The 57,671-nt window shown below is 64.9% G+C and carries 48 protein-coding genes and 1 pseudogene (1 of these 49 running past the window's edge); 23 read left to right on the top strand and 26 right to left on the bottom strand.

What is annotated here, in order from left to right:
• Positions 1-292: 292 nt before the first annotated feature.
• The 6 genes from NKJ11_RS11000 to NKJ11_RS10975 are packed head-to-tail and all read right to left on the bottom strand — an operon-like array spanning position 293 to position 5,122.
• A complete protein-coding gene (locus NKJ11_RS11000; RefSeq protein ID WP_352793283.1) occupies positions 293-1,483 on the bottom strand; it encodes an arabinose transporter in 1,191 nt (396 codons plus the stop codon).
• A 29-nt stretch (positions 1,484-1,512) separates the two neighbouring features.
• Entirely contained in the window at positions 1,513-1,941 is a 429-nt protein-coding gene (locus tag NKJ11_RS10995; RefSeq protein WP_352793282.1) for a lipocalin-like domain-containing protein, read from the bottom strand.
• A gap of 57 nt (positions 1,942-1,998) precedes the next feature.
• Positions 1,999-3,015 carry a zinc-dependent alcohol dehydrogenase family protein gene (locus NKJ11_RS10990; RefSeq protein ID WP_127296952.1) on the bottom strand — a complete coding sequence of 339 codons (1,017 nt, stop codon included), beginning with the start codon at positions 3,013-3,015 and terminating at the stop codon, positions 1,999-2,001.
• A gap of 25 nt (positions 3,016-3,040) precedes the next feature.
• Positions 3,041-3,436, bottom strand: coding sequence for a (R)-mandelonitrile lyase (locus tag NKJ11_RS10985; RefSeq protein WP_352793280.1), 396 nt, complete (start codon positions 3,434-3,436; stop codon positions 3,041-3,043).
• A 19-nt stretch (positions 3,437-3,455) separates the two neighbouring features.
• On the bottom strand, positions 3,456-3,926 hold the full coding sequence (locus NKJ11_RS10980; RefSeq protein ID WP_352774029.1) for a cyclophilin-like fold protein: 471 nt from the start codon (positions 3,924-3,926) through the stop codon (positions 3,456-3,458).
• Positions 3,923-5,122: an MFS transporter gene (locus tag NKJ11_RS10975; RefSeq protein WP_502905791.1), complete on the bottom strand. Its 1,200-nt coding sequence runs from the start codon at positions 5,120-5,122 to the stop codon at positions 3,923-3,925. Before NKJ11_RS10975 ends, NKJ11_RS10980 begins: the two co-directional genes overlap by 4 nt.
• A 142-nt stretch (positions 5,123-5,264) precedes the next feature.
• On the opposite strand from NKJ11_RS10975, the gene NKJ11_RS10970 reads away from it, so the two are divergent.
• The 6 genes from NKJ11_RS10970 to NKJ11_RS10945 all read left to right on the top strand — a co-directional run bounded on the left by NKJ11_RS10970 (position 5,265) and on the right by NKJ11_RS10945 (position 12,641).
• Positions 5,265-6,158, top strand: coding sequence for a LysR family transcriptional regulator (locus NKJ11_RS10970; protein ID WP_352554580.1), 894 nt, complete (start codon positions 5,265-5,267; stop codon positions 6,156-6,158).
• A 229-nt stretch (positions 6,159-6,387) separates the two neighbouring features.
• Complete coding sequence (minC, locus tag NKJ11_RS10965) at positions 6,388-7,197, top strand: septum site-determining protein MinC (protein WP_352554579.1); 810 nt, start codon at positions 6,388-6,390, stop codon at positions 7,195-7,197.
• Positions 7,198-7,263: 66 nt separating this feature from the next.
• Complete coding sequence (gene minD / locus NKJ11_RS10960) at positions 7,264-8,079, top strand: septum site-determining protein MinD (protein ID WP_013530671.1); 816 nt, start codon at positions 7,264-7,266, stop codon at positions 8,077-8,079.
• Entirely contained in the window at positions 8,076-8,348 is a 273-nt protein-coding gene (minE, locus tag NKJ11_RS10955) for a cell division topological specificity factor MinE (RefSeq protein ID WP_023813379.1), read from the top strand. The genes minD and minE overlap by 4 nt, the downstream gene beginning before the upstream one ends.
• 295 nt (positions 8,349-8,643) lie before the next feature.
• On the top strand, positions 8,644-10,848 hold the full coding sequence (locus NKJ11_RS10950; RefSeq protein ID WP_023813380.1) for a sensor domain-containing diguanylate cyclase: 2,205 nt from the start codon (positions 8,644-8,646) through the stop codon (positions 10,846-10,848).
• A 326-nt stretch (positions 10,849-11,174) separates the two neighbouring features.
• The gene (locus NKJ11_RS10945) at positions 11,175-12,641 is read left to right on the top strand and encodes a coiled-coil domain-containing protein (protein WP_352611131.1); all 1,467 of its coding nucleotides are present in this window, start codon (positions 11,175-11,177) and stop codon (positions 12,639-12,641) included.
• A gap of 281 nt (positions 12,642-12,922) precedes the next feature.
• On the opposite strand, the gene NKJ11_RS10940 is transcribed toward NKJ11_RS10945, so the two are convergent.
• The 6 genes from NKJ11_RS10940 to NKJ11_RS10915 form a co-directional block, all read right to left on the bottom strand.
• Positions 12,923-14,707 carry an ABC transporter ATP-binding protein gene (locus NKJ11_RS10940; RefSeq protein WP_352793278.1) on the bottom strand — a complete coding sequence of 595 codons (1,785 nt, stop codon included), beginning with the start codon at positions 14,705-14,707 and terminating at the stop codon, positions 12,923-12,925.
• Between the two features lie 9 nt (positions 14,708-14,716).
• Positions 14,717-15,751: a glycosyltransferase family 2 protein gene (locus NKJ11_RS10935; RefSeq protein WP_352722079.1), complete on the bottom strand. Its 1,035-nt coding sequence runs from the start codon at positions 15,749-15,751 to the stop codon at positions 14,717-14,719.
• A gap of 4 nt (positions 15,752-15,755) precedes the next feature.
• Positions 15,756-16,862: a glycosyltransferase family 2 protein gene (locus NKJ11_RS10930; RefSeq protein WP_352722077.1), complete on the bottom strand. Its 1,107-nt coding sequence runs from the start codon at positions 16,860-16,862 to the stop codon at positions 15,756-15,758.
• Entirely contained in the window at positions 16,859-18,025 is a 1,167-nt protein-coding gene (locus NKJ11_RS10925; protein ID WP_352722075.1) for an acyltransferase family protein, read from the bottom strand. The genes NKJ11_RS10930 and NKJ11_RS10925 overlap by 4 nt, the downstream gene beginning before the upstream one ends.
• Before the next feature lie 559 nt (positions 18,026-18,584).
• Complete coding sequence (locus tag NKJ11_RS10920; protein WP_352793277.1) at positions 18,585-19,826, bottom strand: ATP-binding protein; 1,242 nt, start codon at positions 19,824-19,826, stop codon at positions 18,585-18,587.
• Positions 19,823-20,551: a response regulator gene (locus NKJ11_RS10915; protein ID WP_352793275.1), complete on the bottom strand. Its 729-nt coding sequence runs from the start codon at positions 20,549-20,551 to the stop codon at positions 19,823-19,825. Before NKJ11_RS10915 ends, NKJ11_RS10920 begins: the two co-directional genes overlap by 4 nt.
• Before the next feature lie 210 nt (positions 20,552-20,761).
• Between NKJ11_RS10915 and NKJ11_RS10910 the strand changes: the two genes are divergently transcribed.
• The 7 genes from NKJ11_RS10910 (at position 20,762) to NKJ11_RS10880 (ending at position 30,336) form a co-directional block, all read left to right on the top strand.
• Entirely contained in the window at positions 20,762-21,481 is a 720-nt protein-coding gene (locus tag NKJ11_RS10910; protein WP_352793274.1) for a hypothetical protein, read from the top strand.
• A 139-nt stretch (positions 21,482-21,620) separates the two neighbouring features.
• Positions 21,621-21,827 (top strand): hypothetical protein, encoded by a 207-nt coding sequence (locus NKJ11_RS10905; protein ID WP_352441811.1) that lies wholly within the window; start codon positions 21,621-21,623, stop codon positions 21,825-21,827.
• A gap of 242 nt (positions 21,828-22,069) precedes the next feature.
• A complete protein-coding gene (locus tag NKJ11_RS10900; protein ID WP_502905790.1) occupies positions 22,070-23,341 on the top strand; it encodes an efflux RND transporter periplasmic adaptor subunit in 1,272 nt (423 codons plus the stop codon).
• A 3-nt stretch (positions 23,342-23,344) separates the two neighbouring features.
• The gene (locus tag NKJ11_RS10895) at positions 23,345-26,488 is read left to right on the top strand and encodes an efflux RND transporter permease subunit (RefSeq protein WP_352793272.1); all 3,144 of its coding nucleotides are present in this window, start codon (positions 23,345-23,347) and stop codon (positions 26,486-26,488) included.
• Between the two features lie 12 nt (positions 26,489-26,500).
• Entirely contained in the window at positions 26,501-27,991 is a 1,491-nt protein-coding gene (locus NKJ11_RS10890) for an efflux transporter outer membrane subunit (protein ID WP_352793271.1), read from the top strand.
• Between the two features lie 166 nt (positions 27,992-28,157).
• A complete protein-coding gene (locus NKJ11_RS10885; protein WP_128305724.1) occupies positions 28,158-29,240 on the top strand; it encodes a sensor histidine kinase in 1,083 nt (360 codons plus the stop codon).
• A gap of 214 nt (positions 29,241-29,454) precedes the next feature.
• Entirely contained in the window at positions 29,455-30,336 is an 882-nt protein-coding gene (locus NKJ11_RS10880; RefSeq protein ID WP_031213978.1) for an EamA family transporter, read from the top strand.
• Positions 30,337-30,448: 112 nt separating this feature from the next.
• On the opposite strand, the gene NKJ11_RS10875 is transcribed toward NKJ11_RS10880, so the two are convergent.
• Both NKJ11_RS10875 and NKJ11_RS10870 read right to left on the bottom strand, forming a co-directional pair.
• On the bottom strand, positions 30,449-32,779 hold the full coding sequence (locus NKJ11_RS10875; protein ID WP_352793270.1) for an autotransporter outer membrane beta-barrel domain-containing protein: 2,331 nt from the start codon (positions 32,777-32,779) through the stop codon (positions 30,449-30,451).
• On the bottom strand, positions 32,728-34,014 hold the full coding sequence (locus NKJ11_RS10870) for a hypothetical protein (RefSeq protein ID WP_352793269.1): 1,287 nt from the start codon (positions 34,012-34,014) through the stop codon (positions 32,728-32,730). Before NKJ11_RS10870 ends, NKJ11_RS10875 begins: the two co-directional genes overlap by 52 nt.
• A gap of 399 nt (positions 34,015-34,413) precedes the next feature.
• Here NKJ11_RS10870 and NKJ11_RS10865 point away from each other — a divergent pair, with 399 nt between their 5' ends.
• Positions 34,414-34,926: a hypothetical protein gene (locus NKJ11_RS10865; RefSeq protein ID WP_128305774.1), complete on the top strand. Its 513-nt coding sequence runs from the start codon at positions 34,414-34,416 to the stop codon at positions 34,924-34,926.
• A gap of 74 nt (positions 34,927-35,000) precedes the next feature.
• Here NKJ11_RS10865 and NKJ11_RS10860 read toward each other — a convergent pair whose 3' ends face one another.
• Positions 35,001-35,963, bottom strand: a complete 963-nt coding sequence (locus tag NKJ11_RS10860; RefSeq protein WP_128305773.1) for an AraC family transcriptional regulator — start codon at positions 35,961-35,963, stop codon at positions 35,001-35,003.
• 234 nt (positions 35,964-36,197) lie between these two features.
• Here NKJ11_RS10860 and NKJ11_RS10855 point away from each other — a divergent pair, with 234 nt between their 5' ends.
• Positions 36,198-37,340 (top strand): helix-turn-helix transcriptional regulator, encoded by a 1,143-nt coding sequence (locus tag NKJ11_RS10855; protein ID WP_245486383.1) that lies wholly within the window; start codon positions 36,198-36,200, stop codon positions 37,338-37,340.
• 302 nt (positions 37,341-37,642) lie between these two features.
• Positions 37,643-38,353: an outer membrane protein gene (locus NKJ11_RS10850; protein ID WP_352793268.1), complete on the top strand. Its 711-nt coding sequence runs from the start codon at positions 37,643-37,645 to the stop codon at positions 38,351-38,353.
• A gap of 156 nt (positions 38,354-38,509) precedes the next feature.
• Here the strand turns inward: NKJ11_RS10850 and NKJ11_RS10845 are convergent, their stop codons facing one another.
• From NKJ11_RS10845 to NKJ11_RS10820, 6 genes and pseudogenes are all read right to left on the bottom strand, one after another.
• Positions 38,510-40,825 carry a xanthine dehydrogenase family protein molybdopterin-binding subunit gene (locus NKJ11_RS10845; RefSeq protein WP_128305771.1) on the bottom strand — a complete coding sequence of 772 codons (2,316 nt, stop codon included), beginning with the start codon at positions 40,823-40,825 and terminating at the stop codon, positions 38,510-38,512.
• A pseudogene (locus tag NKJ11_RS10840) lies at positions 40,822-41,804 on the bottom strand (FAD binding domain-containing protein). Before NKJ11_RS10840 ends, NKJ11_RS10845 begins: the two are co-directional and overlap by 4 nt.
• Positions 41,801-42,280: a (2Fe-2S)-binding protein gene (locus NKJ11_RS10835; protein ID WP_023814336.1), complete on the bottom strand. Its 480-nt coding sequence runs from the start codon at positions 42,278-42,280 to the stop codon at positions 41,801-41,803. The pseudogene NKJ11_RS10840 and the gene NKJ11_RS10835 overlap by 4 nt, the downstream one beginning before the upstream one ends.
• Before the next feature lie 226 nt (positions 42,281-42,506).
• Positions 42,507-44,765 (bottom strand): xanthine dehydrogenase family protein molybdopterin-binding subunit, encoded by a 2,259-nt coding sequence (locus NKJ11_RS10830; RefSeq protein WP_352793267.1) that lies wholly within the window; start codon positions 44,763-44,765, stop codon positions 42,507-42,509.
• Entirely contained in the window at positions 44,755-45,813 is a 1,059-nt protein-coding gene (locus NKJ11_RS10825; protein ID WP_352554559.1) for an FAD binding domain-containing protein, read from the bottom strand. The genes NKJ11_RS10830 and NKJ11_RS10825 overlap by 11 nt, the downstream gene beginning before the upstream one ends.
• On the bottom strand, positions 45,810-46,307 hold the full coding sequence (locus NKJ11_RS10820) for a (2Fe-2S)-binding protein (RefSeq protein WP_023814339.1): 498 nt from the start codon (positions 46,305-46,307) through the stop codon (positions 45,810-45,812). Before NKJ11_RS10820 ends, NKJ11_RS10825 begins: the two co-directional genes overlap by 4 nt.
• Positions 46,308-46,596: 289 nt before the next feature.
• On the opposite strand from NKJ11_RS10820, the gene NKJ11_RS10815 reads away from it, so the two are divergent.
• Complete coding sequence (locus NKJ11_RS10815) at positions 46,597-47,217, top strand: TetR/AcrR family transcriptional regulator (RefSeq protein ID WP_352611149.1); 621 nt, start codon at positions 46,597-46,599, stop codon at positions 47,215-47,217.
• A 56-nt stretch (positions 47,218-47,273) separates the two neighbouring features.
• A complete protein-coding gene (locus NKJ11_RS10810) occupies positions 47,274-48,272 on the top strand; it encodes a bestrophin family protein (protein WP_352611150.1) in 999 nt (332 codons plus the stop codon).
• 63 nt (positions 48,273-48,335) lie between these two features.
• Here the strand turns inward: NKJ11_RS10810 and NKJ11_RS10805 are convergent, their stop codons facing one another.
• The 3 genes from NKJ11_RS10805 to NKJ11_RS10795 form a co-directional block, all read right to left on the bottom strand.
• Complete coding sequence (locus NKJ11_RS10805) at positions 48,336-49,340, bottom strand: zinc-dependent alcohol dehydrogenase family protein (protein ID WP_352793266.1); 1,005 nt, start codon at positions 49,338-49,340, stop codon at positions 48,336-48,338.
• A 49-nt stretch (positions 49,341-49,389) separates the two neighbouring features.
• Positions 49,390-49,650, bottom strand: coding sequence for a hypothetical protein (locus NKJ11_RS10800; RefSeq protein WP_128305764.1), 261 nt, complete (start codon positions 49,648-49,650; stop codon positions 49,390-49,392).
• A gap of 83 nt (positions 49,651-49,733) precedes the next feature.
• The gene (locus tag NKJ11_RS10795; protein ID WP_352441795.1) at positions 49,734-50,486 is read right to left on the bottom strand and encodes a DUF899 domain-containing protein; all 753 of its coding nucleotides are present in this window, start codon (positions 50,484-50,486) and stop codon (positions 49,734-49,736) included.
• Between the two features lie 293 nt (positions 50,487-50,779).
• On the opposite strand from NKJ11_RS10795, the gene NKJ11_RS10790 reads away from it, so the two are divergent.
• The 3 genes from NKJ11_RS10790 (at position 50,780) to NKJ11_RS10780 (ending at position 53,643) form a co-directional block, all read left to right on the top strand.
• Entirely contained in the window at positions 50,780-52,000 is a 1,221-nt protein-coding gene (locus NKJ11_RS10790; RefSeq protein ID WP_352793265.1) for a helix-turn-helix domain-containing protein, read from the top strand.
• A gap of 35 nt (positions 52,001-52,035) precedes the next feature.
• On the top strand, positions 52,036-52,668 hold the full coding sequence (locus tag NKJ11_RS10785; RefSeq protein WP_352722043.1) for a Vgb family protein: 633 nt from the start codon (positions 52,036-52,038) through the stop codon (positions 52,666-52,668).
• Positions 52,669-52,812: 144 nt separating this feature from the next.
• Positions 52,813-53,643: an aldo/keto reductase gene (locus tag NKJ11_RS10780; RefSeq protein WP_352732322.1), complete on the top strand. Its 831-nt coding sequence runs from the start codon at positions 52,813-52,815 to the stop codon at positions 53,641-53,643.
• Between the two features lie 58 nt (positions 53,644-53,701).
• On the opposite strand, the gene NKJ11_RS10775 is transcribed toward NKJ11_RS10780, so the two are convergent.
• A complete protein-coding gene (locus tag NKJ11_RS10775) occupies positions 53,702-54,007 on the bottom strand; it encodes a hypothetical protein (protein ID WP_013530714.1) in 306 nt (101 codons plus the stop codon).
• A 206-nt stretch (positions 54,008-54,213) separates the two neighbouring features.
• Between NKJ11_RS10775 and NKJ11_RS10770 the strand changes: the two genes are divergently transcribed.
• The gene (locus NKJ11_RS10770) at positions 54,214-55,716 is read left to right on the top strand and encodes a helicase HerA domain-containing protein (protein ID WP_127297074.1); all 1,503 of its coding nucleotides are present in this window, start codon (positions 54,214-54,216) and stop codon (positions 55,714-55,716) included.
• A gap of 134 nt (positions 55,717-55,850) precedes the next feature.
• On the opposite strand, the gene NKJ11_RS10765 is transcribed toward NKJ11_RS10770, so the two are convergent.
• Positions 55,851-56,633, bottom strand: a complete 783-nt coding sequence (locus NKJ11_RS10765) for an SDR family oxidoreductase (protein ID WP_352722041.1) — start codon at positions 56,631-56,633, stop codon at positions 55,851-55,853.
• Positions 56,634-57,169: 536 nt separating this feature from the next.
• Between NKJ11_RS10765 and NKJ11_RS10760 the strand changes: the two genes are divergently transcribed.
• Positions 57,170-57,671, top strand: partial view of an AraC family transcriptional regulator gene (locus NKJ11_RS10760; RefSeq protein ID WP_031214037.1) — the 5' portion only. 383 nt of this gene lie beyond the right edge of the window; only the first 502 of its 885 coding nucleotides appear in the window; its start codon is at positions 57,170-57,172; its stop codon lies beyond the right edge, outside the window.

The raw sequence follows: 57,671 nt of genomic DNA, 5'->3' as shown, positions 1-57,671 counted from the left end.
ATGTTCCGTCAAGCTGGATCTACTTTCGTTCGAATGTCGGCCTTGACTGCGATTGCGCCGCTGGCCTGGGAATGCATGCGTCCGGCGGGCAGCTTGCGTCAGTGGCGATAGGAATTTATTCTTGACCCGTGAGGGCAGTTATGCTACATTTCTATCTATGGTGCTGATTTGCGCCAGTGACCCGCCGCACAGGCGGGTTTTTTGCGTGTTGGCTGGCGCTGCGCCAATTTTCAACGTTGCCAGCGCGAGGTGATCGTAGTTGCGCAACATCGCGAGCACAGAATACCCGGCACTAGCGTAGAGCGTTACGGCGACCCAGCAGCAGAGCGATGCCCAACGCCGGAAGCGTCGCCATCGCGACGGCGAAGAAGACGAATTGCAGCCCGGCCGACGCGGCGACCAAGCCGAGCGCTGGACTGCCGAAGCCGAGCGCCACGTCGAGGAAGACGGTGTAGAGTCCCATGGCCAGGCCGCGGCTGCGCGACGGAAGATGGCTTACTGCCTCGGCACCGAGACCGGGATAGACCAGCGAGTAGCCAAGGCCAGTGAGACCCGCCCCAATTGCGGCGACAACAGGCCCGGTCGCAAGCCAGATCAGCATCAGCCCTGCGGCCTCGACGGCGACGAAGATCACAGCGACGCGTGCGCCCCCAAGCCTGTCGGGCAGGTGGCCGAAGCATAGCCTTGCCACGATCAGCGCCGCGGCATAGGCCGTGAAGGGAAGCCAGATCGGCTGCCATCCCCGTTCGGCAAAGAGCAACGCGGCAAAGGCCAGGATTGCGCCATAGCCGAGGCTGCTGAAAGCTGCTCCCACTCCGGGAAGCCAGACCGCTTGAGCCACGCTCGTCCATGACTGCGGCACGCTGCTCGCGGCGGTGCTGGTGCCACGCATCGGCAGGATGGCAAGCAGCGTCGCAAGCGGCAGGACGATGGTCGCGAGTGCGATCGCGGTGAAACCGCTCGCCGCATAAAGCGCAGATCCGACCGGCGCTCCAAGCGCGAGCGCCGCAAACATCGCCGTGCCCACCCAGGCTATGACTTTTCCGGAGTTCTGTCCGCCCGCAAGGGAGAGGCCCCAGGCGACGCCGCCGGTGATGATGAAGCTCTCCGACGCGCCCAATACCGCCCGGCCGGCGAAGAGCGCCGATGCGGACGCTAGCGGCCGGTCGAGCAATGCCAGTGAGCCGAGGTAAAATAATCCCGCCAGGGCAGCGGCAATGAGGCCGACGACGACGGCCCGCTTGCCGCCGCGCCCATCGGCATAGTTTCCGGCCCCAATGCGCGACAACATCGAGGCGACGAACTGGCTGCCCGTCACCAGTCCGACCGCGAAGGGGCCGAAGCCGAGTTGCTGATGAAGATGCAGCGGCAGGACGGGTAGCGCCAAGCCGATCAGAAGGAAGCCGGCGAAGACAGCCGCCATGATTGGCACCAGTTCCGCCATTGCTCCATTTCGGTCTGAAGTCCCCGCCACTTTGGCCATCGGCAACACCTTGAACCCAACAGTTCAGATCAGTAGCGTTCGTAGGTCACACGCCAGCCTTCGGCCGGATTGTCCGGCGTGAGGACCAGTTTGTTGTCCGAGACTTCGAATTTGCGTTTCATGCTCTTCCCGACAAGGTTGCGGACTAGGGAGGACTCGATCGTGATGACGAAGGTCTTGTCCTGGTCGTTGATGGCGACCGGCCCATAATAGGCTTCGTAGCCATTCGCTGTGTAAGGCGTGTCCGGCGCCTTGGCGTCGGGGTTCTGGGCCTGCACCGAGAGGGTGCCGGCCTCGGTGAAGATGACCTGGCCGGAATATGGCACAGGCTTGAGGTTTCCCTCAGCACCGGCTTCGAGCGACCTCATGCGCCATGCGCCAATGATCGAGGACTCTTGCGAGAACGCCGGTGTGGCGACCGCAAGCGCAAGGGCGGCGATCTTCAATCTCATAGTCATATGTCGTTGTTCCTTTTCTGATTGCGGGTGCGGACAGGCCGTCCGCCTAATCTTCGCTCACACGGAAAGCATGACCTTGATGGCACGCCGCTCGTCCATGGCGCGATAGCCTTCAGCGACCTCTGCCAACGGCAGCTTGAGGTCGAAGACCTTGCCGGGCTTGATCCTGCCTCGCAGTACACGGTCCATCAGGTCGGGCAAGAAACGGCGCACTGGCGCCGGGCCGCCCATCATGCGCTTTTGGCCGAAGAATAGTTTTTGGCCGTCGAAGCTCACGCCATGCGGCACGCCGACATAGCCGATGGTGCCGCCGGGGCGAGAGCAGGCCAGCGCCTGGTCGAAGGATTCTCCCGTACCGACGCATTCCAGCACGGAGTCCGCGCCGACGCCCTTGGTGAGTTCCTTGATGCGCGTGACGCCTTCCTCGCCACGCTCGGCCACAATGTCGGTGGCGCCAAACTCGCGGGCGAGCTTTTGGCGGCTGGCGTGCCGGCTCATGGCGATGATGCGCTCGGCGCCCATCTCCTTGGCCGCAAGCACGCCCATCAGGCCGACCGCACCGTCGCCGACCACCACCACCGTCGATCCTTCTCGGACCTCGGCCGCGTCGGCCGCGTACCAGCCGGTGCCGAGCACATCGGACACAGCCAGCAGGTCAGGGATGAGTTCGGCCGGCGGCACCTCCGCGGTGGCGACCAGTGTGCCATCGGCCAACGGCACGCGAGCGTAAGGCGCCTGCGCGCCCGACATGAATTCGCGCTGCACACAAGACGACTGGAAGCCGAAGCGGCAATGCGGGCAGGTATTGTCGGAAAGGCAGAACGACCCGACGACGAACTGGCCGGGACGGACCGTGCGCACCTCTGCGCCGACCTCGACGACGATACCACAATATTCGTGGCCCATGTGCATCGGGCCGTCGACCGGCTGCAGCCCGCGATAGGGCCACAGGTCCGAGCCGCAGATGCAGCTTGCCGAGAGCTTGATGATTGCGTCCGTCGGCCGCATGATTTTCGGATCGGCGATTTCCTCGCAGCGGATGTCGCCCGGTTTGTGAAGAATGGTTGCGATCATTCTGGTTCCTTTCGAGTGGAGAAGATCAGGCGCCGTAGTCGGCGTCGCTGACATGTCCCAGCCAGTCCACGACCTTGCCGTCCTTGACCTCCTGGAGGGCAATGTGGGTCATGGCGGTCAGAGGCGACGCGCCGTGCCAGTGCTTCTCGCCGGGCGCGAACCAGACGACGTCGCCGGCACGGATTTCCTCGACCGGACCGCCCTCGCGCTGCACGCGGCCAAGGCCGGAGACGACGATCAGCGTCTGGCCGAGCGGATGCGTGTGCCAGGCGGTGCGGGCGCCGGGCTCGAAGGTCACCTGTGCGCCTTGGACTCGCCCGGCATCGAAGGGATTGAAGAGTGGATCGATCCGCACCGTTCCGGTGAACCAGTCAGGTGGTCCCTTGCCGGAAGGCCTCGTGCCAGCGCGAAGAATGTCCATGGTGATCTCCTTTGCGTCCTCAAATGCGTTCGATGCGAAGCGGGAACTCGCCGCGAATGTGCAGGGCCTGCTCGCCCTCATCGAAGCGGCCGAGCCTGATCAGCCCGGGATGGCTATAGTCGGCGTGGAACATGGCCAGATTGCCCCAGGGCATGAAATAGCACAGGTCGTAGGGCTGCTCGTTGGCGAACGGGCCACTTCCCTCCTCAGTCAGCTTGCGCGGCAGATAGGCGATCTTCTCGTTATGCGCGTAGTCCTCGATCTTGAGGTCGAGCGGCAGCATGGAGAAGAAGTCGCGCGCTGAGGGATTGTCGTAGAGCGTGGCGGTCATGATACGGCCGTTGAAGGCCATCCTGATCTTCATGTCGGTGGGCTCCTGGCTGACGGGAGATTGGCCTTCCTGGCTGGCGGCTGCGCGATGCAGGGCCGCCACCGCGAGCGCGGCGCCGAGCAATGTCCGGCGGCTAAGCGGCGCACGCTCGATGGTCATGGCAGGGACCTCCGGGCCATATGGGACGCGGCGAGGGCGGCGAGCGCCGATCCGCAGAGCAGCACCGCGCCTAGAGTGAACGCTCCCCACCAGCCGACCGTATCGAAGAGCGTGCCGCCGATTGCGGCGCCGCCGGTGATGGCGAGCTGAATGACGGCTACCTGCAACCCGCCGCCGGCCTCTGCGTCGTCCGGCAGCGTTCGGCTGAGCCACGTGCCCCAGCCAACGGGCGCGGCCGTGCCGAAGAAGCCCCAGGCAATGAGCAGCAATGCTGTGGGAACCGGGAGGGCACCAAGGGCGATGAGCGCAGCAGCCAGCGCAGCCATGACCAGCGGGATAACGATGAGGATGCTGAACAGGCGCGTGCGCAAAAGCCGGCCGACGCACCATGTGCCGAGCACCCCCGCCAGCCCCATCGCCAGCAGGACCGCCGAGAGGGCAGCGATGTCGAGCCGGGTGACGCTCTCGAGGAAGGGCCGAAGATAGGTGAAGAGCGCGAACTGGCCCATGAACAGCATCATGATCGACGCCATGCCGATGGCGACTGAAAGACGACCGAGCAGCGCCAGCGGATTGCCAGGACGCTTCCTCCGACGCGGGGGCAGCGCCGGCAGGCTGGTCCACTGCCAGGCCAGCGCCAGGAGCCCAAACGGCACGACGAGGAAGAAAGCGCCGCGCCAGCCGACATAGGCGCCAAGAAAGCTGCCCAGCGGCGCCGCGATGGTGGCCGCAATGGCATTGCCCGCGTTTAGCATGGCGAGACCCTTCGGAACCATGTCTTGCGGCACGAGGCGCATGACGATCGCGGTCGACATCGACCAGAACCCGCCGATCGCGATGCCGAGCAGTGCCCGGCCGACCATGAGGAACGCGTAGTTCGGCGCGAAGGTCACAGCCAAACCGGACACGATGAGGAGGAGGGTGAAGCCAGTCACGACCAGTCGGCGGTCGATGCGGTGCGTGAGACCGACGACCAGCAGGCTGGTCACGACAGCGAAAACGCCCGAAATCGAGATCGCCTGTCCCGCGTGGCCCTCGGTGATGCCGAGATCGGACGCTAGCGGCGACAGCAGGCTGACCGGCATGAATTCAGACGCGATGAGCACGAAAACACACAGCGCCATCGACAACACCGCGGCCCATGCGGCGCGGTCTTCGACAAGCCTTGTGTCGTACGTCGTTTCCACAATTGGCATCCTTGCAAGGCGACCGGGCGGATCAGCCGCCAATCCCTGTCGCGATGCCAAGAAGATATTGCAGAGGAACCCATTTTATTAGGCTAAGTAATCCGCATGGACTTATCTGCTCGTGATATAAATGCCCGACGGGAGGTGCCCTATGCAGCGCGATGGTATGAAGGATCTGCTATGGTTCGTGGCGGTCGCGCGGGAGCGCAGCTTCACCAAGGCGGCGGCCAAGCTCGGAACCTCGCAGTCGACCCTGAGTTCGACAATCAAGGAGCTTGAAGCTCGTCTTGGCGTCCGTCTGCTGACACGTACGACGCGGAGCGTCGCACCGACCGAGGCCGGCGAGCGACTTTTCCAGTCTCTTGTTCCCCGCTTCGAGGAAATCGAAGCCGACCTTGCAAGCCTGGTGGCCTTTCGCGACAAGCCCTCCGGAACGGTCCGTATCACGCTGTCCGACCATGCGCTCCAGACGACCGTCTGGCCGAAGCTGCAGCCTTTGCTCAGCGACTATCCTGACGTGTGCGTCGAACTCTACAGCGACAACGGCATGAAGAACATTGTGGAGGAGCGCTTCGACGCGGGCGTGCGGCTAGGTGAGAGCATCGACAGGGATATGATCGCGGTTAGGATCGGGCCGGATTGGAGGCTCGTGGCCGTGGCTTCGCCGGAGTACTTTTCCCGCCATCCGGTTCCGACCGCGCCCCAGGACCTGGTCGATCATGACTGCATCAATATGCGGCAGGCGACGTTCGGCGGATTATATGCCTGGGAATTCGCCAAGCAAGGCCGCGACCTGCGTGTGCGGGTGCAAGGCCAGCTCACCTTCAATTCGTCCATACCCATGATCGAGGCTGCGATAAGCGGTTTCGGGATCGCCTACGTCCCGGAAAACCTCGTCAACCACCATATCGCCACGGGATGCCTTAGGCTCGTGCTTGACGATTGGAGTCCGCCATTTGCGGGCTATCACCTCTACTACCCGAGCAGGCGACAGCTCTCGCCTGCGATGGCGATGATCGTCGAGGCGCTTCGTCATCGCATCTGACCCCCAAGATTGCGCATTGGCAAATGGTGTCCCGCGCGCAAAGCTTTCGTGGCGCGCTGCTGCCTCAAAAACCCGCAGCGCATTGAGTGAAGGAAACGGATCGACTGTCACTGCCTTGGCGTTGGCTGACCTTCCAACTTCTCGCAAATTGGCCCTCATCCCCCTCCCATTAACCTTTCATTAACCATCCTCCCGCTAGCGTTTACCTCTCAGTAAGGATTCGCCAGCCGTGACCTTTGCCGCCCCCCTCGAGGCCAAATCCATTCGTTTTCGTGCCCGCTCTTTCGTCGCTTTCACGTTGACTCCGGAAGCGCCTTTGGACGTGTGGCTCGAGGGGCTGGATCACTGGATCGGCAACTCGCCCGGCTATTTTGCCGGCCGCCCGGTGGTGCTTGATCTCAACACCTTGAAGCCCGATGTCGCCGCGATCGAATCGCTGGTCGGCGTGCTGGGCCATCGCGGCATCCGCATCTACGCCATCGAGCTCGACGGCCACACCGCACTCGAGCCCAACCTGCCGCCGGTGCTGGTCGGCGCCAAGGAAGCGACCACGGATGGGTTGCTGCCCCGCCAGGCGCGGGCGGAGGGTTTCGACAAGGCCGAGGGCAAGGCGCCTGACCAGCACGCCGATGCGGGCAGCGCGGCCAAGGTCGGCGACGGAAAGGCTGGCGCAAGCAAGGCCGGCGATAGCGAGCCGCAGGTTGAAGCTTCGGGTACGCTGATGATCAAGGCGCCGATCCGCTCCGGCCAGGCGATCGTGCACCCGCATGGCGATGTCATCGTGCTGGGTTCGGTCGCTTCCGGGTCGGAGATCATCGCGGCGGGCTCGATCCATGTCTACGGCACGCTGCGCGGGCGCGCTTCGGCGGGTGCGCTGGGCAACAGGGGCGCGCGCATCTTCTGCCGCAAGAACGAGGCCGAGCTGCTGGCGGTCGACGGCTGGTACGTCACCGCCGAGGAGATGGAAGGCGTTTCGCGCGGCAAGCCGGTGCAGGCGTTTCTCGACGGCGACGCCTTGCGGGTTTCGACGCTGAGCTGACATTCGTTTCGATATTGGGGCGGCCGATGGTCGCCCGACCAAGAAAACAACAACGGAGGCTTTTCAATGGGCAAGGTAGTGGTGGTCACCTCGGGCAAGGGGGGCGTCGGCAAGACGACCTCGACGGCGGCCCTCGGGGCGGCCGTGGCCAAGACCGGCAAGAAGGTGGCCTTGGTCGACTTTGACGTCGGCCTGCGCAACCTCGACCTGATCATGGGCGCCGAGCGGCGGGTGGTGTTCGACCTCGTCAACGTCATCCAGGGCCAGGCGAAACTCTCGCAGGCGCTGATTCGCGACAAGCGGGTCGAGACGCTGTTCCTGCTGCCTGCCTCGCAGACGCGCGACAAGGATGCGCTGACCGAGGAGGGCGTCGGCGAAGTCATCGACAAGCTGCGCTCGGTGTTCGACTACGTGTTCTGCGACAGCCCGGCCGGCATCGAGCGCGGCGCGCAGCTCGCCATGCGCTTTGCCGACGAGGCGGTCATCGTCACCAATCCGGAAGTGTCGTCGGTGCGCGATTCCGATCGCATCATCGGCCTGCTCGACGCCCGCACCTTGCGGGCCGAGCAGGGCGAGCAGATCGCCAAGCATGTGCTGGTCACCCGCTACGATGCAGCGCGCGCCTCGCGTGGCGAAATGCTGTCCATCGATGACGTGCTGGAAATCCTGTCCGTGCCGCTGCTCGGCATCATTCCGGAAAGCCAGGACGTGCTGCGCGCCTCCAACCTCGGTTCGCCGGTGACGCTGTCGGAGCCGCTCAATTCTGCCGCCAAGGCTTATATCGACGCTGCCAGGCGGCTGGAGGGCGAGGAATTGCCCGTCATCGTGCCCTTCGAGCGCAAGGGCTTCCTCGATCGTCTTTTGGGAAGGAGGGCGGCATGAACCTGCTCGACATCTTCAAGCGGCGCTCCAGCGCCCCGGTGGCGCGCGAGCGGCTGCAAGTGCTGCTCGCCTATGAGCGCCGCAACCGCAGCCAGCCCGATCTCGTCTCCATCCTGCGCGAGGAGATCATGGCCGTCATCGCCAAGCATGTGCAGATCGACCAGGACTATCTGCAGGTCTCGATGGACCGCGGCGAGACCATGTCGACGCTGGAAATCGACATCCAGATCCCCAACAAAAGCGCCGTGCCGATGGCCATGGCGGGGTGACTTTACCTTCCCCCTTGTGGGGGGCCGAAGGACGGGCGAGACCGGTGGCTCGCCCCGGCAAGTCGATCCGCAAAGCGGATCGGGGTGGGGGTTGGCGCCAGCACCCCCACCCGGACCTGCGGTCCGACCTCCCCACAAGGGGGAGGTGGGGAGCCCAGTCCGCTCCCTCCGCGTGTGGAGCGGCATCGCCTGCCATCGTTAGGACGTTGATAAGCATTTGGTAATAAAAAGCCGGAAATGAGATGCTGGCTCGATTTGACATGCGCAATGCTGTCGTTCTCGGCGGAGCCATGACATGCGTATCAAGAGCCAGATCATTCTCTCCATGGTGGCCGCCGCGGCCCTGATCGGGCTGGTCGGCGGCGTTGCGATCTTTACGCAGATCGCGGCGACCAAATCGTTGGGGTTGACCGAAGCGACCAACGTCGCGCGGGAATTGGCCGACACCATCGTTTTCAAATCATCCGATGGGACGCCTTCGCTGCTCGAGCGGCCCGAGGCGCTCAAGCAATTCATGGAGCACCAGCACCGCCGCCTGCACCGGGATTTCCTGGTCCTCGACAACAACAAGACCATCCTTGCCCATGCCGCCGACGAAGAGCACCAGGTCGGCGACAAATTCGGTCACGACCCCGGCAACGAAATAGGCCAGACCTTGGCGGACGGCATTCCGCGCAGATTTGTCGACCCGGAGGAAGTGAACGCCATACTGGCCGTTCCGATCGAAAATCCCGAGGATACGATCATCGGCGCCGTGCTGCTGGAATATGACCCCGTTCTGCAGGCCGCCGAACAAAGCACCAACAGCCTGCTCTGGCTGGTTGGCCTCAGCGCGACGGCCGCCGTGCTGGTCGCGGTCGGCTTCGCATGGCTGCTGCTCCGTCGTTTCAGCTCTGGCCTCGGGGACATGATGCGCGGCATGGAAGCGCTGGCGAAAGGCAACGCCATGACGCGCATCAGCCACGCCCGCAACGATGAATTCGGGCAGCTGGCCCATGGCTTCAACACGATGGCGGACCAGCTTGCATCGGCGCGTGCGCATGTCGAGGACATCGTCGAAACGGCTGCCGAAGGCATCGCGGTTCTGAACGGCGACGGCCGCGTCGCCAGCGCCAATCCAGCGGCGGCAACGATGATCGGGCGGCGCGCCGACAAGATCGTCGGGCAGCAATGGGATTCGGTGCTGACGGTTCGCGACCCCAGAGGCGGTGCGTTCGCCGCTGGCGCTTCTCCCATCGAAATGGCGTTAGCCACGGGCCGGCAACACCAGGGCGAAGTGCGCCTGACCAGATCCGACGGCTCGCATCTGCCGGTCATCGCCAGTTGCAGTCCGCTCAGCAGGTCCGAAGGCGGCCTGGTCCTCACGCTCAACGACATCAGCGAGCTGCGCCGCGCGGAAGGAGTGGTCAACGAGCGTGCCGATCAGCTGGCGCTCCTCAACCGCGAGCTGCACGACAAGTCCGAGACCACGACCCGTCTGGTGAAGCTTGGCGAACTGCTGCAGGCCTGCGTCACCTTCCCGGAAGCGTTCTCGGTGGTCGGCACGGCCATGGCCGAGTTCCTCGGTGGCTTGAGCGGAACCGTCCACTTGACCAGCGCGTCGCGCAACCTGGTGGAAGAGATGGCGCATTGGGGCGACGTCCGCTCGAGCGCCACGCAATTCGCGCCGGAAGACTGCTGGGCGCTCAGGCGCGGCCAGGAACATGTCGCTGGCCCCGGCATGCTCACGCCGCGCTGCGCGCATATCACCGAGAACGGCAAGAAGGGCTATGTCTGCATGCCTCTGGCGGCCCAAGGCGAGACGCTGGGCATCCTTCATCTGTGCGAGCCGAATGCGGCCGAGAAGCCACAATGGCTGACTGAAAGACAGCAGATCCTGCGCGGTGTCGTCGACACGCTGGCGCTCGCCCTGGCCAATCTGCGCCTGCGCGAGACGCTGCGGCAGCAGTCGATCCGCGATCCGAACACCAGTCTGTTCAACCGGCGATATCTCGAGGAGACGAGCAGCCGCGAACTGCGCCGGATGGAGCGCTCGGGCCAGCCGCTGGTGATCATCATGCTCGATGTCGACCATTTCAAGCAGTTCAACGATACGTTCGGCCACGAAGCCGGCGATCTCGTCCTGAAGCAGGTCGCCGCCACCTTGATCGAGCACGCCAGGGATAGCGATGTCGTGTCGCGCTACGGCGGCGAGGAGTTTGCCCTGGTCATGCCGGGAAGCTCGGTCCAGGAAGGTGCCGAGCGGGCGGAAGCGCTGCGCCAGGCAATCAGGAAGCTTCATTTGACGCATCGCGGCCGAACGCTGGGCACCGTCACAGCCTCGTTCGGTGTCGCCGCCTACCCCGAGCATGGCGTGGGCTGGGCCGAATTGACCAACGCCGCGGATCACGCGCTCTACGAGGCCAAGGGTAGTGGGCGCGACCGCGTCGCCATCGCGCTGGGCAACGCGTCCGGCGAGCGACCTCCGATCCAGTTGGTACCAGCCCCGAAAAGCAGCTGAGACCGTTTGGGGTAGAGCACTCGGCCCGGCCCGCGATAGTCATCCTGCGCCTGCCAAGAGGGATCAGGCAAGTTCTCTCTGCCCTCGAGGTCTCGCGCGCGGGCTCTTCCTGAGCGGCCGCGGTCTTGCCGTCCTTCAGACCTCCACACTGTCAGAGGATCCGGCTCTTTTCGGCTGCGGCATTGGTTGTTCGGGCTATTTCAACCCCCAAATGTCTCAAATTTACCTTTGTGCCGACGGGGCTTCCCCTGCGCAAGCAGCGGATGTAAGGATATATTAGCAATTTGTTAAGTTCGAAGCGAGGTATGCGTAAGGGGAGTTTGGTGATGAACTTCAGAGGCCTGATCAAGCGTGCTGAAGACGTGGATAAAGCGATCCAGGACCTGCAGATCGATTTGGCGGACGCGCTGGATGCAAGTCTCGACGCCAACGATTTGGTGCCGTCGGAGAGCGACGATGTGCCGGATGCCCAGGCGGCAGCCGATGACGGGCCACCCCAGGCCGACGCGGCAAATGACGACAACGCCAGGAAGGCCGACGCTGCGGGCGATGCGGACAGTTCCGAAACCGCGCCACGACTGACGGCCCATACACAGACCCGGCTGGCTGCATTGAGCGCCTTCGAAGGTCTCTTCCATGACGCCAGGGACTATCTGGAGGAGATCAACGACAAGCTGTCGGAGATCGGCACCTCACACCATCTGACGCGTGAATTCCTCAACATCCTGCACAGCGACATCCTGCGCGCCAACGAGCTGGAGGTTGCCAATGCCGCTCTGGCCGCCGAACAGAGGGCGCTGTCGGAGAAGCTGCACGATGCGACGAGAAAATTGCGCGAGCGTGACGGCGCTTTCGAAGCGCTGCAGCAGCGCGAGACAAGCCTGGTTCAGGACCGGGAGACGCTTCGTGCGGCACTTGCCGCGGTAAGGCTGGAACTGGTGGAGACAGCCAATGCGAGCGCCAAACGTGAAGCGGAGTTCGGCGACATCGCCAAGCGGCTGACCGCCAGGACGGTCGAGGCCAACAGGCGCTTGCGCGAAAGCAAGATGCTGCGCGAAAAGCACGTCAACCTCTCGATCGAACTCGACAAGGCGCTGAAGCGGGAATCGCAGGCGCGCCACAGGCTCGACGAGCTCTCGACGATCCATGCCAGCGAAGCAGCGCGGCTGGCGGAGCTGCTGGCCGCGCTCGGCAAGAGCGACAAAGAGGAGATGCGGCTCCAGAAGTCGCTCGAGGCCGCACAGGCGAAGCTGTCGGAAACGAACGAAGCAGCACGCATGATGGAAGGCGACAAGGAAGCCGAGCTGGCTCGCAGCCAGGCGGAAATGCGCGGGTTGAGCTCGGAGATCCAGAACCTGCAATCGCGGCTGGAGCAAACCTCGACCGAAAACAGCGAAGCCGCAGGCGAGATCGCCAGGCTCAAGAGCGAACTGAACGATGCCTTGGCCGAAAAGAAGATCGCCGATGAAAGATTGTCCGCGCTGACCCAGGAGAGCGAAAGCGACAAGATGAGTCTTTCCAAGGTGAACGCCAACCTTTCTCAGCTGACGCTGCAACAGGCGTCCGAACAGATACAGTTCGACGTGCAGAGGCAGGAATGCGAGGACCTCAAAGCTGAAATCGCATCGCTCAATGCCCGCATCAAGGAACTGCTGCCCTACGAGCGGCTCCACAAGGCCACCAATGGCAGGCCGCGCGAGGACGGCGTGGTCGAGATAGCCGGGGCGATGGCGAAGAAAGCACGGACGACGGGCAGGCGGCGCATGCGCAGGAATGTCGGCGCCGCTAGCTGAAGTGTGGCGCTGAAGGGCTTCAGGTGACCCGCTTCAGGTCTTTTGTGCATGGGAGGCCGGCACCTCACCCGGAGAGTAAGCCCAATGGGGCACCGGCCAGGCGGATCGACAGGTCCGCCGCACAGGCAAGGTAGCGCGCCTCGGTCCCGCACGGCATTGGTGCGATCACGGAAGGTGCCAGCGGCACTTCCCCAAGCTTCTGATTCGAACCTTTGCGACGGCCCGCCGGCCGGAGGCTGCAAACACGCCCGGGAAACGATCGCGGCCGGCCCGGTGCCTCCTCAGTCGAGCGGCTCGTGCTGATAAAGCTCGTCCATGCTGAGCGAGGCCAGGGCGCCGAAAGGGGCCTGCTTTTTCACGCGGCCGCCGCTCAGGATGACCACGTCGTCGCAGAACGAGATTGTGCTGTGGTGGTGGCTGATGACGATAGTCGTGCGGCGGCCGGCTCTCGACTTCAGGGTCTCGACGATGGCCGCTTCCGACAGCCCGTCCACCGCATTGGTGGCTTCGTCCAGGATGAGGAGATCGGGATCGCGGACCAGGGCTCTCGCCAAGGCGATCCGCTGCCTCTGTCCCGCCGACAGATTGACGCCCCTGTAGCCGACCAGCGTCTCGTAGCCCTGAGGCAGCCTTTCGATGAACTCGTGCGCTTCGGCCAGTCTTGCGGCGGCCTCGGCGTCGCCGGCTGTCGCCGTATCCTGCCCGTAGGTTATGTTTTCAAAAATGCTGCCATCGACCAATTCCAGTTCCTGACTGGCCAGGGCGATGTGCCGTCGCCACTGGCTGGCGTCGATCCCGTCGAGCGGCGATCCATCGACGAGGATGCTGCCAGTGTCCGGTTCGACGAAGCGGCACAGGAGATTGACGATCGTCGTTTTGCCGGCGCCCGAGCGGCCGATCAGCGCCGTCGAGCGGCCGCCGCGGATTTCGAATGTCGCCGCATGCAGCACGACCTCGCGCCGGTCCGTACCGGAATAGGTGAATGTCACATCGTCGAACTTGATGCCCTGGCGCAGGCCGTGGAACGGCTCGTCGCCTTGCGGCGGTTGCGGCTTGCCGGCGGGATCCAGCAGCCATGTCACCTCTTCGAGCGATCCGCTCAGGCCCTGCAGCTGGCTCCACGACCCCTGCAGGGCCCGCATATGCGGCTGCAGCCTGTAGAGCAGGATGACGAAGGCGATGATCAGCGGGAAACTCACCTGCGCCAGCCAGGCGCCGATCACCACCGCCAGGAACAGCATGGCGTGGAGAACCTCCGTCAGCGGCGGCAGCGCTCCCTGGCGCACGAGCAGCGCGAAGGAGGCGCGGCGAACCGCATCCGACGCCGTGTCGAATATCGCCTTTTCCCGGTTCTCCTGTCCGAAGATGCGGATCAGCCGTCCGGCATGCACAAGGTGAAGCATCTGCGAGGCGAGGTGGCCGTTGCGCGAAGCGACGCTGCGGCTGGGCTCCTTCAGATTGGCAGAGAGGATGGCGTGCGCGATCTGGACGAGCGCCAGTCCGAGCGTGACCAGAAGCGTCATGCGCCACGAAAGCAGCAACAGGAAAGCCAACAGGATGATGGCGGCCGATGCGCTGACGATGGCCGACAGCATGATCTGGATCGCATCGGAGGCCCGCCAGGATTCGTTGGAGATGATGTTGAGCAGGCGTCCGGGGCTTTGCCGCAGGAAGAATGGGTAGCCGACCCGCAACAGCTGCTCCGACAGGGCGCCACGGATGGAATGGCTTGCCTTGCCGGAGATGAAGGTCGTCAGCAGCGTGTTGGCGAAGGCGAAGACGTTCTTCAGGATGATCGAGCCGAGGATGGCGACCGAAATGACGATCAGCCGGTCGCGCTCGCTCAAGCCCGATCCGACATGCTGGAGGACAGCGGAGAAGCCGCCCATTCCGGCCGCATCCCCGTGTCCCATGATGATGCCCAGCAACGGGATGATCAGGCCGATGCCGAACCCTTCGAGGACGGCGCTGAGCAGGCCGAGTACCACCACCGCCGGAAGCAGGCGCAGTTGCCGCTTTCCGAACGCCGGGAACAGCATCGGCAGGTTTGGCGGCAGCATCAGCATTATTGCGTTTCACCTCGCCTGGGCATTGGCTTGCTGATCTTGCCGCACTGGCTCGGCCCGCGGCCGTCTGGCCAGCAGGAGAACCGCGAACCTGGCCGCGCCGAGCAAATTCATGGCGACGATCGGCCAGTGCGGCAGGTTGAGTTCACGATCGAAGGCGGGTCCTCCCGCCAATTCCCTGATAGCCCCTCTTGCGGCCCAGTAGAAATGGCGAAGCAGCCAGGGCGCGTGGCGAACATGCTTCAGGCAGAGCCCGCCATTGCCCAGGCTGTAGTCGCGGTGCAGCTTCTCGATGGCTTTGCGATCCCGCCGGCCATGATGATGGAATATCGTCATATCAGGCACATACTCGACTGCGATGCCGAGCAGCATCGCGCGCACGAGATAATCGGTATCCTCGGCCGACCGCAATGGTCCGCCGGCGCCGAAGCGTTCGTCGAAATAGCCGATGCGGGCCGCGACATCGCGGTGCATCGTCATGTTGCAGCCCAGCACGAAGCCGCCGGGATGAACATCTGGCGTCAGCCGCTCGCGCGCCCACGACCGCTTGATGGTGAACGGCAAATCCCTGGCATCGCCAAGCTCGACACGTCCGCCCCGGATGAGCCATTGTTCCCCGGACGCATAGTGTCGCTCCAGATCGCGCAGGTAATCGCGATGGACCGCGCAGTCATCGTCGACGAAGACCAGCACACGGCCGCGCGCGCGCCTCAGCCCGGCGTTGCGCGCGGCCGCCAGCCCGGGGCGCGGCTCGCAGACCGGCGTGAACGGAATGTCCGACGCAGCGGCGATGCTGGCCAGGCGTTCGGCCGTGCGGTCGCTCGAACCGTTGTCGACGACCACGAGTTCGGCGGCGAAGCCGGCATGTGCGCGGCACGCGGCTTGCACCGACTTGATACAGGCATCGAGCACGGCGACGCGGTTGCGCGTGCAGATGATGAAGCTGACTTCCGGCGCCGATCGTTCCGGGCGGGGACCGGCCGGGGCAGGGCCAAGCGCCGTCGAACGATCGCGCTGCAGAGGTTGGTTGGCTTTGACGATCATGCCTTTAACTCAACCGATGAGACGCCAGAACCGCCGCGGCGGGCGCGGATTTGAAGAAGTACGCCATGGCATCGGCTTGTCTGGCGGCCGACAGCGAGGCGAGGCTGAGCCAGGGCGCCCAGGCGCCGGGCCGCAGCGCATATTGCTCGCGGCGCCGGATGACGTTCCATTTCGCGGTCCGCGTCAGCAATTCATGCGTCAACGCCGGCTGCTTTTTGTCGGCGACGAGCTGGTAGAGGAAATAGAACAGGTTCAGCGCGCCAGCCTCGAAGCTCGGCCGCGTCGCCGCCGGCAGCGAGCGGATTTCCTCCTCCAGCGCGACGATGAAGCTGGCCGCACGGGCGACCGTGTCGTGGCTGACCGCATCGCCGATGTCGCGCAGGTCCCGCGTGGCCTGCGCCAGGCCCTCGCGCTCGAGGTTCTCGGCCACGATGCGCAAATGCGTCCTGCGCATCTCCTTGACGTGCCGGCTGGTCACGCTTGCCTCATGGACGCGGTAGACGACCAGGTTTTCGGGCATCATGGCTGCCGGGTAGCGGCTGGCCAGCCGCCTGAAAAGATCGAAGTCCTCGGCGTGCCTGTAGGTCTGGTCGTAGTGGAGAACGCCGTCGTCGATGACCTTCCTGTTGTAGACGACCGTCGGGTGCATGAAGATCGTGAAGAACATCGCCAATACAGGGATGCGGCCGAACTGGAACACCGGATCCGGCCTGCCGATGGCGATGCGGCCGCGGATCAACATGTCGACGCCGGCGCCGCAGAAGCCCAGTTCGGGCCGCCGCTCGAACAGCGCCACCTGGCGCGACAAACGCCAGGGATAGGCGACGTCGTCGGCGTCCATCCGCGCGACCAGTTCGCCCCGGGCGAGCGCCAGCCCTTCGTTGAGCGTCGCGACAAGGCCGCGGTTTTCACGCGAGACGATCGAAATGCGGCTGTCGGCCTTTTGGCAGCGCTCGAGTATCTCGAGCGAATTGTCGGTCGAACCGTCATCGATCGCGATGATCTCCAGGCGGCCGTAATCCTGCCGCAGGATGCTTCCCAGCGCGGCGGCGAGATAGGGGCCGGCATTGTAGACCGGCAACAGGACGGAGACGAGCGGCGCGGCGGTCATCGTCTTGTATCCGTGCGCTGGAGTTCGAGCGCCGGTGTGCGGTCATCCGGCGGTCCGACGGCCGCCGTCGCGAGCCAGCCGCCATGGCTGCCCTGTGCGGGGCGGGTGCGCGCGACATAGGGGAAGTGGCGCTTGAGGCTGTTGAGCGGCCTCTCGAAAACCACCCAGGAAATCCAGGCCGCGACAATCGTGGCGGCGCCCGCGACCAGGAATCGCCCTGGCCCTTGCTCAGAGACGTTGAGCGGAATCCAGGGCTGCGCCTTGACGGCGAGCGACAGCAATATCGGATGATAGAGATAGACGCCGTAGCTGATGCGGCCGAGGCCAAGCAGCGGCGGCAGTTCGGCAAGCCTGCCCAGGATGCCGCCAAGGCCGCGCGAACAGGCGGCTACGATGACCATCAGTGGCACCAGGGGCAGGACTTCTCGCAGCACCCAGCGGGCCCATTCCAATGTCGGATCGGCGGGCTCTGGGACTAACCACTCAATCGCCAGGAATGCGGCGGCGAAGGCAGGCCAGCCCAGCCGCATCCAGTGCGGCAGGCCGGCGCCCCTAAAATGCCAGCAGGCAAGCAGCGCGCCCGAAGCCAGCGCGTCCATGGATGCCGGCGGCAGCAGGTCGCGCGACAGCGCCGGCGTGGCAGTGATCGGCCAATAGAAGCGATAGGCCAGCGACAGTGCGATGACGGCGATGCAGATGGCCTCGAAGCGGCGGCGTGGGGCCAGCAGGACGACCAGCGGCCAGGCAAGATAGAACTGCTCCTCGATGCTCAGGCTCCAGAAATGACCCAGCACCCAAGGGTTCCAGTTATTGTGCTGCGCATACCAGAAGTTCGACAGATAAAGCGCATGCCAGACCAGCGATCCTCTGGATTGATCCAGGTCAACCAGCCAGACGAAACCCAGGACGGCAAAATAGGGCGGGAATATCCGCAACATCCGCCTGATGTAGAAGGAGCGCAGCGCGGGGCCGGTTTCGAATTCGGTGGCCGAACGCGCCTCCAGCAGCAGGCGCGTGATCAGGAAGCCGCTCAGCACGAAAAACAGCCGCACGCCGATATGGCCCCAGAACGAAGGTCCCTCCGCGAAGAAATGGGAATACAACACCATCGTTACGGCGATGGCTCTCAACGCATCAAGTTGGATGTCACGGGCGCTTCCCATCAGCGGCTTCCGCGGCATTGATGTCCGCGACGTATCCGCCAGCCGGTCGTTTCGGGCACCAGGCGGACGAGATCCGCCAGGGCACCGGCACCGTCAAACCTTCGCTTTGCGGGTCCGATCGCGGCGAGTCCGATCGGGCCGGGCTCGAAATCGACGGACGAACAGCACAAGTTGGTCAACGTGCCGGAATCCTCCACAGCGTATGTCCAGTCGCAAACGAACCCCAAAGGAATGGTTCGGCCACCCTATTGTGCGGCGCAACACAAAAAATCTACCGGGATGAAATACTTATGTGAGCAAGCGCTAAAGATTCCTGCTTCGGCTGATTGGGAGGACGTCGTAGGCTGACGCAATAAGATAGGCCTAATCTTTTGTTAAACCAGGCGAAATTTCGGAGTCTGTGTTTTTTGCCGAGTGGATTGGCTCTGGTTACGCCGAGAAATGGGCTGGAACCATTGGCTTTGCGCGGTGCAGCATCGTCGCCGTCTTTTTCTTGCCGTAAGGCTCACTGCTCCCGAGGCAGGCATTCCGTCCAACGGGAACTCGCACGTAACGCCCCTCACACTGCCTCGAACACCACCGTCTGTTCCAGCCCGCCGCCCCGGCGGTTTTGCAGCGTCACGATGCCGCCGTAGCGCTCGATGATTTCCTTGGCGATGGCGAGGCCAAGACCGGCTCCGGGGACGGATTGCAGGCGGCCGGGGTCGACGCGGAAGAAGGGCTCGAACGCCTTGTTCAGGAGTTCCGTGGGTATGCCCGGGCCATGGTCAGATATGGTCAGCACGGCGCGATTGGCGGCTGCGGCCAGGTCGATGCGGCACGCCTTGCCATGGGTGGCGGCGTTGACGATCAGGTTGCGCAAGGCTCGGCGCAGGCCAAGCGCGCCGGCCCGCACGCAAACCTTGTCCAGGTGCCCGATCGAGACGGCATGGCCGAGCGATACCATCTCGGCTTCGATATCGCGCACCGTCTTTGCCAGGTCGACCGGTTCGACGGCGTCCTGGTTCACTTCTTCGCGCACCAAGCGGATGGCGCTATCGGCGATGCGGTCGAGTTCGTCGAGGTCGTGAAGCCATTTGTCGCGTTCGTCGTCGAGGAATTCGGCGCGCAGCCGCATGCGCGTCATCGGCGTTCGCAGATCATGGCCGGCGGCGGCGACCAGCCGCATTCGGCTTTCCATGGCGGTCCGCAGCCGCGACGAGAGCTGGTTCAGCGCATGCGCGGTGGCCTTGACCTCGGCCGAGCCCACTTCCGGCACCGCTGCCAGCACGCCGTCCGATCCGATCTTGGAGACGGCGGCCTCCAGCATCTCGAGCGGGCGGATCAGCACCGAGGTGAAATAGACCGACACCGCCGTGGCGCCGGCGACGATCAGCGAGATCCAGCCGGCCAAGACCAGCCATTCGCGCCTTGGCGGCTTGAGATGCGGCACCTCCATGATCGCCCAGCGGCGGTCAGGCAGGTGCATCGATGCGATCTGGCCGGGTTCGTCCGTCTTCTCGTTGACGACCGCCGGAAAGTCGAGGCCACGGCGGTGCAGGATGTCATTGAGCATCGCCGTTTCCGCACGAGCCACCTTGCCGCCCGCCGGATGGTCGGCGAATTGCACCCGCAGGACGTCGGGGATCGGCCCCGGCAAAAGCCGCACCACCAGTTCCATCTGTTGGGCAATCCAGGGCACGGTCAGTTCCGGCGGCGGTCCGCCGCCGCGCACGCTGATGACGGCGGCCGTCGCCAGGCCGACGACGCCGACGATCGAGGCGACCAGCAGCAGGATGAGACGGCGACGCAGCGAGTTCACGAGTGGCTCTCCACGGTGTCGACGCGCGCGGTGAGTTGGTAGCCGCCATTGCGCACGGTCTTGAACAGCGGCCCGTCGCCGGTGTCGGAAAATTTGCGGCGCAGCCGGCTCACCAGCACATCGACCGAACGCTCGAGCGGGTCGCGCTCGCGGCCTTGCGTCAGGTCGAGAAGCTGGTCGCGCGATAAAAGCCGGCCGGGGCGGTCGAGAAACACCTGCAAGAGGTCGAACTCGGCGCCCGTAAGGTCGACGGCCACGCCTTGTGCATCCGTCACCTTGCGAGTGTCCGGCTCCAGCCTGTAGCCGGCGAAGCGGTAGGTACGCGCGCGCGGGGAGGCGGGCGCCTCCTCGGGAGCCGAGCGCCTGAGCACGGCACGGATGCGGGCAATGAGCTCACGCGGGTTGAACGGCTTGCCGAGATAGTCGTCGGCGCCGAGTTCCAGGCCGATGATGCGGTCGACATCTTCTTTCAGCGCCGTCAGCAGGATGACCGGGATATGCGGCTTGCGGTCACGCAAGGCCCGGCAGATATCGAGCCCCGAGCCGTCCGGCAGCATGACGTCGAGCACGATCAGGTCGAACTGGCCCGCGCCCAGCCTCTGTTCGCATTCGCGCCGGTCCGCCGCAGCTGTGACACGAAAGCCCTGGCTGTCGAGATAGCGCTGGAGAAGCGTCCTGATCTCGCGGTCGTCGTCGACGACGAGGATATGGGGTTGTGACTGCATGACCGTGCCCTTGCCTTGGCCGCGATTATAGGGAGAGCCGCATCCAAGCGGCACGGAAAATTGCAACTGAATGTTTCCGGCAGGCCGTGGGAAACATTCAGTTACAAATTGCCCTCTCGCGGAAACCTTCAGCAATACGCCGACGCGAAGCGGACAAACACGCTTCCTATCCTCTCATTTGTCCGAAGCATGAGAGAAAGGAACACCGTCATGCGAAGCAGACTTCTTGCGCTCGGCCTGTTTTCCGTCGCTGCAATTCACCCCGTGCTGGCGGCACAGCGCGATCCGGGTGCCGCCCCCGGCGAGCCGCCACCGGTCATGGCCCAGCAGAGTGGGGCAATGCAGGATAGACCCGACCATGGCCCGATGGCCGGACCCGGCCCGCACGGGCCGATGCGGCATGGTCCGCAGGGTTTTGGCCCGCGAGGTTTTGGACCGGAAGGCTTTGGCCCCCGCCGCATGGGTCCGCCGCCGGAATTCATGCTGGCCGCCCGGCTGGCCGCGCTCGAGATCCGCGTCGGCATCCGCTCCGAGCAGCTCGACGCCTGGCGCGACTACACCAGCGCGCTGCAGGCCGTGCTGGCGCCGCCACGGCCCGATCATGGGCGGCCCGGTGGTCCTGATAGCTCCGGCGGTCCTGAAGCGAAGGGCTCCGACTCAGCCGGCCCTGACGGCAAGCGCGATCCCTTCGCCTTCCAGGAAAAACTGGCCGACGACGTCACGGCCCGCGCGGTTTCGGCCGGCAAGCTGAAAGACGCGATCGCGGCACTGCGCGCCAAGCTGACGCCCGAACAGCTCGAAATCCTCGCTTCGGCGGAACGTCCCCACGGACCACCCCCCGGTCCCTGGGGCGGTCCGCCGGATGATGCAGCCGGCCCCCGAGGTCTGCCCAACGATGGCAGTCCGCCGCCCCAGCCCGGGAACGGCTGAGAACTCTGACCGGCTGCGCCGGCCGGCCCGGTACCCAACCCGTTCTCGGGCCGGCCGGTCTCTTTCAGGGATGGCGGGCGTATCTTCGCCATCCCTATTTTTCAAATCATGCCCAGTTCAAATCAAACGGAAGCAGACGATGTGGGAAGCCATGATACTGCTGCGGCTGCTCGCGTCCGCCAGCCCGAGATTGTCACTCGACCATGCCGGACGCGGCCTGCCACTGGCTCTGCCGGCCGACACGCTGAAGGGCGCGATCCGCCTGCGCTTCGCCGCCTGGCGGCTGTCGCTTCCGCTCTCGCAGCCGCTCGACAACCATGGACATCATGACCGCAAGATCGCGTGAACTCCGGCAAGGCGCTTGGCATGTCCTCGCTGATCGGCATAATGATGTTGGTAGGCATCGCGGCCAGCTACTCGACCTTCGAGCAGCTCCGGCCGACGAGAAGGAGCGCGACATGAGCCGCTTCGAAGCATTGCTCGTCGCCGCCCGCCGACGGGTGCGGCCTATCATCATATGGATCGGCATGCCCTCGACCAAGCGGTCCATTGCCAGCGCGTACGCAACTCCAGGGAAAGATCCAGGCCATGATTTCCAAGTCTAGCCAGCCTCGTTTTTCGGCGCGTCGTCTGGCGCCCTGGGCCGCGATGTTCGCCGCCACTCTTCTGCTGGCGTCCTGCTCGCAGGAGGGCAGCGCCCCCGCCGGCATGGGCGCGCCCGGCAAACCGCAAGTCGGCGTCGTCACCTTGCATCCGCAATCGGTGGCAATCACCGCCGAGCTGTCGGGACGCACGGCGGCCTCGCTGGTTGCCGAGGTGCGCCCGCAAGTGAACGGCATCATCCAGCAGCGCCTGTTCAAGGAGGGCAGCGAGGTGGCGGCGGGACAGCCGCTCTACCTCATCGATCCGGCGAGCTACAAGGCGTCGTATGACAGCGCGGTCGCCGCACAGCAGAAGGCGCAAGCGGCGGTGCCCACCGCACAGGCCAAGTTCGACCGTTATGCCGGTCTGTTGAAGCAGAACGTTGTTTCCAAACAGGATTATGACGATGCCGCCGCCACGCTGGCACAGGCGCAAGCCGATGTCGCCTCGGCCAAGGCCAGTGCCGAGACCGCGCGCATCAGCCTCGACCGGACCTCGATCACCGCGCCGATCGCCGGGCGCATCGACAAGTCCACGCTGACGCCGGGTGCGCTGGTGACCGCCAACCAGGACACTGTGCTGACGACCATCCGTGCCCTCGATCCGATCAATGTCGACGTCACACAGTCGAGCACCAACCTGCTCAATCTGCGCCAGGCGATCTCGGAAGGGCGGCTGAAGTTCAGCGGCCCCAATGTCAGCGTCAAGCTGAAGCTCGAGAACGGCACCATCTACACGCAGACCGGCAAGCTGGAATTCGCCGGCGCCAATGTCGACCAGACCACCGGCACCTTCGCGCTCAGAGCCGAGTTTCCCAATCCCGATCGCCTGCTTTTGCCCGGCATGTATGTGCGGGCGCTGGTCGAGGAGGGCGTCGCGCAGAATAGTTTCCTGGTGCCGCAGCGCGCCGTCAGCCGCAACACCAAGGGCGAGGCCACCGCCATGGTCATCAATGCGCAGGGCAAGGTCGAGACGCGCGTGCTCGCAGTGCGCAACAGCGTCGGCAACAACTGGCTGGTGGATTCGGGTGTCGGCGACGGCGACCGCGTCATCGTCGAGGGCATGCAGCTGGTGCGCCCCGGCGGCGACGCGACGGGCGTCGAAGTGACGATCGACGAGACGACAGGCGAGGTCAAGGACCGCGGGCAGGGCACTTCCGCCGCGCCCGCCGCGTCCAACGCTGCCAAACCGGCGCCTGCCGCCGCGGCCGGGAACTGAGCGATGTCCGTATTCTTCATCAACCGGCCGATCTTCGCCTGGGTGATCGCCATCGTGATCATGCTGGGCGGGCTTCTGGCGCTCACCTCGCTGCCGATCTCGCAATATCCGCAGATCGCGCCGACCACGGTCAATATCAGCGCAACCTATCCGGGCGCCGACGCGCAGACCGTCGAGAACTCGGTGACCAAGGTCATCGAGCAGGGCATGACCGGCATCGACAATCTCGACTACATGACGGCGACGTCGACCTCGACCGGTTCGGCCTCGATCACGCTGACCTTCACCACATCAGCCGATCCCGATACCGCCCAGGTGCAGACGCAGAACAAGCTGCAGCTGGTGCAGTCGCAGCTGCCGCAGGTGGTGCAGAGCAACGGTATCACCGTCTCCAAATCCTCGACCGGCTTCCTGATGGTCATTGGCTTCGTGTCGACCGACGGCAAGATGAACTCGACCGATCTCGCCGACTATGTCGATGCCACCGTCAACGACACGCTGAAGCGCGTCGAGGGTGTCGGCTCGACGCAGCTGTTCGGCTCCGGCTATGCCATGCGCATCTGGCTCGACCCCGACAAGCTCGCCAAATACGCCTTGATGCCGAGCGACGTGGCCTCGGCGATCGAGGCGCAGAACACGCAGGTTTCGGCCGGCCAGCTCGGCGGCCTGCCGGCGCGCAAGGGCCAGCAGCTCAATGCCACCGTGACGGCCAAGAGCCGGCTGCAGACCGCCGAACAGTTCCGCAACATCATCCTGAAGAGCCAGACGGACGGCTCGCTGGTACGCCTCAACGACGTCGCCACCGTCGAACTCGGCGCCGAAAGCTATACGACGCAGGCCAATTACAACGGCAAGCCGGCGGCGGGCGTCGCCGTCAATTTGGCGACCGGCGCCAATGCCATCAACACCGCCGAGGCGGTGCGCTCGACGATCGCCCGGCTGAGCTCGACCTTCCCGCAAGGCGTCGAGGTCGTCTATCCCTACGACACTTCGCCTTTCGTGCGGCTGTCGATCGAGGAGGTGGTCAAGACGCTGGCCGAAGCGATCGTGCTGGTGTTCCTGGTGATGTTCATCTTCCTGCAGAATTTGCGCGCCACCATCATCCCGACGATTGCCGTGCCGGTGGTGCTGCTCGGCACGTTCGGCGTGCTGTCGCTGTTCGGCTATTCCGTCAACACGCTGACCATGTTCGCCATGGTGCTGGCGATCGGCCTGCTGGTCGACGACGCCATCGTCGTGGTCGAGAATGTCGAACGCGTGATGCAGGAAGAGGGCCTGCCGCCGAAAGAGGCGACGCGCAAGTCGATGCACGAAATCACCGGCGCGCTGATCGGCATCGCCACCGTGCTTTCGGCCGTGTTCGTGCCGATGGCTTTCTTCGGCGGTTCGACCGGCATCATCTACCGGCAATTCTCGGTGACCATCGTCTCGGCGATGGTGCTGTCCGTGCTGGTCGCACTGGTGCTGACGCCCGCACTTTGCGCCACGATCCTGCGGCCGCCCAAGGACCATGCGACGCAGACCGGTCCGTTCGGCTGGTTCAACCGCGTCTTCGATCGCGGCACGCTTGCCTATCGCGACGGCTCGCACGGCATCATCAACCGGTCCTGGCGCTTCCTCGTCGTGTTCCTGGCCATCGTCGTTGCCGTGGGCTGGATGTTTGCCCGGCTGCCGAGTTCGTTCCTGCCGGAAGAGGACCAGGGCATCCTGATCACCAGCGTGCAGCTGCCGGTCGGCGCGACGCAGGATCGCACGGAGCGCGTCCTGGCAGAGGTGACCGACCATTATCTCAACCAGGAGAAGGACGTTGTCGACGGGGTGTTCACCGCCTCCGGCTTCGGCTTCGGCGGCGCAGGGCAGAATGTCGGCATCGCTTTCGTGCGGCTGAAGGATTTCGACCTGCGCAAATCGCCGGCTTCGGCCGCGCAGGCAATCGCCGGCCGGGCGATGGGCGCGTTTTCGAAGATCAGGGATGCTCAGGTCTTTGCGCTTGCGCCTCCCGCCATCCAGGGGTTCGGCAACACCAACGGCTTCGACTTCTACCTGCAGGACGTCAACGGCGCCGGCCATGACGCGCTGATCCAGACGCGCAACCAGCTTCTGGCCCTGGCCGGGCAGAGCAAGGTGCTCGCCAACACAAGGCCCAACGGGCAGGAAGACCAGCCGCAATTCTCGGTCGACATCGACCAGGAAAAGGCCAGCGCGCTGGGCGTCAGCCTGGCCGACATCAACAACACGCTTTCCACCGCCTGGGGCAGCGACTACGTCAACGACTTCATCGATCGCGGGCGGGTGAAACCGGTCTATCTGCAGTCGGACCCGAACTTCCGCATGCAGCCGGAAGACCTGGACAAATGGCAGGTCCGCAACGCCAGCGGGGCGATGGTGCCGTTCTCGGCCTTTGCCTCCAGCCATTGGACATTCGGTTCGCCCAGGCTCGAACGCTACAATGGTTCGGCGGCGGTCGAGATCCAGGGCGCGGCGGCCACGGGCATCAGCTCGGGTGCCGCCATGGACGAGATCGACAAGCTTGTGGAGCAACTGCCCGCCGGCTATTCCCACGAATGGACAGGGCTGTCGCACCAGGAGAAGCTTTCCGGCAACCAGGCGCTGTCGCTCTATGCGATCTCGGCACTTGTGGTGTTCCTGTGCCTGGCAGCACTTTATGAGAGCTGGTCGATCCCGTTCGCGGTCATGCTGTCGGTGCCGATCGGCATCTTCGGCGCGCTGCTGGCGGCAAGCCTGTTCGGCCAGTCCAACGACGTCTATTTCAAGGTCGGCCTGCTGACCACGATCGGTCTCGCCGCCAAGAACGCCATCCTCATCGTCGAGTTCGCCATCGAGCGGCAGACCGCCGGGATGGGGCTGGTCGAGGCGACGCTGGAGGCGGCGCGACAGCGGCTGCGGCCGATCCTGATGACGTCGCTGGCCTTCATCCTCGGCGTGCTGCCGCTGGCGATTGCCAGCGGCGCGGGCTCGGGCGCGCAGAACTCGGTCGGCATCGGCGTGATGGGCGGCATGATCGCGGCGACGGTCATCGGCGTGTTCCTGGTGCCGCTATTGTTCGTCACGGTGCGACGCATCTTCAAGGGCAGGGCGGCCAAACCAGATACGGGCGAGACGCCGGTGACGGCCAACCAGCAATAAGGAAAACTTCACATGACAGGCTTGGAACGTGGCTCGGTGGCCGCGAGGCGGCTCCTTGCGCCTATGCTTACCGCTGTCCTGCTCGCGGGATGCGTCGTCGGTCCGGATTATCAGACGCCGATATTGGCGATGCCTGCAAGCTGGAGCGGCCAGAAGCCGACAAAGCCTGCCCTGCCGGCGCAACTGTCGAAATGGTGGCAGCGGCTGCGCGATCCCGAGTTGAACACGCTTGTCGAGGAAGCGGTTGCCGGTAATCTCGATGTCGCCACCGCCAAGGCCAGGATCCGCGAGGCGCGCGCCAGCTATCGCCAGAGTGCCGGCACATTGCTGCCGTCGGCCGACAGCTCCGGCTCGGTCTCCCGCAACAAGTCGTCAGAAGCCACGTCAGGCTCTGATGCCACCTACAGCGAGTATCAGGCCGGCTTTGACGCCAGCTGGGAACTCGACCTGTTCGGCGCCAACCGCAGGGGCGTCGAGGCCGCGCGTTACGGGCTGGACGCCTCACAGGAGGAACTGCGCTCGACGCTTCTCACCCTGGTCGGCGATGTCGCTTCCTATTATGCCCAGGCGCGCGGCTACCAGGCCCGCATCGCGCTCGCCCGCCGTTCGGCCGCGTCGCAAAGGCAGACCGCCGAACTTACCCGCACCATGGCTCAGGCGGGCACGGCGACCGCCGCCGATGTCGCCAAGGCGATGGGGCAGGCAGCGAGCACCGAAGCCGCGGTGCCGACGCTGGAGGCAAGCTATGCCCAGGCCGTGCATCGTCTCGCGGTGCTGGCCGGCCGGCCGCCTGCCTCGCTCAACGAGCGGCTGAAGCGGGTCGCGCCAATCCCTGCACCACGCCTGCCGATGCCCACCGGAATTCCCGCCGACCTCCTGCTGTCGCGGCCCGATTTGCGCATGGCGGAGCGCCAATATGCGCAATACACCGCCAAGGTCGGCCAGGCAGAGGCCGCCCGCTATCCCACGGTCAGCCTGACGGGAGACATCAGCACGGCGGCGCTGAAGCTTGGCGATCTCGGCAAGAATTCGTCGATCGGCTGGTCGTTCGGGCCGACGCTCAGCGTGCCGGTGTTCAATGCCGGTCAATTGCAGGCCGCCGTCGACGTCGCCAAGGCGCAGCGCGATCAATATTTCATCGCATACCGGTCTTCGGTGCTGACGGCGCTCGAGGATGTCGAGAACGCGCTGGTGCTGTTGTCGCAGGAGCGCATCCGGATCGGCAAGCTCGCCTCGTCGGCGAAGTCCTATGGCGAGGCGGCAAGTCTCGAAGGCACGCTCTACAAGGCCGGCGAGACCAGCCTTCTCGATGTGCTCGACGCCCAGCGCTCTCTCTACTCGGCCGAGGACTCGCTGCTGCAAAGCCGCGTCCTGCTGGCGACCAACTACATCGCCCTCAACAAGGCGCTCGGCGGCGGCTGGGACGGTGCGGTCGACAGTACCAAGCCTGAGGTCGTCGACGTCAAAACCGGTCCACGGCTGGCGTCGAAGCCGGCGGCCTGAGCGGTTTCCAAGGCCTCGGTCAAGTATTTCGAGGCGGCTACGCGGATTTCGAGATTGTGCGACACACCGCTCGTGGCGGCGCGTGAAATGCCGCCTCGTGCTTTGGCGATGGCGGCGTGATCGTATCGCTGTTATTGATGGTCATTACACAGCACAGGCGCCGCAGATGACATCCGATACACAGAAGGCCGAAGCGGTCGGGCAGCTGCTCGAAACGCCGGACCTTGCCAGCGCGCTGGAAAGCGAACAGTTCAAGAAGTTCCTGGACCAGGTGCCGATCGCCATTGCCGTCTCGGACCTCGGTGCGAAGGAGCGTGTCGTCTATGCCAATCCGGAATTCGAGAAACTGTCCGGCCTCAAGGCGGCGACGCTCGCTCGGCAACACTGGGCGGCGCTTTCCGGCACCGGCCTGCACAAGCAGAAGGGCCGGCCGCTGTTCGAGGCCGTGGTCGAGGACACCGATTTCATCGGCACGTTCCGGCTGGAGCGGAAGGAAGACCAACAGGCGATCGTCGACGTCTATTCCAATGTCATCGAGGACGACAATGGCAAGGCCTGCTTCCGGCTGGTGGCGCTGGTCGACGTCTCTGCCCATGGCGAAACCGAAGATGCGCGATCGATCGATGAGCGCATCCGCGAGAAGGACACGCTGCTGCGCGAACTGCAGCACCGGGTGAAGAACAATCTGCAGATGATCACCGCACTGATCCGGATGGAGACGCGAAACGCGGCCGAGCCGGACCAGAAGCGTTTCGAGAGGCTGGCAGGGCGCGTCGACGCGCTGGCGATCCTCTACCAGACGCTGTCGGGGGACGATGGCAAGGATGAGGTCGATCTCGGCGTCTATCTCAGCCAGATCGCGTCGGCGGTGATGAACTCGCATGCGGTCGAGGGCATCCGCCTCGACATGAAGGTCGACACCTATCCGGTGTCGATCAATGTCGCCATGCCGACCGGACTGGTGGTGAACGAACTTTTGACCAATGCGCTCAAACATGCCTTCCAGGGGCGAGACGGCGGCACGATCACGCTGCACAGCATCGTCGACGGTGATGGCTGCCGCATCGTGATCGCCGATGACGGCATCGGCCTGCCGGACGGCGAGACCTGGCCCAAGAGCGGCAAGCTCGGCGCGCTGATCGCCCGCTCGCTAACCGAGAATGCCAGGGCGGAGTTCGACGTGCAGTCGAGCGCTGCCGAGGGTACGCGGGTCACCATCGTCTTCAAGCGCTCGGCTGCCACCGCCTAAAGCGTTGTCGTTGCGCTCTCACACCTACAGGATCATCTCCAGCTATTCCTTGTCCGCCGCGGCAATGAACGCTTCGCGGCCGGGAGGCTCATAGCGTGCCTGCAGTCCTTGCCCCAGCAGCCAGTTGCGGCTGCCTCACGACAGGTCGGCCGGTTCGCCCTATCTCCATGCCGCCGGTCGGGTTTGGACCCGGCGGTATGGAGGATGGGATCACGTGACATCGACGCCGATTGCCAGTCGCGAAGCAGCGCCCTTGCCGGTCGCGGCACTGATGGGCGCCATGGTGTCGATCCAGATCGGCGCCACCTTCGCCAAGGGCCTGTTCCCGCAGATCGGCGCGCAAGGCACGACGACGCTCAGGCTGGTCATCGGTGCGCTGATGCTGATCGCGGTGCTGCGGCCCTGGCAGATGCGGCCCTCGCGTGCCACCATGCCGTGGCTGGTCGCCTATGGGGTGACGCTCGCCGCGCTCAATCTCCTGTTCTACGCAGCGCTGGCCAGGATTCCGCTCGGCATCGCGGTGGCGCTGGAGTTTACCGGCCCGCTTCTGGTGGCGACCTTGAGCTCGCGGCGCGCCAGCGACTTTGCCTGGATCGCGCTGGCGGTGGCCGGCATCCTGCTGTTGTCGCCCTTCGTTCATTCCCTCGCGCCGCTTGATCCGATCGGGGTGATGCTGGCGCTGGCGGCCGGCGGGTTTTGGGCGCTCTACATCGTGCTGGCCCAGAAGGCCGGCGCGGAGCTTGGCACTCGCACCACCGCCTACGGCATGGCGATCGCCGCCGTGCTGGTGCTGCCCTTCGGCGTGGCACAGGCGGGAACCGCGCTGCTGGCGCCGTCGATCCTGGTCAGCGCGCTGCTGGTCGGCCTGTTTTCCAGCGCGTTGCCATTCTTCCTTGAGATGGTGGCGCTGACCCGCATGCCGGCGCGCATCTACGGCACGCTGACCTGCCTGGAGCCGGGGCTGGGCGCACTGGCCGGCTTCCTGTTCCTGCATGAAAGCCTGACCGCAACGCAACTGGCCGGGATCGCAGCCGTCGTTGTCGCCGCCTTCGGCACGGCGCTGACATCACGGCCGCCGGTTCCATCGCCGGAGTAGGGTGGGGCGGAGTAGGGTGGGAGGGATATGCGGAATCGTGCCGTAAAGCCGGTCCCGTCGCCGACCGCCGTTCGGGCGTTGCCTTTGTCCGGCCGGCGCGCTTCGTTGCTGTTCAGAACTTGATGCCGAGATCGACCTTGGCGCCCTGATCGACCGTGCCGCCACCGAACTGGCCGGAATAGGACACACCGAGCGTCGCGTTGGCCGACATGTTGAAGTCGAGACCGGCCTCGATGACGGCCGCATCCCTGGCGATCGGCACGCCGGCGATGCTGAATTGATCGCCGCCGGCGAAGGCGAAGCTGGAGGTCGGCGTGACGTCGCCGAACGCGTGGCGCCAGCCGAGCATGCCGCGCGCCGTGGCGTTCATGCCGCCGAGCGCGAAATCGGTCGAACCCCGCAGGCCCAGCGTGGTGAAGGTCGCCTCGGTGTTCGAGCCGGCGCTGGTCAGTGCCGCATCGCCACCGTCTTCGGTGAAGCCATCGGTATGGACGCTGACATAGGCGAGGTTGGCGAAGGGCTCGAACTTGAATTGTCCGGCATCGGCCCTGTAGGCGAGTTCGCCGAACATTTGCGCGGTGCCGGCATCATAGTCGGCCGACAACCCATCCGTGAAGCCGTTGAAAGCAACCGAGCGTTTGGTCGAAAGGCTGCTCCAGGAGTAGGCAGCACCGGTACGGAAAGCGATGGCGCCCCAGTTGGTGCCACCATAGAGGCCGAGATGATAGCTGTCGCTCTTGCCCGAAGAGTTGCGATCGTCGGCGTCGAAGCTCGAATGGCTGTAGCCGCCGAGCAGGCCGACGCGCCAGCCGCCCACCAGCGTGTCGGCGCCCGCCAGCAGGCCGCCGGTCGAACGATCGAAGGCGGCGGCGTTGCCGTCGGAGTCGGTATTGCCCCACGACCCAAAGGCCTGGTCCCAGACGGCGAAACGGTCGGTGTCGGCCGCGACCATTTCGGGGCCACCTTCGCCATAAGCCATGACCGGCAATGCGGCCGCGCCAATATCGCCGAAAGCGGACATGATACGATTGGTGACTGCGTCGCGAACGAAACGGCTGTCCTCGACCAGCATGCCCTTGGCCGAGGCGTGGATTTCGCCCGACAGCCGGTCGAAGGCTGCGCGTGCAGAAGCTGCTGTCGGCAGCGCCAGAAGGGCGTCATGGATAGGATTGCCGGCCCCGAGGCTTTCAGCGCCGCCGCCGGTGGCGATTTGGTTGGGTGTCAGCCCGATATCGGTGAAGCCGTACACCAGCACATCGAGATAGGCATTGTTCAAGTCGTAGGCATCCGTCACCGACAGGAACGCGGTGCTGGTGATCCCCGTCACAGAGGCGAACTCGCCGGTGAGTCCCAGATCGGCGGTCAGCACGGTGTAGCGGCCGGCGGTGATGCCTTGCGCCGTCACCGCCAAGGTCGAGCCGGTGATGGTGGCAGTGCCGGTGGTGTGAAGGAGATCCGACTGAAGTGCGGCGTTGATGTCGACGGCGTAGGTCGAACCGGCCGCCAGAGCCACAGTGGCGGCAAGCTCCGTGCGGTCGCCGGCGCCGCCATCCTGCATGGTGAGACGTCCGGCATTGGACAGCAACTCGAGCCCGCTGAAGGTGGTGGTCTCCTGCGTTGCGCCATTGCTGGCGGTTCTGAGAGAGGCTGCGGCTGTATTCGTCACGGTGTCGATGCCGGCGCCGAACAGGCTGGTGCCGCCGGTTGTCCAGGTAGCGTGGTTGGTCAGGAGGTCGGCATAACCGCCAAGCTCCACCCGGCCGGTCAGTGCACCGCCATTGAGAATTGTCGTGGCACCATCAGAGGTAGTGATGGCCAGCGCCGCGGCCGTCAGGGCGGTGTTGTGCGTCGCGCCGGAAAGGGTGATGCCGATCGCATTGCCGCTGTTCGATTGCGCCGAAATCGCGGCGATATCGCCTTCGACCGTGCCGTTGGTGATGATGCCGATCGCGCCCGTGCCGTTGTTGAGGGTGCGGATACCGGTCGTGCCCGAGACGTTGCCCGCGGTCACGTTGACCGCACCCGAGCCCGCTGCCTTGGTCTGCTGGGCGATGATGGCCGTGTTGCCGGTGGACGTCACGTCGCCCGCCGTCACCGTGACGGCGGCGCCGGCCGACTGCGCATAGATGCCGTTGCCGCTGGTCGCGGTGACCGGACCGACCGTGGTCACCGTGGTCGAGCCTGATCCGAAGTTCTCGGCGTCGATGCCGAACCGGGCGTCGATGGAGCCGTTGGCGGTCACGTCGATGTTGCCGGTCCCCGAAGCGTTGAGGATCGCGGCCACCATGCCGGCATTGCCCGCCTGGAGGTTGCCGTTGGCGACCTCCGTGATATCGGCGGTCGTCGACTGGGTCTGGACGTCGATGGCATCCTTGCCCGCGGTCAGTGCGGTCACCGCGCCCGTGGTGACGCTGATGTCGCCGCCGGCCGCCGTGTCGCGCACGACGAAGCCTTCGCCGCCGGTGGAGCTGCTCGCGCCGGAGATGTCGACCGTGACCGTGCCCGAGCCTTGTTCTGGATGGTCGCAGCGTTGCCGGTCCCGCCGACGAACCCGCCGGCGCCGGTGACGCTGATGTCGCCCGCACCGCCGGTGCCGCCGGTCAGCGACAGGCCGATCGTGGCGCCGGTCACCGTGTCGGCGACGCTCACGCTCACCGCGCCGTTGCCGGTCGCCTTGATGCCCTCGGCAAGTGTGCCGGTCACCGTGCCATTGGCGGTGATGCCGATCGCGCCGGTGCCGTAGTTGGTTGCCTCGATGCCGGTCGTCCCCGAGACATCGCCCGCGGTCACGTTGACCGCACCCGAGCCCGCTGCCTTGGTCTGCCGGGCGATGATGGCCGTGTTGCCGGTGGACGCCACGTCGCCCGCCGTTATGGTGACGGCGGCGCCGGCCGACTGCGCATAGATGCCGTTCCCGCTGGTCGCGGTGACCGGACCGACCGTGGTCACCGTGGTCGAGCCCGATCCGAAGTTCTCGGCGTCGATGCCGAACCGGGCGTCGATGGAGCCGTTGGCGGTCACGTCGATGTTGCCGGTCCCCGAGGCGTTGAGGATCGCGGCCACCATGCCGGCGTTGCCCGCCTTGATGTCGCCGTTGGCGACCTCCGTGATATTGCCTGTCAACGACTGGGTCTGGACGTCGATGGCATCCTTGCCTGCGGTGAGTGCGGTCACCGCGTTTGTGGTCACCGAAATGCCGGTGCTGGTCGCGACGTCGCGGACAGTAATACCTTCGCCTGCCGCCGAAAAGATATTGCCGGAGACGTTAATGTCTATCGAGCCGACACCGCCGGTCTGCGTCACATCGAACGCGTTGCCGGCGCCATGGTTGATGATGTTTCCACCCGTGTAGGTGATGGCGCCGCCAGCCGCCGAGACCGACAGGGCCGCCGTGCCGCCCGCGGTCGGCGTGTTGCCGGCATCGACGCTGATCGTGCCATTGTTGGTAACGGTGACGCCGCCGGTGTCGGCGTTGGAAACCGCAAGGCCATAACCGCTCACCGTCGTTCCCGGATCGACGGTGACGATGACTGGTGTGGGCAACAAGTTCTGATAGTTGCGATCGTTGGGTGCGTCAGCGGGAAATGTCGTGTCGGTGGTGGAGGTCGTGTCGCATTGGACAGTGACGGCACCGACGAGACAATCCGCCCAGGCTTGGCCGGACGCCAGCAGACTCACGCCCGCGGCCGCAGCAATCCCGATGGCGGATCGCAGCGCAAGCTGGCTCGCCTGTGAACGCAGGTTGCTCTGTCGGGCTGAATTCGGGGGGGTCTGGCTTAGGTCCGAAGGCCTAAGACCGGCGGAATCTTGAACACGCCCCATGATTTGCCCCTCGCAGCCAATTCATGCGACCCCGGATCAGTCCGGGGCGGACTTGCCTGATAGAAATCTCTAATGTGATGCTTGGAGTTATGTCAACTGAGTACCTGAGAAAAATACCAAATACAAAACGTTCCATTCCAAACTCTTCTTCGAGGAATAACTAGCAACGCTATCGTGCAGACGTCACTGTGAGCTTCTCAAATTTCGATTTCGAATCGCTGAACGTCGTACGGGAGTGGTTCAGTTGCGAGGGCGGTGTTTTATTTCTGGAATCAACCGGCCAAATCTAAAAAACTTAAGTCAACCCTTGTCCAGGGTGGCACTGAAGTTGTCACCTGGCGCACAAGTATTTCCGGCCCTGGACAGATCGTGATCTGGTCCAATACGGTGCGTGTCGAAATGAAGACTGCGATTGTGGAAAAGGCCGGTCGTCCCTTGCAAAAGAACGTCTTCTCATCGGCGGATTTGCCGTCGCATCTGGATCATCGCGCGCGCTTCGCGCTTTGCAGGACATTCGCCGGCGATGGTGAAGAGATCGCCGCCGGCAAAAGCGAACGTCGAGGTCGGCGTGACATCACCGAAGGCATGGCGTCAGCCGAGCATGCCGCGCGCCGTCGCCTTGATTCGCCGAGGCCCAAATCGGTGGAAGCACGCAGGCTGAGCGTGATGAAGGTGGCGTCGGTGGTTGAATTCGCGCTGGTCAGCGCCGCAGATCCGCCCGTTTCGCTTAAGCCGTCGATCGGCCATTGCATTCGGAGGCGCCATTGATCGCCGCCGGATCTCGGCTTTTGACGGAGAGGTAATCGGAATCGAGTCGTGTGTAGGTTTCCGGGTATCCGGTTCTATCTGGCGCTCGTCGGCGTGTAGCCGAAGCGGCGGCGAAAGCAGCGATTGAAGTACGACACATCGCTGAAGCCACTGGTCATGGCAATTTCGCTGACGCGCATCTCGCCATTCTGTCTCTGCGAAAGCATTTTGTGGGCCGTCTGCAGGCGCAGTTCGAGAACGCGCTCGGAGAAGCTGATACCCGACTTCTGCAAAAGATTGTGAACATAGCGCGCCGACAGGCCGAGTTCCTGTGCGACGCCTTGCGCCGAGATGCCGGGCTTGGCGAAATTGTCCGCGATCTTCACCAGGACCGCTTGCAACCTGGCTGCCCGCAGACCGCGCAAGCCGGCCAGTTCGGCAACCTCACCCTTGGCGCCTGTCACCAGGCCGATCAGATCGACGATCGTTTCCGTTGCGTGCGCAATCAGATCGGGCGAGATGAGAGGGCGGCCGGTTTCAAGAAGTTGGCAATAACGCTTGAGAAGATCGAGAGCTTCGTTCTCGGCGCCGATCTTCAACGCCAGCCTGTCGTCGATCTGCGGGAAGGCCCGTGCGAGGACGCTGCGCGGGACCGCCACGTTTGTCCACACATTGCTGTCGGCGCCGGCCATTTTCAGCGCTTCCGATGCTGTGACCAGCACCGCTTCTCCCTGCCCGACATCATAGTCGCGGCCGGCCTGGACGCCGGTCAACAGTGTGTCGGATTTGTTGATCAGCAGGAGATAACCGCCGTTGCCGTCATCGGCGATATTGCTCGCGTTCCTCGTCGCATGCTTGATCGTTCCGGACATCTGGCCAAGAACCAGTGATCCGACAGCTGTGGCTTCGATCGCAGCTTCGAAAGGCAGGTTGTCCGACATGCCGTATTCGACCGACCATATCTGCGCGACATGGATGTCTTGCCAGAGGGAAAATCGATCGCGATCATTGAGATGCGACGGCAGTTGAGCCGATGAAAACACCGTCTTTCGTGACAATGGAACACCCCGATACCCACAGCTTCAGAGAATATCGAAACGAAATGTTTCCTGATCCTGGAACATTGATCGTTTGGCGTTCAACTGATCGAATTAGATATATAATCCAGCATGATCACGCATGGCGTCACCCGAAAGTATGACGCGGCAAATCCTCCGAGGTGAGATTGCCTCTTTTACAACGAACGGCGGCCCGCCCATCCGGGGAGGTGGGCACGTCAGGAAACTGGGGGCGTGGTGGAGAGACTGAGCAGCGAAGTCCTTTCGTCGATCATCGGCGATATCTACGATTGCGTTTTGAATCCGGAAGGCTGGGCCGGGGTAATGATCCGGATCACGGAGGCTGTAGACGCAGCCTATACCACCGTCGCGCTTGCCAGCACTGCCGGCAATCATGGCCGCTTCGCGGCCCAATCGCCCTGGGATCCCGTGCAAATGCGCGTGCTCCAGGAGGACTATGACTTTGACGCAGTTCCCGGACTGAAGGCCGCGGTTGTCGGCGACATCGACACACCCGTTGCGACGCTGTCGCATATGAGCGAAGCCGAACTCCAGCAGACGCCATTTTTCCAGAATTGGGCCAAACCGCAGGGATTGCGCGAAGCCTGCATCACCAAATTCGTCCATACGCCGGACCGGATCGGGCTCATGGGCTGCACTACGCGGGCCGACAGGGGAATCATATCAGCTGAAGAACAGCGCTTCCTGGCATTGCTCTCGCCGCACCTGCGCCGTGCGTCGCTGATTGGAGATCTGCTCGATCAGGCTCGCGTTACCGCCGACCTTTACCGCCAGGCGCTCGATCATCTCGCCGTGCCTGTCGTGCTTACCGGCGCCAACGGAGCAATCCTCCATGCGAATGGGGCTGCCGAACGGATGTTTTCGCTGCAAGGGCCCATTTTTTCCAGGAACGGTCTGCTCCAGGTGCAGAATTCGGCGGTGGCCCGCGCCCTGCTGGATGCAATCGCCAGTGCCGCGAGCGCGGATACCTCGCTTGGCTCCCGCGGTATAGGCCTGCCCATTTCGGCCCCAGGTCAGCCGCCCGCCGTCGCCTATATATTGCCGTTGACCGAAGGAACCGCTCGCGCTGCTTTCCGGCCCGCATGTGCCGCCGTCTTCGTTTCGACCACGACGTCTTCTTCTCCACTCCCGGAAGCCGTTCTCGCCACTCTGTTCGACCTTACGCCCGCGGAGGCGCGGGTCCTGCTGCGCATCGGCAGCGGATTGTCCGCGTCGAAGAGCGCGCTGGCGCTCGGTGTCGGCGAAAACACTTTGAAGACCCACCTCAACCGCATCTTCGCCAAAACCGGCACGAGACGCCAAGCCGATCTCGTCAAACTCGTTTCGGACATAGGCACGCCGCTGGCAGCTCAGTGAAGGGCGCCGATCGCCGGGGACCCAACATCCTCGTCGACGCGCACCTCGATGAACGCGCGCCAGCCGTAGCGGGAATGGTTGCCGTCAGGCTCCGCGCTGGGCAGTGCCAGCTGGTGTGATTCGACTGAGGCTGAATGGCCACACCGGCCGAAAAAGCGTGGCATTGCATTTCAGGACAATTCGCGTGCGGCCCAGCCCAAGACACGTCCGACGGACAATGCGACATCGGGGCGGCGACAACACCGGATCTCCGCGAGGCATTCGCGGCGGGGACCACAACATTCTTGGGGCGGTAGACAACAATGAAAACTCTTCTTCTCGCAACGGCCTTGATTCTCGCGCCGCTCGGTATGGCGTGTGCGGCTGATATCAATGAGGTTTCGCCTGTTGCCTCCACCTACGACTGGTCCGGACTCTATGCCGGCGTCGACATCGGCTACGCGGCCGGGAAATCCAATCTGTTCATCGCCGGCGGCGGACTGGGCGGGGCCACCGATCTCAATGTCTCCACCGATCCGAACGGATTTATCGGCGGTGTTCATATCGGCGCCAATTACCAGATGGAGAACAGCTTCGTGATCGGCGCCGAGGCCGACATTGTGTACAGCAATATAGATGGGCTGACGGCCCTCGACGCCGGCGGCGGCGGTGTCACCATCTTGCTCAAGAGCGAACTCAAATGGTCGGGGTCGGCGCGGCTGCGGGCCGGCTATGCTTTCGATCGGACCTTGCCCTACATCACTGCCGGCGTCGCCGCGGCCAAGTATGAGCTTATTGCGGTCAGCGCCGGTGGCCCTGCCGCCGAAGTAACGCTCCACAGCGACAGCCATGTCGGCTGGACCGTTGGCGCCGGCATCGAGCACGCCTTCACCGACAAGTGGATCGCTCGAGCCGAATATCGCTACTCGGATTTCGGCAGCCAGGACCTCTCGGTGGCCGCCGGCCTGCCCACCGAAACCCATGTCGACCTCCAGACGCAGGATATCCGGGTCGGGCTCAGCTACAAGTTCTGATTGCTGGTGCTACAAATCTCCCTCGGGAGATGGCCGGCAGGCCAGGGGCGGCGGGGCTCGGCCTGCTGCCGCAGACGGGGTCGGCGCTCTACACGCGGCGACCCCCTCTGTTGCCTCTGGCGACATCTCCCTCGAGTGGGAGATCAGCCACCGCCCTCAGATTAGCTTCTCCAGTGTGATCGGCAGATCCCTGATCCTCTTTCCCGTCGCATGGAACACCGCGTTGGCAATCGCCGGCGCCACGCCGACAATGGCCAGTTCGCCGACGCCCTTGCCGCCGAGCGGCGAGGAATGCAGGTCGGGGATGCCGACCGAGATCACTTCAATGTCGGGGATGTCGGCGTTGGTCGGCACGAGGTAATCGGCGAGGTTGTTGTTGACGATGCGGCCGTGGCGGCGGTCGACGATGCCTTCTTCCAGCAGTGCCTGGCCGATGCCCATGATGATGCCACCCTTCCACTGGCTTTCGGCCAGCTTGGGATTGTAGAGCCGGCCCGAATCCAGTGCCGACACCACGCGTGACACGCGCACCGTGCCGAAGTCCTCGTCGACCCGCACCTCGATGAAATGCGCGCACCAGGAGTGGCGGGAATAGTCGCCCTCGGTGTGCGGCACCGACATGGCGATGGTGGTGTAGTTCTTGTAACGATCCTCTGGCGTCGAATTGGCCGGCATGGTGTCGCCGGTGGCTTCGATGTGGTCGCGGCCGACGCTTTTGAGCAGTTCGGCGATCGAGACATCGGGGCCGTCGCCGCGCGGCGAGGCGATGCGGCCGTTGGCGACGACCAAGGTGTTGGCCTGCAGCGCATGGAAGGGCGAGCGCGGATCGCTGATGGCGAGGCCGATCAGCTGGTCGAGCGCCGAGGTCGCCGCCTTGTAGACCGCACCCGTCATGACGCCGGCAAGCCGCGAACCGCCGGTGACGCCGGCGCGGGGGAAACGGGAGTCGCCGAGCTTCACCACCACGTCGTCGGCTCGCACGCCGACCGTCTCGGCGGCGGTTTGCGCCAGGATTGTGTACGTGCCCTGGCCCATGTCGATCGAGGAGCTCTCGACCTCGACCGAGCCGTCCGCCAGGATACGCACGATCGCCTCGCCATAGGCGCGCCGAACCGGATAGGTGCCGGCCGCGACTCCCCAGCCGATCAGCTGGTTGCCGTCGCGCATCGAGCGCGGTTCGGGCGAGCGCCTGGCCCAGCCGAAGCGCTCCGCGCCTGCGGCAAAAGCCTCGCGCAACTGTCTGGTCGACCAGGCTTTCTTGGCATGCGGATCCTGCTCGGCATAGTTCCGGAGCCGGATTTCCAGCGGATCGATGCCGACCTCGTAAGAGAGCTCGTCGATGGCGCTTTCGATGCCGAACGCAGAGGGGTTTTCGCCCGGCGCGCGCATGGCACCCGGCACTACCGAATTCACCCGCACGACATTCTGCCTGGAGGAGAAATTCGGCGTCGCGTACATGATCGAGGTGACCGATCCGAGCGGCTCGACCCACATGCCGTCCATCGACGTCTCGTTGATGCCACGATGCACGATCGACTGGATTTTTCCTTGCGCGTCGGCGCCAATCGTCACCGTCTGGCGCGTCGCCGCGCGGCCACCATAGCCGGTGAAGGTCTGCGGCCGCGTCATCACCAGGCGCACCGGCCGGCCAAGCATTCTGGCGGCACATGCGGCCACCGCGCCATGGCTGAGCGCCAGCGCCTTGGAGCCGAAGCCACCGCCAATATAGGGCGAGACCAGCCGCACATTCTCGAACGGCACGCCGAACCATTCGGCATAGGTGCGCGCCATCCCGTCCAGCCACTGGCTCGGCTCCCATACTGTGAGCTTATCGCCTTCCCAGCGCGCGATCAGCCCATGCGGCTCTATCGGCGCCTGGTATTCGCGCGGCGTGTTGTAGGCGGCGCAGATGCGGACCGGTGCCGACGCGAACGCACCTTGCGCATCGCCCCATTCCTTGGTCATGGCGTCGATCGGGATGCCGTCGCCGGCCTTGGCATCGCTGAGGTCGACGATGGCAGGCGTCTCGTCATAGCTGACCTTGACCAGTGCTGCCGCCGCCACCGCCTGTTCGAAGGTCTCGGCGACGACAGCGGCGACATGCTGGCCCGAAAAAGTGATGTCGCGCGCAAGCGGGCAATAGGGCTTGTCGGGCGGCGGTGTGCCGAACCAGTCCGCCGCGGTCCTCAGGCTGATGATGGTGTCCGGCGTCAGCACCTGCAGCACGCCGGGCGCCGCCTCGGCGGCCTTGGTGTCGATCGCGCGCACCTTGCCGGATGCAATCGTGCTCTCGACCAGTACGGCGTAGGCGAGGCCTTCGAGCTGCTGCTCGACGGCGTATTTGGCCGCACCCGTGATCTTGGCCGGGCCGTCGACGCGCGACAGCCGGCCGCCGACGGCTTCGGCAAAAGCGCCGTCGGACGCATCGCCGTGTCTTCCGACGTGAACGGTGCTTGCGATGTGAACGGTCATGCCGTTTCTCCCAATTTGAGGATGGCGCGCGCGACGACGCGCGGCGCGAGCTCGATCTTGTAGTGGTTGGCGCCATGGTCGACGGCGCCTTCGACAGCGAGCAGGCTGGCGGACCGCACGGTTTCCGGCTCCAGCGCCTTGCCCTTCAGCGCGTCTTCCACGGTCCGCGCCCGCCATGGTTTCGTCGCGACACCGCCGAGTGCGACGCACAAATCGCGGATCGTTCGGCCGTCAGGTTCGAACTCGATACCGACCGCCGCGCTCGCGGCGGCAAACTCATAGGATTGCCGGTCGCGGATTTCAGGTAGGTCGACCGCCGGGCAACGGCCGAGCCGGGGATTTCAATGGCGGTGATCATCTCGCCCGGTTCAATCGCATGTTCCCTATCCGGCGTGGTGCCGGGCAGCAGGAAAAAGTCGTCGACCGGGATCTGGCGCTCGCCCAGATGCACGATCGCATCGAAGGCGACCAGCGCCACGGCCAGGTCACCCGGATACATGGCGATGCAGGCCTCGCTGGTGCCGAGTACGGCATGGCCACGGGTAACGCCGCCGATCGCCGAACAGCCAGAGCCGGGCTCACGCTTGTTGCAGGCAGGGAAATTCGCGGGATCGCGGAAATAGGGGCAGCGCGTGCGCTGCATCAGATTGCCGCCGATGGTCGCCATGTTGCGGATCTGCGCGGAAGCCGCCTGCCACAGGGCTTCCGACACCGCAGGAAAGCGGCTCTTGATGTCGGCATGGTCGGCGACATGGCTCATCCTGGCCAGCGCGCCGATGGTGGCGCCGCGTTCGTCCACCTCGATGCTGTCCAATCCCTTGAGATGAGCGATGTCGACCAGTGTCTCGGGCTCGGCGACGCCGCATTTGGCGAGATCGATCAGCGTGGTGCCGCCGGCCAAGAGCATGGCGCCGGGCAGGGCGGCCGCCTGGCGTGCCGCATCGACCGAGCTGGCGCGAAAATAGGAAAGGTCCCTCATGATGCGACCTCCAAGGCGGCTTGGCGAATGGCGGCGACGATGTGCGGATAGGCGCCGCAGCGGCAGAGATTGCCGGCCATGTATTCGCGGATCTCGTCGTCGGAGCCGGCATGGCCTTCCCGGATGCAAGCGACCGCCGACATGATCTGGCCCGGCGTGCAATAGCCGCACTGGAAAGCGTCGTGCTCAAGGAAGGCAGCCTGCACGGGATGCATTTCGCCCTCCCGTGCAAGCCCCTCTATGGTGGTGACGGTGCGGCCCTCGACCTGAGCGGCCAGCGTCAGGCAAGCCAGTACACGCTCGCCGTCGATATGCACGGTGCAGGCGCCGCACTGGCCGTGGTCGCAGCCCTTCTTGGTGCCGGTCAGGCCGAGCCGGTCGCGCAAGGCGTCGAGCAGCGTGACGCGCGGCTCGAGTTGCAGATCGTGATGATGACCGTTGATATCGAGATGAACTGGGATCGTTGTTTTGGTCATGGGCGTCTGGCTCCAGTGCTTGACGCGAAGTCGGTTGACTCATGTTGGCCGGCGGGACCTCGCGCCGGCTGTGCGGCCCTTCGCTGCCGCTCCCTGTCCTTCGGGCGTTCAGCCCCTTAAAAAGGTCCACTGGACCTTTTGATCCGCCCGAAGGCAGACCGGGCTTTCACCGTTCGTCGGACGGGAGCCAAGCAATTGGCTTCCCGTCCGCTACGCGGACCACTCCTCACCCCAGCAGGTCCTCGATGCGGATCGGAAAGCGCCGCGGCCGCACGCCGGTCGCATGCCAGACTGCATTGGCGACGGCGCCGGCCGTGCCGGTGATGCCGATTTCGCCAACGCCCTTGATGCCGAGCGCGTTGACATGAGGGTCGTCCTCGTGGACCAGCAGCGCCTCGACCGACGGAACGTCGGCATTCACCGGGACATGATATTCGGCGAGGTTGGCATTCTGGATCCGGCCCGAGCGCCGGTCGGTGATGGCTTCCTCATTCAGCGCGAACGAGACGCCCCAGATCATGCCGCCATAATACTGGCTGCGCACCAGCCTGGGATTGATGATCCGCCCGGCGGCGAACGCGCCGACCAGCCTTGTGACGCGGATCTGGCCGAAATCCGGATCGACCTTCACCTCGGCAAACACGGCGCCGTGCGCGTGCTTGGCATAGGTCTCCTGGGATGCCGGGTCGGGAGCGCCTTTGCCATGGCCCTCGATCTCGGTGAGGCCCGCGCGCTTGAGGATCTCGGCATAGCTTTCACCGCGGCTTTCATCGTCGCGCCGATAGAGGTGGCCGCCGCGCGCCAGCACGCCTTCATTGCCGGCGCCGAACAGCGGCGAGGCCTCGTTGCCGGTGGCGAGATCGGCAAGCCTGGCGATGACGGCGGCACCCGCATTGTGGATCGCCATGCCGGCCGTCGCCGTGTGGCCGGAGCCGCCGGCAATGCCTGCATTGGGCAGGTCGGAACTGCCGGCCCTGAAATCGACCTGGTCGATATCCAGTCCCAGTCCGTCGGCCGCGATCTGGGCGAAGGCGGTCCAGGCGCCTTGCCCCATGTCCTGCGCGCCGGTCTCCATCAGGCCGCTGCCATCGGCCCTCAGCACCGCACGCGCTTCGGCCTGGAACATGAGCGCTGGAAAGGTCGCCGTGCCCATGCCCCAGCCGGTGAGGAAACCGTCGGCGTCGCGCATCAGCCGAGGCTGAAGCGGGCGGCTCGCCCAGCCGAACGTCTCGGCCGCTTGCCTGTAGCACTCGCGCAGCGCCTTGGAGGAAAACGGCTTGCCGGTCATCGGCTCGACCTCGGCATAGTTCCGCAGCCGGAACTCCAGCGGGTCCATGCCGCAAGCGTGTGCCGCCTCATCGATGGCGCTTTCGAGTGCGATCGAGCCGGTGGCTTCGCCGGGCGCCCGCATGAACAGCGGCGTACCGGTGTCCAACCGCACCGCATCGTGCGAGGTGGCGATGGCCGGGCTGGCATAGAGCGTGTGCGAGGCATCCGCCGCCGGTTCGAAGAAATCGTCGAACGTGCTCGACGCAGTCTTGGCGTGATGGTCGAGTGCCGTCAGCCGCCCTTCGCCATCCATGCCCATGCGCAGCGTCTGGCGCGTCGGCGCACGGTGGCCGACCGGGCCGTACATCTGCTCACGCCGCAGCACCAGCTTGACCGGACGGCCGACGAGGCGCGCCGCCAGAATGCCGAGCACCTGCGGCCCGGAGATCATGCCTTTCGAGCCAAAGCCGCCACCCAGGAACGGGCTCCGGATGTGGACGTTTTCCGGCGCGATGCCGAACAGGCCGGCGATGCGGCCCTGCGCCATGGCAAGGCCCTGACTCGGCGTGTCGATCGACAGTGTGTCGCCATCCCAGGCGACGACGATCGCATGCGGCTCCATGGCGTTGTGGTACTGGGCCGGCGTCTCGTAGGTGGCCTCTATCCGCGTCTTTGCGGATTTGAGGCCGGCCTCGACATCGCCCTTGTGCTGCACCGCCGGACCGCCGACACCGACACCGCGCGGCACGAAGCTTTCAGCGCCGTCGAGGCCAACGCGCGCCGGCAGCACTTCATAACGCGGCGACAGCAGCGCCGCCCCCCCGGTCGCCGCCTCCAGCGTCTCGGCGATCACCACGGCGATGCTCTGGTTGGGGTAGCGGACCTGATCGTTTTGCAGCAGGTCGAGCCGGAACATGAAGGGATGGTCCTTGGCATCCGGATCGGCGGCGAGCGCCGGCCGGTTCTTGGGCGTCATCACCTCGACCACGCCCTGGTGCGCCTTGGCCGCCTCGATATCCAGCGCGGCAACGCGGCCGCGCGCGATGCTAGAGACAGCGAGCACGGCGTAAAGCATGCCGGGCGGATGGTTGTCGGCGGCATAGCGCGCGGCTCCGGTGACTTTCAGAAAGCCGTCGCGACGGGTCAGCGGCTGGCCGATGCTGGAACCCTGCCGGGCATGGGCGGGTTGCTGGTTGAGGCTGAGTTCAAGCGTCATGGCGCGCTCCGGGAATGTTCGAGAACGGGGAGGCAGGAAGGGCAGGCAGCCGCTCGGGCGTTCCCGCCTGGGCAGACATCAGCGCCCTGACCACGATGCGTCGGGCAAGCTCGATCTTGAACGCATTGTCGCCGGATGGGCTGGCATCGGCCAGGGCGGCCTCCGCCGCACTGGCGAAGTTCACCTCGTTGGCGTCCGCGCCAAGCAGGACGGCTTCCGCCGTTCGTGCCCGCCACGGCTTGGCCGCGACGCCGCCCAGCGCCAGCCTTGCGGCGCGGATCTTGCCGTCATCGACGACGAGCGCTGCCGCGGCCGATACGACGGCAAAAGCATAAGAGGTGCGTTCGCGGACTTTCAGGTAACGGGCATTGGCGGAGAAGGAGGCCGCCTCCGCCGGCAGGCGCACTGCCACGATCAGGTCGCCGGGCTCCAGCGCATTCTCCCGTTGCGGCGTTTCGCCGGGAAGCCGGTGGAATTCCTCCAGCGTCACATGGCGCCGGCCCTTCTTGCCCTCGATCTCGACCACCGCATCGAGCGCCACCAGCGGCACGCAGAAGTCCGACGGATGGGTGGCGATGCAGGCATCGCTCCAGCCGAGCACGGCGTGCAGGCGGTTCTCGCCTTCCAGCGCGTCGCAGCCGGCGCCAGGCTCGCGCCTGTTGCAGGCGCTGGCGGTGTCGTAGAAATAGCTGCAGCGCGTGCGCTGCAACAGATTGCCGCCGACGGTCGCGGCGTTGCGAAGCTGAGCCGAAGCGCCCGACAGCAGCGCCTCGGCCACCGCCGGATAGGATTTGGCGAACGCCGGATCGTAGGCAAGGTCGGCATTACGGACCAGCGCACCGATGCGCAGGCCACCATCGTCCAGCCGTTCGATGCGGTTGAGCTCCGGCAACCTGGAAATGTCGACGATACGCTCGGGACTGGTGATGCCGCCTTTCATCAGGTCGAGCAGATTGGTGCCGCCGGCGAGATAGGCCGAGCCCGGCTCGGCTGCCGCGGCGATGGCGTCGGGGATGGTGGCGGGCCTGATGTAGTCGAAGTCTCTCATGCCGCGGTCCTCCGGTCGGCTTTGACAAGCTGTTGCTGGGCTTCCAGGACGGCCTCGACGATGCCGCCATAGGCCGCGCAGCGGCATATGTTGCCGCTCAGCCCCTCGCGGATGCGTTCGGGATCGTCGCCGGCCTGTCCCTCGGCGATCAGGCCGAGCGTGCTCATGATCTGGCCGGGCGTGCAGAACCCGCACTGGAAGCCGTCATGGGCGATGAAGGCGGCCTGCACAGGATGCAGTTCCTCGCCGTGGGCGACGCCTTCGATGGTCAAGACTTGGGCGCCGTCATGGCTGACCGCCAGCGCCAGGCACGAGTTGATGCGCTTGCCGTCGACCAGCACCGTGCAGGCGCCGCACTGGCCGCGATCGCAGCCCTTCTTGGTGCCCGTGAGATCGAGCCGCTCGCGCAGCAGGTCGAGCAGGGTTACGCGTGGATCGACCTCCAGTTCGTGTTTGTGTCCGTTAATGGTGAGGGTGATGGGAAGGCTGGTCATGGGCGTCTGGCTCCAGTTGCTTGACGCGGATGGGATTGAACTGGTGCCTTGCCGCAGAAGGGCAAGGTAACCGTTCGGTCAGGTCTTGACGGCGAAAGCGGAGATGGCAGCGGGTCTCCCGCGAGGCAGGCGGGCAGGGGAGATGTCGGCTTGCGTGTTCGAAAGACGTGACATACCGGTTCCCCTGATTATATGATAAAGGTGCTCCACTAAAACGGAGGCGCCTCCGTTTATTACGTGGTGGCTGACCCGGCCGGGTTCAAGCCCCCTGACACGATGTGGAGAAAAATTGGCCAGCGAGCCGTCCGCCATTGCTGAACAGAAGGCCGAGGCCGTAGACGCAAAGCCGCTGCGCGCCGATGCGCGGCGCAACCGCGACCGGCTGGTCGAGGTGGCGGTGTCAGTCTTTGCCGAGCGCGGAATCGATGGCTCGCTGGAGGAGATCGCGCGCCGCGCCGGCGTCGGCATCGGCACGCTCTACCGGCATTTCCCGACGCGCGAGCATCTGGTCGAGGTGGTCTATCGCCGCGAGGTGGAGGCGCTGTGCGCGGCCGCCGGCGAGCTTGCCCAAAAACATCCGTCCGATGTCGCGCTGGAACAGTGGATGCAGCGCTTCGTCGACTACATCGCCACCAAGCGCGGCCTGGCGACCAGCCTGCGCATTGTGCTCACCACCAATTCGACGCTGTTTTCCGACACGTTCGGCCGGGTGTCGCAAGCCTTGCGACGACTGGTCGAGGCGGCGGTGGCCGACGGCACCATCCGCGGCGACGTCGACGCTTCCGACGTGCTGCACGCGCTGTCGGGCATCTACTCGGCACCCGACACCCCGGAATGGCGCGACCGTTCGCGCCGGCTGGTCAAGCTGCTGATGGACGGGTTGCGGTTCGGGGCTGCAAAGGCGCAATGAGGCGACGAGATTCCGGCGGTGCAAAACCACACCTGTCGATAAGTTGAGGGGACCCGATGTATGTAGGCCGTTCCTACAAAATAGTGGATTTCGCGCTCTGGTCGCGGCGCAGCGTCATCTACATGGTGGTGGTGAGCGGACTGGCCGTGGCGGCCTACCGTTTTCCGGGCATCGCCGGGTTCTCGGTGCCATGGTCGGTGGTGCTGGTGCTTGGCACCACCGTATCACTCGTTGCCGGGTTCAAGAATTCGCAGGTGTTCACCCGCAGCAGCGACGCGCTGCAGGCTTTTACGCAAATTACGGCCAGCAGCCGGTTGTGGTCCAATTTCTGCAGGGATTTCCTCGACGCGCCGACGGCCAGACAGCTCATCTATCGCCACATCGCCTGGATGACGGCATTGCGTTTTTCCCTGCGCCGGCCGATGCCATGGGAATCCATGGCGCGGGCCGCCAATATCGAATACCGGCGGCGCTACCGTATCCATGAGGATGCGAGCTCGGTCGCCAACGAGCTGGCTCCACTGCTCGCCGAACAGGCCGAGGACGTCCTGAAATCGCCCCAGCCGGCGATAGCCCTGCTCGAACTGCAATCTGTCCAGGTCAATGCGCTGTTCAAGGACACAAAGCTCCCTCCTCAGATCTATGGCGAACTGACCAAGCTGATCCGCGACTTCCATGACCAGCAGGCGCGCTGCGATCGCATCAAGAACAATCCCTATCCCAGGCAATACGCCATCGTCAGTTCGATGTTCGTGATGATCTTCTGCACGCTGCTGCCATTCGGGGTCGTTCCCGTCTTTGCCGATATGGGCAAACTGGGTGGCGCGCTCGGGTCGATCGCAATCTGGCTGACGATCCCGTTCAGCACGCTGCTGGGCTGGGCTTACATGTCCCTCGACCAGGTCGGCGAAAGCAGCGCCAACCCATTCGAGGGCAACGCCAACGACGTTCCGATCTCGCAGATATGCCGCGACATCGAGATCGAGTTGCGCAGCGGGCTCGGTGAGGCCGACCTTCCCAAGCCCCTGCTGCCGGTCAACGACATCGCGACCTAGGCAGAATCACGACGAAGGCACGGACCCGACGGTCCCCTTCATCGTGCTGCTGGTGGAGAGTGCTCAAACTTCAAGGCAGACCTTGCCGAAATGCTTTTGGGATTCGTAGTGCGCGACGGCGGTGGCGATGTCCTGCAGCGGAAAATGGCGGTCTATGACGGGCTTCAGCCTGATAGCCTCTATCGCCCGGATCATATCCTCCTGGTCGGCCCGGCTGCCGATGGAAATGCCGCTGATGCGGATCTGGTTGGAAAACAGGGCGGGGATAGACACTTCCGCCGCAAAGCCGGTCAGGACTCCGACCAGCGCGATGTGACCGCCCGTTCTGCAGGCCGCAATGGACTGCGCCAGCGTGGCGGGTCCGCCGACCTCGATCACGTGATCGACGCCGCGTCCGTCGGTCAAATCCCTGGCCTTGCGGCCCCAGTCCGGGACGGACTTGTAGTTGATGATGGCGTCGGCTCCGAGGCGCTTGAGCCGCTCCAGCTTCTGCTCGTCGGATGAGGTGGCGATGACCCGGGCGCCGGCGGCTTTGGCGAATTGCAGCGCGAACAGCGATACGCTGCCCGAACCGAGGACCAGCACCGCGTCGCCCGGCCTCACCTTGCCGCACACAACCAGGCCGCGCCAGGCAGTAACGCCGGTGCAGGTGAGCGACGCCGCCTCGACATGCGTATAGCCTGTCGGTGCCCTAGTGAAAGCGTGCGCCGGCATGCAGACATACTCGCTGGCGAAGCCGTCGAAACTGTCTCCCGGAATATCGCGCCGGGTCGAGGGCATCATGTCGCCGCCCAGCCACCAGGGATAGAAGACGCTGACGACGCTGTCTCCGGGCTTGAGTGCATCGACACCGTCGCCGAGGGCAATCACTTCGCCGGCGCCGTCGGAGAGTGGAACGCGGCCGTCGGCGAGAGGCATCTTGCCTTGCACGGCAAAGTCGTCGCGCATGTTCAACGCGCAAGCCCGGATCCTGACCAGCACCTCGCCCGGCCCTGGCTGGGGCGGATCTTCCTCGACCAGGTCGAGATTGCCCAAGCCGCCCGGCGCTCTCAGCCTGACCAGTCTCATTGTCTTCTCCGATTTGTGGGGTGTTTGGAATTGGAACGGCGCGCTGCGCCTAGCGGACCTGCCTGCCGGAAATCACCCGCAGCCAGGGCGCCAGATGGAATGCGCTCATCAGCAGATACATCGCGGCCATGCCCGTGAGGGGCGAGGCGTTGGTGCCCATGCACTGCATGGCCGCATCGCCGCTGAAGATGCAGGTGAGCAGCGCCATCACGGCGAAGGTCGGTGCCGCGGCAAGGCAAAGCCAGTCGGCCAGCCCGAGGGTGGTGGCTTCCGGGATCGCGCTGCCGGCACCTGTGTGGATATCGCTCATGGTCTTGATCCCTGATGATTATGCCAGCCACGACAGGTTCCTCTCCTCACGGAGCGGGGAGAGGAACCCAGGCTGGACAACCGTTAGTACTCGCCCTTGTCGCGGAACGCCGCCTCGCCGGCAGCAGACACTTCTTCCCATTTCTTGTCGGCACCGGCGTTGTAATTGTCGTGCCAGTTCCACCAGGAGTAGAGCGGGGTCTGCGGATAGCCTTCGGGCGAATCCTCCCAAATTTCCTGGCGGCCGAGCGGCGTCGCGTCGAGATAGCTCCAGACGGTGCCCATCGCCTCGTCGCCGCGGCTGTTGATCAAGTAGGTGCGGAAGATGCGGTCGCCGTCACGGATGAAGACGTTGTGGCCGTGCCATTCGTCGACGCCGAAGTCCTTGTCGAAACTGTCGGTGATTGTGTACCACGGCATCTCCCAGCCCATCCGCTGCTTCAGCCGCGCAATGTCGGCCTGCGGGGCACGTGAAGCGTAGGCAAGCGTGGTGTCGCGGGCATTGAGATGGGCGAGGTGGCCGACCTGGTCGGCGCCAAGGGAACAGCCGCGGCACGCGTGATCGGGCCAGCCATGCACGCCGGGCTCGAAGAAGGCGCGATAGACGATCAACTGGCGGCGGCCTTCGAACAGATCGAGCAGGCTCGCTTTGCCGTTCGGCCCCTCGAACACATAGGCCTTGTCCACTTCCATCCAGGGCATGCGCCGGCGCTCGGCGGCCAATGCGTCCTTGGCGCGCAGCGTTGCCTTTTCCTTCACCAGCATCTGTTCGCGGGCGGCTTCCCAGTCCTGCTGCGAAACGATCGGCGGGGTCTTCATTGCGATGTGCTTGGTCATTGGTCGTCTCCTTTGCCAGTCTGTTGTCGCGCTGTTGCGACGTGTGGTTGCTTGCCGTGAGCTAGAATAGGGCGGTCAATCGCGGGGGTGGGAGTTACAAGTGTGACGGGATTTGAAAGAGCCGGCCCGCCGCAGCAGGGGTGGCGCATCCGCTCGGTGCCCCCGACAGTGTCGTTCATCGCGTGGTTCTCCCTTGTTGTGCCGCTGCCGATACGGCTTGCTGGTTGGCGGCCATGACTTAAGTTAGGGCGCTGAGCACTGGGGGTGGGAGTTACAAGTGTGACGGGATTTGAATGGACTCGCTGATCACCGCGGCTGGACTGGCGTTGGCGGCAGGTGATCCGCTTGGCGCGCTGGACCGCGTTGCCTTGCGTGAGGATGCGCCGGCGCTGGCGCTGCGCGGCATTGCGATGGCGCAGCTCGGCGATCTTGACCGCGCCAAGGCGCTGCTGCGGCGTGCCGCGCGTGGCTTCGGCCCCAAAGAGGCGGTGGCGCGCGCCAGATGCGTCGTCGCCGAGGCCGAGATCGCGCTGGTTTCGCGTGACCTCGGCTGGCCGGCCAAGGCTTTGGATGCGGCGTGGACGACGCTGGAAAAGCATGGCGACCGGCTGAACGCCGCGCATGCCGGCCACCTCAAGGTGCGGCGTCTGCTGCTGATCGGCCGTCTCGATGAGGCTGAAGATGTGCTGGCCGGGCTCGATCCGATGCCGCTTCCGCCGGCCTCGAGGGCCGCGCACGAGCTCGCCGTTGCCGGCATCGCGATGCGGCGCCTCAAGACGAAGCCGGCGCGCAGGGCGTTGGAGTGGGCACGCCACGCCGCCCGCCGGGCCGGCATTCCGGGCCTGATGGCAGAGGTCGACAGCGCTTTCCTGGCGCTGGACACGCCGGCGGCGCGGCTGATCGCGGCTGGCAATCAGCGCCCGTTGCTGCTTGAGGACGTCGAGGCGTTGCAGGCGTCGCCGGCGCTGCTGGTCGATAGCTTTCGCTACGTCGTGCGCCAACAGGAGAAAACGGTCTCGCTGGCAACGCGCCCGGTGCTGTTTGCGCTGGCCCGTACGCTCGCCGAAGCGTGGCCAGGCGATGTGTCGAGGGCGAGGCTGATCGCTGAAGCCTTCGGCGGCAGGCACGCCGATGAATCGCACCGGGCGCGGCTGCGGGTCGAGATCGGCCGGCTGCGCGCCGAATTGCGCGGGCTGGCCGACATCGGCGCGACCAGGCAGGGCTTCGCGCTGGCGCCGCGCCACGGACGCGAGGTGCTGGTGCTGGCCCGGCCGATCGAGGAGCGGCACGCGGCAGTGCTGGCCTTCCTTGCCGATGGTGAATCCTGGGCGAGTTCGGCGCTGGCACTGGCGCTCGGTACCGGCCAGCGCAGCGTGCAGCGGGCGCTGGAGCAGCTTGGCGAGGCCGGCAAGGTGCAGTTTTTCGGTCACGGCCGGGCGCGCCGCTGGATGACGCCGCCGGTGGCGGGATTCACGACCACCTTGTTACTCCCGGCGCCGCTGCCGAGTGGTTAGTAAGGCACATCAGATCATCTCGTGAGGATAAAGACATGAAACATTCAAAAGCCGAAATCCTGCGCGAATACGGACCCTTTGCCGATGTGGAGAGGGTGCATGGGGTGAGCTTTGACGGCAACAACGTCTGGTTTGCCTCGGGCGAGAAGCTGAACGCCTTCGATCCGGAAAGCGGGCAGGCGCTGCGCTCGATCGATGTCGCGGCACATGCCGGCACCGCTTATGACGGCCAGCATTTCTTCCAGCTTGCCAATGACCGCATCCAGAAGATCGACCCAGATACCGGCCAGGTGCTGGCGACCATTCCGGCGCCAGGCGGCGGCGGCGATTCCGGGCTGACCTGGGCCGAAGGGACGCTGTGGGTGGGGCAATACCGCGAACGCAAGATCCATCAGATCGACCCGGAGACGGGGGCGATCCTGCGCACCATCGAATCCAACCGTTTCGTCACCGGGGTGACATGGGTCGAGGGCGAGCTATGGCACGCCACCTGGGAAGGCGAGCAGAGCGACCTGCGCCGCGTCGACCCGCGATCAGGCAAGGTTCTCGAGAAGCTCGACATGCCGGCCGGCATGGGCGTGTCGGGGCTGGAATCCGATGGCGGCGACCGCCTCTATTGCGGCAGCACTTCGGCCGGTGTGGTGCGGGCGGTGCGCCGGCCGCGATGAGATTGCGGCTGACGCCGAGATCACGGCTGCAGGCGCACTTCACACGGCAATTTGTCCGCTGTCGGGTGGTCGTCGCACCCTGTCGGACCTAGATAGGCTGTGCACCGGGCAGAACGCCCGGACCCGCTTTGCAAAGGATCCCCCATGCCCGAACAGATCGCATTGAACGACGGCTCCGCCATTCCCCAACTCGGCCTTGGCGTGTGGCAGGTCGACCAGGATATTACCGCCGAGGTGGTGGGTTGGGGCATTGAGGCCGGCTATCGCCTGATCGACACCGCCGAAGGCTACCAGAACGAGGAAGGGGTCGGAAAGGCGATCCGCAGCGCCGGCGTGTCGCGGGCTGAGCTGTTCATCACCTCGAAACTGCGCAACGGCGCACACCAGCGCGATGCGGCGCTACGCGCCTTCGATGACACCATGGCCAAGCTCGGCATTGAGCAGATCGACCTGTTCCTGATCCACTGGCCTGTGCCCAGCCAAGACAAATATGTCGAGGCCTGGAAGACGCTGGTCGAACTCCGGCAGGCCGGCCGCATCAAGTCGATCGGCGTTTCGAATTTCAACCCGGACCATCTGGAGCGCATCATCGCGGAAACCGGCGTGACGCCCGTCGTCAACCAGATCGAGCTGCATCCCCAGTTCCAGCAACGCGGTGTCAGGGACTTTCACACCAAGCACGACATCCGTATCGAAAGCTGGAGCCCGTTGGGCAGCGGCCGGCTGCTCGGCGATCCGACCATTGCAGGCATCGCCAAAAAACATGGCAAGTCCGTCGCCCAGGCGATCATCCGCTGGCATCTCCAGGAGGGGCTGATCGTCATTCCAAAGTCGATCCGCCGGGATCGCATCGCCGCCAATTTCGATGTCTTCGATTTCGAACTGGATGCGCAGGACCTGCAGACGATCCGCGGCATGGATTCGCCCGAAGGCCGCAACGGGCCCAACCCCGCCACGGCCGCGTTCCTGTTCTGAGAGGAGCAGGTTAGAGACGCCAACCGTGGAGTTGCCAATCTCCGGCCTCTCCGCGCTCTTAAATCCCGGACCCATCCAGCTGCTGGGCGTCTTCGCCTTCCCACGGCGCCGGCATCGACGCGCGGCTGAGGTTGGCCGTCGGCAGCGGCATCCAGCACTTCAGTTCCGGGTCAGCGTATTCGATAACGCGCCCGGGCGAGGAGTCCGATGCGCGCCAGCCTTCCGAGGCGAACTGGTCGGCACGCGACCAATAGGCGAGGTCGACTTCCGCCGGCCCCTGTTCGGACGGGCGCACCGTGACCAGGATCCGGCTGCCATCCTTCGGCGCCGTCGACATGTGCCGCCACCGTTCGGGCTCGTCCATCGCATTTCTCCTCGTACTCCTAGCGTTGGATGGAGTGTCGCCTCGTGGTCCGAAGGGGTCAACCCAAAGTTTCAGTCAGGCATCGGCTGATGACCCTGCAGACGGTGCCTGCACAGTTGTGCGCAACACGCCGCAGGCGGTCATGCGCGCTCGACGGGCCGTGACCCAGTTGATAAGCCCGTCTGCGAAGGAGCGCCTGAGTCGAGATGACCGTTGCGATCGAGATGGGACAGACGACCGCAGGCGCCCCGGCGAAGCTGGATCTTGAGGAGCTGCTCGCGACGCGCCTTTTGGTGCAGGGCAATTCAGGCTCCGGCAAGTCGCATCTGTTGCGGCGCCTGCTGGAGCAGAGCGCGCCCTGGGTGCAGCAGACCATCATCGATCCCGAGGGCGACTTCGTTTCGCTGGGCGACCGTTACGGCCATCTGGTGATCGATGCCGAGCAGCATACCGAGCGCGGCCTGCAGGCGGCCGGCGAGCGGGCGCGCATGCATCGCGTCTCCACCGTGCTCAATCTCGAAGGGCTCGACGCCGAGAACCAGATGCGGCGTGCCGCCGCCTTCCTCGGCGGGCTGTTCGAGGTCGCCCGTGACCACTGGTACCCGATGCTGGTGGTGGTGGATGAGGCGCAGCTGTTCGCGCCAGCGGTGGCCGGAGAGGTGTCGGACGAAGCGCGAAAGCTCTCGCTCGGCGCCATGACCAATTTGATGTGTCGTGGCCGCAAGCGCGGGCTGGCCGGCATCATTGCCACCCAGCGCCTGGCCAAGCTCGCCAAGAACGTCGCAGCCGAGGCGTCCAATTTTCTCATGGGCCGCACCTTCCTCGATATCGACATGGCGCGTGCCGCCGATCTTCTGGGCATGGAACGGCGCCAGGCGGAAGCGTTCCGCGATCTGGAACGCGGGCAGTTCATGGCGCTCGGTCCGGCGCTGTCGCGCCGTCCGCTGGGGCTGCGCATCGGCCCGACCGACACCAGCCCGCGCAACGGCACGCCGCGGCTCATGGCAATGCCGGAATCCGCGCTGGAAGACGCACGCGCGATCATCCTGGCGGCGCCGCCCCCCGAGACGGTGCGCACGCCGCGCCGCCCGGCGTCGCCGGACCTGCTCGACCAGCTGATGGCGGCCAAATCGGCGGCACTGGAAATGCGTCCCGAGCCGGCGGAGCCGCAAATCAGCGCGGAGGATCTGGCCGAGCGCCGCGAGCGCGTCGACCGTGTGCTGCGCGCCATCCTGGCGCAACCCGACGCCGGTTTTCGCGTGATCGGCGTGCTCTATCAGGAATTCGTGGTCCGCTGCCGCATAGAAGGCCTCGCCTCGGTTGTGCCGGACCTGCCGGAGTTCCGCCGCATGCTGACGCGCGCCCGTGCCGGTCTTGGTTCCGAGACGACGCAGGATGACGCGTGGCGGGACGTTTCTGTCCGCGCGTCGCTGCTGCCCGACGACATGCAGGGCGTGTTCATGATGATCGCCCGTGCGGCGAAAGAGGGCTGGCCGTGCCCGAGCGACGCCGCGATCGCCCGCGCCTACGGCTCGCACTCGCTGCGCCGCGCCCGGCGCCTCTTGACCTATATCGAGGAGCAGGGGCTCATCGTCTGCCAACTCGACGGGACAGGCCGGCGCACCGTGACGCTGGTCGAATTGGCCTGGGCCACCGCACCGGGAGATCCGAATGCCGAGGAGGTGGAGCAGGGGAGCCTGGCGCTGTGAGGCGGGGCGGGCGCTTTGAGCGAATGTGGCGATAGGCTTTTTCAGTCACCGTCATCGCGGCCAATTTTTGACGGCAACGGTGAAATCGCCGACGCCGAAATGCGCCGTGCAGGGCGCTTGCGTTTCGCTGGCGCTCATCGGTTCGCCCCGATCACCCACTGTTCCTGGTCGACGAGCGTGCCGGTCATCGGCCCGGCAGCATCCGAAAGCAGGAAGACGGCGAGGTTCGCGATGTCGCTCGTCGAGAACAGGCGGCCGAAAGGTTGCGAGGCGTTGGCGGCATCGAGCCAGCCCGGCCCGTTATCCAGCGTGTCGGCCTGCATGACGCGTTCGGCCGGCGTGTCGGTCCAGCCGACATTGATGCCGTTGACGCGGATGCGATCGAAGCGATGGGCGTTGGCGGCGTTCTTGGTCAGCGTGGCCAGCGCGCCCTTGCTGGCGGAATAGACGGCGAGCTCCGGCGAGCCGCAATGGGCGTTGATCGACAGGATGTTGACGATGGCGCCGCCCTGACCGCGCTTCTTCATGTCGGCGATGGCCGCCTGCATGAGGAAGAACGGTGCCCGCGCGTTGACCGCGAACAGCGAGGCCCAGCCGTCGAGATCGGCATCGAGGAACGAGGCCCGGTCGGTCAGCCCTGCGGCGTTGACCAGCGCATCGATGCGGCCGAAGCGCTCGATGCACGCTTGCGCCAAAAGGGCAGGGGCGGCCGGGTCGGCGAGGTCGGTGGCGACGAAGAGCGTTGGTGTGCCAAGCTGCGAAAGCTCCGCCGCCACCGCATCGCCGCGGGCCTTATCACGCCCGGTGACGAGCAGGCCGCCGGCGCCGGAACGCGCCAAGGTCTCGGCGATGGCGCGGCCAATGCCTTGCGTCGAGCCGGTGACCAGCGCCACCTTGCCGTTGAGCTGAAGCTCCATTCCTCTCCCCCGCATCGCATCTGGTTTCAGGCTAGCGCGGCACGATCGTTTTACAACATGGAACTTGGAAATCTTGTTCGAAAGTGTTGGCGGCCTCATGTGAGCCCATAGACTGAATCGGCCTTGAAGATCGTGCTTGCCTGATCCGCCAATCACCGGGGAATGTCGTGAAGCGCAAGTCGGACACTCAGCTCGTCAATGCGTTCACGGCAAGCGCCATCGCATCCGATCTTCGGTGGGTTCTTGCGGTAGGCCAGGCGCCCACCGGACACGTCGGAATTCCTGTCCGGCGGCGGCGTTGTCGTTGGTCAATTGAGCGAACGTGTCAGCAGGACTGACCTGTTCTGCCCGAATAACGCCTCTGAGCGCCGCCTCCCGGTTAAAAAAGTATCATCCGTTGTCTTGAATCGTGGTGGCGCCTGTTGTCATGAGCCGGTACCTTGGCTCTTGAAATGCAGAGCCGAAACCAATTCGGCCGGTTTAGGGAATTGGGCCGAACGCGGCAAATATCCGTGCTGGCCTGGGAGGAAACGGACATGGAACCGGACCTGGAAGTAGTCCAGATACGACGCGGTGAGTCCTTCAAGGCGTGGTCGCATGGCTACCCCTTCCACACGGTGCGTTGGCACTTCCATCCCGAATATGAACTGCATCAGGTGATCTTCACCAACGGACGCTATTTCGTCGGCGATTTCATCGGCGAGTTCGAGCCGGGCAATCTGGTGCTGACCGGGCCGAACCTGCCGCACAACTGGGTCAGCGACATCCCCAGGGACAGCTCGATCCCGCTGCGCGGCCGCATCATCCAATTTTCCGAAAGTTTCATCGGCGATGCCATGCATGTGCTGCCGGAGCTGGCGGGGCTGGGGCACCTGCTCGAAGCGTCGCGGCGCGGCGTGCTGTTTTCCAGCCGCACCAGCAAGGCGCTGGCGCCGCTGATGGAAGAGATGATGCAGGCGCAAGGCGTGCGCCGCATCGAGCTGTTCATGATGATCGCCGGCCTGCTCAGCCGCGCCCAGGAATTCCAGCTTTTGGCCA

Origin of the sequence: Mesorhizobium sp. M0243, assembly GCF_040321775.1 — a bacterium.
In the GTDB taxonomy this organism is placed as follows: Bacteria; Pseudomonadota; Alphaproteobacteria; order Rhizobiales; family Rhizobiaceae; genus Mesorhizobium.
Note: the sequence above shows the minus strand (reverse complement) of the source record. Positions and strands in the feature narration are given on the sequence as shown.

What these genes read in the sequence shown, in the direction of transcription:
- NKJ11_RS11000 (WP_352793283.1), bottom strand. Translation starts at nt 1,483, where the DNA reads ATGGCCAAAGTGGCGGGGACTTCAGACCGAAATGGAGCAATGGCGGAA.
- NKJ11_RS10995 (WP_352793282.1), bottom strand. Translation starts at nt 1,941, where the DNA reads ATGACTATGAGATTGAAGATCGCCGCCCTTGCGCTTGCGGTCGCCACA.
- NKJ11_RS10990 (WP_127296952.1), bottom strand. Translation starts at nt 3,015, where the DNA reads ATGATCGCAACCATTCTTCACAAACCGGGCGACATCCGCTGCGAGGAA.
- NKJ11_RS10985 (WP_352793280.1), bottom strand. Translation starts at nt 3,436, where the DNA reads ATGGACATTCTTCGCGCTGGCACGAGGCCTTCCGGCAAGGGACCACCT.
- NKJ11_RS10980 (WP_352774029.1), bottom strand. Translation starts at nt 3,926, where the DNA reads ATGACCATCGAGCGTGCGCCGCTTAGCCGCCGGACATTGCTCGGCGCC.
- NKJ11_RS10975 (WP_502905791.1), bottom strand. Translation starts at nt 5,122, where the DNA reads ATGCCAATTGTGGAAACGACGTACGACACAAGGCTTGTCGAAGACCGC.
- NKJ11_RS10970 (WP_352554580.1), top strand. Translation starts at nt 5,265, where the DNA reads ATGCAGCGCGATGGTATGAAGGATCTGCTATGGTTCGTGGCGGTCGCG.
- minD (WP_013530671.1), top strand. Translation starts at nt 7,264, where the DNA reads ATGGGCAAGGTAGTGGTGGTCACCTCGGGCAAGGGGGGCGTCGGCAAG.
- minE (WP_023813379.1), top strand. Translation starts at nt 8,076, where the DNA reads ATGAACCTGCTCGACATCTTCAAGCGGCGCTCCAGCGCCCCGGTGGCG.
- NKJ11_RS10950 (WP_023813380.1), top strand. Translation starts at nt 8,644, where the DNA reads ATGCGTATCAAGAGCCAGATCATTCTCTCCATGGTGGCCGCCGCGGCC.
- NKJ11_RS10945 (WP_352611131.1), top strand. Translation starts at nt 11,175, where the DNA reads ATGAACTTCAGAGGCCTGATCAAGCGTGCTGAAGACGTGGATAAAGCG.
- NKJ11_RS10940 (WP_352793278.1), bottom strand. Translation starts at nt 14,707, where the DNA reads ATGCTGATGCTGCCGCCAAACCTGCCGATGCTGTTCCCGGCGTTCGGA.
- NKJ11_RS10935 (WP_352722079.1), bottom strand. Translation starts at nt 15,751, where the DNA reads ATGATCGTCAAAGCCAACCAACCTCTGCAGCGCGATCGTTCGACGGCG.
- NKJ11_RS10930 (WP_352722077.1), bottom strand. Translation starts at nt 16,862, where the DNA reads ATGACCGCCGCGCCGCTCGTCTCCGTCCTGTTGCCGGTCTACAATGCC.
- NKJ11_RS10925 (WP_352722075.1), bottom strand. Translation starts at nt 18,025, where the DNA reads ATGGGAAGCGCCCGTGACATCCAACTTGATGCGTTGAGAGCCATCGCC.
- NKJ11_RS10915 (WP_352793275.1), bottom strand. Translation starts at nt 20,551, where the DNA reads ATGCAGTCACAACCCCATATCCTCGTCGTCGACGACGACCGCGAGATC.
- NKJ11_RS10910 (WP_352793274.1), top strand. Translation starts at nt 20,762, where the DNA reads ATGCGAAGCAGACTTCTTGCGCTCGGCCTGTTTTCCGTCGCTGCAATT.
- NKJ11_RS10905 (WP_352441811.1), top strand. Translation starts at nt 21,621, where the DNA reads ATGTGGGAAGCCATGATACTGCTGCGGCTGCTCGCGTCCGCCAGCCCG.
- NKJ11_RS10900 (WP_502905790.1), top strand. Translation starts at nt 22,070, where the DNA reads ATGATTTCCAAGTCTAGCCAGCCTCGTTTTTCGGCGCGTCGTCTGGCG.
- NKJ11_RS10895 (WP_352793272.1), top strand. Translation starts at nt 23,345, where the DNA reads ATGTCCGTATTCTTCATCAACCGGCCGATCTTCGCCTGGGTGATCGCC.
- NKJ11_RS10890 (WP_352793271.1), top strand. Translation starts at nt 26,501, where the DNA reads ATGACAGGCTTGGAACGTGGCTCGGTGGCCGCGAGGCGGCTCCTTGCG.
- NKJ11_RS10885 (WP_128305724.1), top strand. Translation starts at nt 28,158, where the DNA reads ATGACATCCGATACACAGAAGGCCGAAGCGGTCGGGCAGCTGCTCGAA.
- NKJ11_RS10850 (WP_352793268.1), top strand. Translation starts at nt 37,643, where the DNA reads ATGAAAACTCTTCTTCTCGCAACGGCCTTGATTCTCGCGCCGCTCGGT.
- NKJ11_RS10845 (WP_128305771.1), bottom strand. Translation starts at nt 40,825, where the DNA reads ATGACCGTTCACATCGCAAGCACCGTTCACGTCGGAAGACACGGCGAT.
- NKJ11_RS10835 (WP_023814336.1), bottom strand. Translation starts at nt 42,280, where the DNA reads ATGACCAAAACAACGATCCCAGTTCATCTCGATATCAACGGTCATCAT.
- NKJ11_RS10830 (WP_352793267.1), bottom strand. Translation starts at nt 44,765, where the DNA reads ATGACGCTTGAACTCAGCCTCAACCAGCAACCCGCCCATGCCCGGCAG.
- NKJ11_RS10825 (WP_352554559.1), bottom strand. Translation starts at nt 45,813, where the DNA reads ATGAGAGACTTCGACTACATCAGGCCCGCCACCATCCCCGACGCCATC.
- NKJ11_RS10820 (WP_023814339.1), bottom strand. Translation starts at nt 46,307, where the DNA reads ATGACCAGCCTTCCCATCACCCTCACCATTAACGGACACAAACACGAA.
- NKJ11_RS10810 (WP_352611150.1), top strand. Translation starts at nt 47,274, where the DNA reads ATGTATGTAGGCCGTTCCTACAAAATAGTGGATTTCGCGCTCTGGTCG.
- NKJ11_RS10805 (WP_352793266.1), bottom strand. Translation starts at nt 49,340, where the DNA reads ATGAGACTGGTCAGGCTGAGAGCGCCGGGCGGCTTGGGCAATCTCGAC.
- NKJ11_RS10800 (WP_128305764.1), bottom strand. Translation starts at nt 49,650, where the DNA reads ATGAGCGATATCCACACAGGTGCCGGCAGCGCGATCCCGGAAGCCACC.
- NKJ11_RS10795 (WP_352441795.1), bottom strand. Translation starts at nt 50,486, where the DNA reads ATGACCAAGCACATCGCAATGAAGACCCCGCCGATCGTTTCGCAGCAG.
- NKJ11_RS10790 (WP_352793265.1), top strand. Translation starts at nt 50,780, where the DNA reads ATGGACTCGCTGATCACCGCGGCTGGACTGGCGTTGGCGGCAGGTGAT.
- NKJ11_RS10785 (WP_352722043.1), top strand. Translation starts at nt 52,036, where the DNA reads ATGAAACATTCAAAAGCCGAAATCCTGCGCGAATACGGACCCTTTGCC.
- NKJ11_RS10780 (WP_352732322.1), top strand. Translation starts at nt 52,813, where the DNA reads ATGCCCGAACAGATCGCATTGAACGACGGCTCCGCCATTCCCCAACTC.
- NKJ11_RS10775 (WP_013530714.1), bottom strand. Translation starts at nt 54,007, where the DNA reads ATGGACGAGCCCGAACGGTGGCGGCACATGTCGACGGCGCCGAAGGAT.
- NKJ11_RS10770 (WP_127297074.1), top strand. Translation starts at nt 54,214, where the DNA reads ATGACCGTTGCGATCGAGATGGGACAGACGACCGCAGGCGCCCCGGCG.
- NKJ11_RS10765 (WP_352722041.1), bottom strand. Translation starts at nt 56,633, where the DNA reads ATGGAGCTTCAGCTCAACGGCAAGGTGGCGCTGGTCACCGGCTCGACG.